This window comes from Allobosea sp. P4_E12, from assembly GCF_056401655.1.
Genome location: NZ_JBFUIY010000006.1, coordinates 111,267 through 167,447 on the forward strand (window position 1 = coordinate 111,267; position 56,181 = coordinate 167,447).

At 66.5% G+C, this 56,181-nt stretch carries 52 protein-coding genes and 1 pseudogene (2 of these 53 running past the window's edge); 15 read left to right on the plus strand and 38 right to left on the minus strand.

All coding sequences use genetic code 11. The features are described 5' to 3' along the window. Positions 1–487 carry the 3' portion of a heavy metal translocating P-type ATPase gene (locus tag AC1DW9_RS09450; protein ID WP_476775791.1) on the plus strand. The gene continues 1,529 nt to the left of window position 1, outside the view, so the window shows 487 of its 2,016 coding nt (coding positions 1,530–2,016); the start codon falls outside the window, past its left edge; it ends in the stop codon at positions 485–487. 41 nt (positions 488–528) lie between these two features. Here the strand turns inward: AC1DW9_RS09450 and AC1DW9_RS09455 are convergent, their stop codons facing one another. From AC1DW9_RS09455 to AC1DW9_RS09465, 3 genes are all read right to left on the minus strand, one after another. Beyond that, positions 529–1,224: a VIT1/CCC1 transporter family protein gene (locus AC1DW9_RS09455; protein ID WP_441504630.1), complete on the minus strand. Its 696-nt coding sequence runs from the start codon at positions 1,222–1,224 to the stop codon at positions 529–531. A 30-nt stretch (positions 1,225–1,254) separates the two neighbouring features. Further along, a complete protein-coding gene (locus AC1DW9_RS09460; protein WP_441504629.1) occupies positions 1,255–1,806 on the minus strand; it encodes a cytochrome b in 552 nt (183 codons plus the stop codon). A gap of 65 nt (positions 1,807–1,871) precedes the next feature. Then, positions 1,872–2,147 carry a PepSY domain-containing protein gene (locus tag AC1DW9_RS09465; protein ID WP_441504628.1) on the minus strand — a complete coding sequence of 92 codons (276 nt, stop codon included), beginning with the start codon at positions 2,145–2,147 and terminating at the stop codon, positions 1,872–1,874. A 148-nt stretch (positions 2,148–2,295) separates the two neighbouring features. On the opposite strand from AC1DW9_RS09465, the gene AC1DW9_RS09470 reads away from it, so the two are divergent. Together AC1DW9_RS09470 and AC1DW9_RS09475 are read left to right on the plus strand one after the other, a co-directional pair. Further along, positions 2,296–2,985 (plus strand): response regulator, encoded by a 690-nt coding sequence (locus AC1DW9_RS09470; protein ID WP_441504627.1) that lies wholly within the window; start codon positions 2,296–2,298, stop codon positions 2,983–2,985. Next, positions 2,982–4,340 (plus strand): sensor histidine kinase, encoded by a 1,359-nt coding sequence (locus AC1DW9_RS09475; RefSeq protein WP_476775792.1) that lies wholly within the window; start codon positions 2,982–2,984, stop codon positions 4,338–4,340. Before AC1DW9_RS09470 ends, AC1DW9_RS09475 begins: the two co-directional genes overlap by 4 nt. 127 nt (positions 4,341–4,467) lie before the next feature. Here the strand turns inward: AC1DW9_RS09475 and AC1DW9_RS09480 are convergent, their stop codons facing one another. Next, positions 4,468–5,007 carry a Crp/Fnr family transcriptional regulator gene (locus AC1DW9_RS09480; RefSeq protein WP_441504625.1) on the minus strand — a complete coding sequence of 180 codons (540 nt, stop codon included), beginning with the start codon at positions 5,005–5,007 and terminating at the stop codon, positions 4,468–4,470. A 62-nt stretch (positions 5,008–5,069) separates the two neighbouring features. Here AC1DW9_RS09480 and AC1DW9_RS09485 point away from each other — a divergent pair, with 62 nt between their 5' ends. Then, a complete protein-coding gene (locus tag AC1DW9_RS09485; protein ID WP_441504624.1) occupies positions 5,070–5,651 on the plus strand; it encodes a hypothetical protein in 582 nt (193 codons plus the stop codon). A gap of 294 nt (positions 5,652–5,945) precedes the next feature. Here AC1DW9_RS09485 and AC1DW9_RS09490 read toward each other — a convergent pair whose 3' ends face one another. Next, positions 5,946–6,071 carry a hypothetical protein gene (locus AC1DW9_RS09490; protein ID WP_441504623.1) on the minus strand — a complete coding sequence of 42 codons (126 nt, stop codon included), beginning with the start codon at positions 6,069–6,071 and terminating at the stop codon, positions 5,946–5,948. Between the two features lie 204 nt (positions 6,072–6,275). On the opposite strand from AC1DW9_RS09490, the gene AC1DW9_RS09495 reads away from it, so the two are divergent. Both AC1DW9_RS09495 and AC1DW9_RS09500 read left to right on the plus strand, forming a co-directional pair. Further along, entirely contained in the window at positions 6,276–6,650 is a 375-nt protein-coding gene (locus AC1DW9_RS09495) for a hypothetical protein (RefSeq protein ID WP_441504622.1), read from the plus strand. 323 nt (positions 6,651–6,973) lie between these two features. After that, positions 6,974–10,747 (plus strand): DUF2339 domain-containing protein, encoded by a 3,774-nt coding sequence (locus AC1DW9_RS09500; protein ID WP_476775793.1) that lies wholly within the window; start codon positions 6,974–6,976, stop codon positions 10,745–10,747. Between the two features lie 154 nt (positions 10,748–10,901). Here the strand turns inward: AC1DW9_RS09500 and AC1DW9_RS09505 are convergent, their stop codons facing one another. From AC1DW9_RS09505 to AC1DW9_RS09525, 5 genes are read right to left on the minus strand one after another with little or no spacing between them, the layout of a single operon-like run. Beyond that, complete coding sequence (locus AC1DW9_RS09505; RefSeq protein ID WP_476775794.1) at positions 10,902–11,819, minus strand: dihydrodipicolinate synthase family protein; 918 nt, start codon at positions 11,817–11,819, stop codon at positions 10,902–10,904. Positions 11,820–11,843: 24 nt separating this feature from the next. After that, on the minus strand, positions 11,844–12,746 hold the full coding sequence (locus AC1DW9_RS09510) for an ABC transporter permease (RefSeq protein ID WP_441488525.1): 903 nt from the start codon (positions 12,744–12,746) through the stop codon (positions 11,844–11,846). Then, positions 12,746–13,705, minus strand: a complete 960-nt coding sequence (locus AC1DW9_RS09515; RefSeq protein ID WP_476775795.1) for an ABC transporter permease — start codon at positions 13,703–13,705, stop codon at positions 12,746–12,748. Before AC1DW9_RS09515 ends, AC1DW9_RS09510 begins: the two co-directional genes overlap by 1 nt. A 55-nt stretch (positions 13,706–13,760) precedes the next feature. Further along, complete coding sequence (locus tag AC1DW9_RS09520) at positions 13,761–15,338, minus strand: ABC transporter substrate-binding protein (protein ID WP_476775796.1); 1,578 nt, start codon at positions 15,336–15,338, stop codon at positions 13,761–13,763. A gap of 12 nt (positions 15,339–15,350) precedes the next feature. After that, positions 15,351–16,061, minus strand: coding sequence for a FadR/GntR family transcriptional regulator (locus AC1DW9_RS09525; protein WP_476775797.1), 711 nt, complete (start codon positions 16,059–16,061; stop codon positions 15,351–15,353). Between the two features lie 127 nt (positions 16,062–16,188). Between AC1DW9_RS09525 and AC1DW9_RS09530 the strand changes: the two genes are divergently transcribed. After that, the gene (locus AC1DW9_RS09530) at positions 16,189–17,142 is read left to right on the plus strand and encodes a dihydrodipicolinate synthase family protein (RefSeq protein ID WP_476775798.1); all 954 of its coding nucleotides are present in this window, start codon (positions 16,189–16,191) and stop codon (positions 17,140–17,142) included. A gap of 41 nt (positions 17,143–17,183) precedes the next feature. Next, positions 17,184–18,407 carry a mandelate racemase/muconate lactonizing enzyme family protein gene (locus AC1DW9_RS09535; RefSeq protein ID WP_441504614.1) on the plus strand — a complete coding sequence of 408 codons (1,224 nt, stop codon included), beginning with the start codon at positions 17,184–17,186 and terminating at the stop codon, positions 18,405–18,407. A 115-nt stretch (positions 18,408–18,522) separates the two neighbouring features. Here AC1DW9_RS09535 and AC1DW9_RS09540 read toward each other — a convergent pair whose 3' ends face one another. The 6 genes from AC1DW9_RS09540 to AC1DW9_RS09565 all read right to left on the minus strand — a co-directional run bounded on the left by AC1DW9_RS09540 (position 18,523) and on the right by AC1DW9_RS09565 (position 23,312). Next, the gene (locus AC1DW9_RS09540) at positions 18,523–19,254 is read right to left on the minus strand and encodes an amino acid ABC transporter ATP-binding protein (RefSeq protein ID WP_476775799.1); all 732 of its coding nucleotides are present in this window, start codon (positions 19,252–19,254) and stop codon (positions 18,523–18,525) included. Then, entirely contained in the window at positions 19,235–19,888 is a 654-nt protein-coding gene (locus AC1DW9_RS09545) for an amino acid ABC transporter permease (protein ID WP_476775800.1), read from the minus strand. The genes AC1DW9_RS09540 and AC1DW9_RS09545 overlap by 20 nt, the downstream gene beginning before the upstream one ends. Next, positions 19,888–20,583 carry an amino acid ABC transporter permease gene (locus tag AC1DW9_RS09550; RefSeq protein WP_113516339.1) on the minus strand — a complete coding sequence of 232 codons (696 nt, stop codon included), beginning with the start codon at positions 20,581–20,583 and terminating at the stop codon, positions 19,888–19,890. The genes AC1DW9_RS09545 and AC1DW9_RS09550 overlap by 1 nt, the downstream gene beginning before the upstream one ends. A 69-nt stretch (positions 20,584–20,652) precedes the next feature. Then, positions 20,653–21,456 (minus strand): transporter substrate-binding domain-containing protein, encoded by an 804-nt coding sequence (locus AC1DW9_RS09555; RefSeq protein ID WP_441488517.1) that lies wholly within the window; start codon positions 21,454–21,456, stop codon positions 20,653–20,655. A gap of 84 nt (positions 21,457–21,540) precedes the next feature. Further along, positions 21,541–22,527, minus strand: coding sequence for a 2-hydroxyacid dehydrogenase (locus tag AC1DW9_RS09560; RefSeq protein WP_476775801.1), 987 nt, complete (start codon positions 22,525–22,527; stop codon positions 21,541–21,543). A gap of 23 nt (positions 22,528–22,550) precedes the next feature. Continuing rightward, on the minus strand, positions 22,551–23,312 hold the full coding sequence (locus AC1DW9_RS09565; RefSeq protein ID WP_476775802.1) for a GntR family transcriptional regulator: 762 nt from the start codon (positions 23,310–23,312) through the stop codon (positions 22,551–22,553). A gap of 205 nt (positions 23,313–23,517) precedes the next feature. On the opposite strand from AC1DW9_RS09565, the gene AC1DW9_RS09570 reads away from it, so the two are divergent. After that, entirely contained in the window at positions 23,518–24,717 is a 1,200-nt protein-coding gene (locus AC1DW9_RS09570) for a mandelate racemase/muconate lactonizing enzyme family protein (RefSeq protein WP_476775803.1), read from the plus strand. Between the two features lie 13 nt (positions 24,718–24,730). Further along, on the plus strand, positions 24,731–25,498 hold the full coding sequence (locus tag AC1DW9_RS09575) for an SDR family oxidoreductase (protein WP_476775804.1): 768 nt from the start codon (positions 24,731–24,733) through the stop codon (positions 25,496–25,498). 110 nt (positions 25,499–25,608) lie between these two features. Here AC1DW9_RS09575 and AC1DW9_RS09580 read toward each other — a convergent pair whose 3' ends face one another. The 9 genes from AC1DW9_RS09580 to pcaD form a co-directional block, all read right to left on the minus strand. After that, on the minus strand, positions 25,609–26,301 hold the full coding sequence (locus AC1DW9_RS09580; RefSeq protein ID WP_476775805.1) for a DUF3320 domain-containing protein: 693 nt from the start codon (positions 26,299–26,301) through the stop codon (positions 25,609–25,611). Between the two features lie 153 nt (positions 26,302–26,454). Continuing rightward, positions 26,455–31,656: a DUF4011 domain-containing protein gene (locus AC1DW9_RS09585; RefSeq protein WP_476855076.1), complete on the minus strand. Its 5,202-nt coding sequence runs from the start codon at positions 31,654–31,656 to the stop codon at positions 26,455–26,457. A 16-nt stretch (positions 31,657–31,672) separates the two neighbouring features. Then, entirely contained in the window at positions 31,673–32,617 is a 945-nt protein-coding gene (locus AC1DW9_RS09590; RefSeq protein ID WP_476775807.1) for a 3-oxoadipate:acetyl-CoA acetyltransferase, read from the minus strand. Positions 32,618–32,625: 8 nt separating this feature from the next. Next, on the minus strand, positions 32,626–33,429 hold the full coding sequence (gene benD, locus AC1DW9_RS09595) for a benzoate diol dehydrogenase BenD (protein ID WP_476775808.1): 804 nt from the start codon (positions 33,427–33,429) through the stop codon (positions 32,626–32,628). 120 nt (positions 33,430–33,549) lie between these two features. Then, positions 33,550–34,479 (minus strand): dioxygenase family protein, encoded by a 930-nt coding sequence (locus AC1DW9_RS09600; RefSeq protein ID WP_476775809.1) that lies wholly within the window; start codon positions 34,477–34,479, stop codon positions 33,550–33,552. Positions 34,480–34,535: 56 nt separating this feature from the next. Next, positions 34,536–34,826 carry a muconolactone Delta-isomerase gene (gene catC / locus AC1DW9_RS09605; RefSeq protein ID WP_043230486.1) on the minus strand — a complete coding sequence of 97 codons (291 nt, stop codon included), beginning with the start codon at positions 34,824–34,826 and terminating at the stop codon, positions 34,536–34,538. 5 nt (positions 34,827–34,831) lie between these two features. Further along, a complete protein-coding gene (locus AC1DW9_RS09610) occupies positions 34,832–36,004 on the minus strand; it encodes a muconate/chloromuconate family cycloisomerase (RefSeq protein ID WP_476775810.1) in 1,173 nt (390 codons plus the stop codon). Between the two features lie 238 nt (positions 36,005–36,242). Next, positions 36,243–37,613 carry an MFS transporter gene (locus AC1DW9_RS09615; protein WP_476775811.1) on the minus strand — a complete coding sequence of 457 codons (1,371 nt, stop codon included), beginning with the start codon at positions 37,611–37,613 and terminating at the stop codon, positions 36,243–36,245. Between the two features lie 9 nt (positions 37,614–37,622). Continuing rightward, positions 37,623–38,432: a 3-oxoadipate enol-lactonase gene (gene pcaD, locus AC1DW9_RS09620; protein ID WP_476775812.1), complete on the minus strand. Its 810-nt coding sequence runs from the start codon at positions 38,430–38,432 to the stop codon at positions 37,623–37,625. Positions 38,433–38,810: 378 nt separating this feature from the next. On the opposite strand from pcaD, the gene AC1DW9_RS09625 reads away from it, so the two are divergent. After that, the gene (locus tag AC1DW9_RS09625; protein ID WP_476775813.1) at positions 38,811–39,677 is read left to right on the plus strand and encodes a LysR family transcriptional regulator; all 867 of its coding nucleotides are present in this window, start codon (positions 38,811–38,813) and stop codon (positions 39,675–39,677) included. A gap of 61 nt (positions 39,678–39,738) precedes the next feature. Here AC1DW9_RS09625 and AC1DW9_RS09630 read toward each other — a convergent pair whose 3' ends face one another. From AC1DW9_RS09630 to AC1DW9_RS09645, 4 genes are all read right to left on the minus strand, one after another. Then, on the minus strand, positions 39,739–41,130 hold the full coding sequence (locus tag AC1DW9_RS09630) for an AtzE family amidohydrolase (protein ID WP_476775865.1): 1,392 nt from the start codon (positions 41,128–41,130) through the stop codon (positions 39,739–39,741). Between the two features lie 56 nt (positions 41,131–41,186). Then, a complete protein-coding gene (locus AC1DW9_RS09635) occupies positions 41,187–41,411 on the minus strand; it encodes a DUF4089 domain-containing protein (RefSeq protein ID WP_441504601.1) in 225 nt (74 codons plus the stop codon). After that, positions 41,408–43,009 (minus strand): regulator, encoded by a 1,602-nt coding sequence (locus AC1DW9_RS09640; RefSeq protein WP_476775814.1) that lies wholly within the window; start codon positions 43,007–43,009, stop codon positions 41,408–41,410. Before AC1DW9_RS09640 ends, AC1DW9_RS09635 begins: the two co-directional genes overlap by 4 nt. Before the next feature lie 130 nt (positions 43,010–43,139). Then, entirely contained in the window at positions 43,140–43,826 is a 687-nt protein-coding gene (locus AC1DW9_RS09645; RefSeq protein ID WP_476855077.1) for a cysteine hydrolase family protein, read from the minus strand. A 278-nt stretch (positions 43,827–44,104) separates the two neighbouring features. On the opposite strand from AC1DW9_RS09645, the gene atzF reads away from it, so the two are divergent. Continuing rightward, positions 44,105–45,895 (plus strand): allophanate hydrolase, encoded by a 1,791-nt coding sequence (gene atzF, locus AC1DW9_RS09650; RefSeq protein ID WP_476775815.1) that lies wholly within the window; start codon positions 44,105–44,107, stop codon positions 45,893–45,895. Here atzF and AC1DW9_RS09655 read toward each other — a convergent pair. From AC1DW9_RS09655 to AC1DW9_RS09695, 9 genes are all read right to left on the minus strand, one after another. Further along, entirely contained in the window at positions 45,877–46,560 is a 684-nt protein-coding gene (locus AC1DW9_RS09655; protein ID WP_441504597.1) for a GntR family transcriptional regulator, read from the minus strand. The two genes, atzF and AC1DW9_RS09655, sit on opposite strands and share 19 nt — an antisense overlap. Positions 46,561–46,656: 96 nt before the next feature. Beyond that, positions 46,657–47,037, minus strand: coding sequence for an oxalurate catabolism protein HpxZ (gene hpxZ, locus AC1DW9_RS09660; protein WP_441504596.1), 381 nt, complete (start codon positions 47,035–47,037; stop codon positions 46,657–46,659). A 63-nt stretch (positions 47,038–47,100) separates the two neighbouring features. Continuing rightward, positions 47,101–48,834, minus strand: a complete 1,734-nt coding sequence (locus tag AC1DW9_RS09665) for a dipeptide ABC transporter ATP-binding protein (RefSeq protein WP_476775816.1) — start codon at positions 48,832–48,834, stop codon at positions 47,101–47,103. Between the two features lie 2 nt (positions 48,835–48,836). Continuing rightward, entirely contained in the window at positions 48,837–49,736 is a 900-nt protein-coding gene (locus AC1DW9_RS09670) for an ABC transporter permease (RefSeq protein WP_476775866.1), read from the minus strand. Between the two features lie 14 nt (positions 49,737–49,750). Next, positions 49,751–50,764, minus strand: coding sequence for an ABC transporter permease (locus AC1DW9_RS09675; RefSeq protein WP_441504594.1), 1,014 nt, complete (start codon positions 50,762–50,764; stop codon positions 49,751–49,753). Positions 50,765–50,840: 76 nt separating this feature from the next. Then, on the minus strand, positions 50,841–52,430 hold the full coding sequence (locus AC1DW9_RS09680; RefSeq protein ID WP_476775817.1) for an ABC transporter substrate-binding protein: 1,590 nt from the start codon (positions 52,428–52,430) through the stop codon (positions 50,841–50,843). Between the two features lie 300 nt (positions 52,431–52,730). After that, entirely contained in the window at positions 52,731–53,435 is a 705-nt protein-coding gene (locus AC1DW9_RS09685) for a hypothetical protein (RefSeq protein WP_441504592.1), read from the minus strand. 253 nt (positions 53,436–53,688) lie between these two features. Further along, positions 53,689–54,198: a cupin domain-containing protein gene (locus tag AC1DW9_RS09690; protein WP_476775818.1), complete on the minus strand. Its 510-nt coding sequence runs from the start codon at positions 54,196–54,198 to the stop codon at positions 53,689–53,691. A gap of 160 nt (positions 54,199–54,358) precedes the next feature. Then, a complete protein-coding gene (locus AC1DW9_RS09695; RefSeq protein WP_476775819.1) occupies positions 54,359–54,670 on the minus strand; it encodes a hypothetical protein in 312 nt (103 codons plus the stop codon). A 373-nt stretch (positions 54,671–55,043) separates the two neighbouring features. On the opposite strand from AC1DW9_RS09695, the gene AC1DW9_RS09700 reads away from it, so the two are divergent. From AC1DW9_RS09700 to AC1DW9_RS09710, 3 genes and pseudogenes are all read left to right on the plus strand, one after another. Then, complete coding sequence (locus AC1DW9_RS09700; protein ID WP_441488503.1) at positions 55,044–55,532, plus strand: MgtC/SapB family protein; 489 nt, start codon at positions 55,044–55,046, stop codon at positions 55,530–55,532. Positions 55,533–55,621: 89 nt separating this feature from the next. Next, a pseudogene (locus AC1DW9_RS09705) lies at positions 55,622–55,795 on the plus strand (helix-turn-helix domain-containing protein); the annotation flags it as partial. Positions 55,796–56,029: 234 nt separating this feature from the next. Beyond that, positions 56,030–56,181: the beginning of a LacI family DNA-binding transcriptional regulator gene (locus AC1DW9_RS09710; protein WP_476775820.1), read on the plus strand. The gene runs 919 nt beyond the window's last position; only the first 152 of its 1,071 coding nucleotides appear in the window; the start codon lies at positions 56,030–56,032; its stop codon lies off the right edge, out of view.

Here is a 56,181-nt window from a genome sequence, read left to right on the forward strand (position 1 = left end):
CAATGCCAGGGTTGCCGACAGCGTCGGGGCCAGTCTGGGCATCGACACGGTCGAGGCCGGCATGCTGCCCGAGCAGAAGCTGGAGCGCGTGCGGACCCTGGTCGCCTCCGGTGCCAAGGTCGCCATGCTGGGCGATGGCATCAATGACGCGCCGGCGCTGACGGCTGCAAGCGTCGGCATCGCGATGGGGTCCGGGACCGACGTCGCCAAGGAGAGCGCGGATATCGTGCTGCTGGCCAACGACCTGGAGCGTCTGGTCGAGACGGTTCGCATCGCCCAGCGCACGCGCGGCGTCATCTGGCAGAACTTTTCAGGCACAATCGCGGTGGATGCCCTGGGCATCGCCATGGCGGCCTTCGGCTTCCTGAATCCGTTGCTGGCCGCGTTCATCCACGTCTCGTCCGAGCTGATCTTCATCTCGAACTCCGCGCGGCTGCTGCCGGCCGGCGAAAAGCGGGTGACGGCAGCAGCCGGGAGAGAGTCTTAAGTACCGGACCGGCGCCAGCCGCGGATCCTTGGGGGAGGAACCTAGACCTGATGCCCGACGAGCGCGCCGATCGCCCAGGTCGCGGCCATCGCGATGGCGCCCCAGAACGTCACGCGCAGGGTCGGCTTGACGATGCCGGCTCCGCCGACGACGGCGCCGATCGAGCCAAGCAGGGCAAGGCAGACGAGCGAACCACCTGAGACCGCCCAGCCGATCGATCCCGCGGGCACGACGAGGGCGAGCAGCAAGGGGACGGCTGCGCCCGTTGCAAACGTGACGGCCGAAGTCAGCGCCGCCTGGACAGGCCGCGCGATCATGTGCCCGGCGAGACCAAGCTCGTCGCGTGAATGCGCTTCGAAGGCATCCCTGGCCGTCATCTGCTCCGCGACCTTGCGGGCGAGCGCCGGTTCGACGCCGCGCTCCACGTAGATCTGCGTTAGCTCGGCCAGTTCCGCCTCGGGCTGCTCGGCGAGTTCGCGCCGTTCACGCGCCATGTCCGCCTTCTCGGTGTCCGACTGGGAACTGACGGAAACATATTCGCCAGCCGCCATCGACATGGCGCCGGCGACGAGCCCGGCGACGCCCGCGACCAGCACCTCGTTGGCGCTCTTGGCCGCCGCCGCGACGCCCACGACGAGGCTTGCCGTCGAGATGATGCCGTCATTGGCACCGAGCACGGCGGCGCGAAGCCAGCCGATCCGCTCGACAAGATGATTTTCACGGTGGAGCGGATACATGGCGTCGGTCCTTGCGGTTGGCCGGGCCGCTCAGTCGAAGCGCGAACCGCGGGGCGTGACCAGGGGCAGCATACGCGAGAGCGTTGCATCCTTCAGGACGAGGTGATGGGCAATCGCTGCCAGCGCATGGACGCCAGCCAGCACCATGAAGAGATGGGCGGCCACGACATGCGCGTCCTTGAGAGTCTTTGCCAGAGCGGTGTCGAGCGCGACCGGCGATGGAATGGTGGCGAGCCAGAAGAAGTCGACGGGACGGCCCCTCATCCAGGCCGCGAAGAGCCCGATCAGGGGGATCGCCAGCATCGCCGCGTAAAGACCGAGATGTGCGATCTTCGCAGCCAGTTCCACCATCGGCGCGGCCGGCAGCGCCTCGGGTGCGGGCGTCATGCTGCGCCAGCCGATGCGCACCACCGTCAATGCGATCACGAGAAGACCAATCGACATATGGAGCGTGAGCAGCCACGGGCGGTCGCCCTTCGGGAATTCGTCGCGCACGAGCCCTATTCCGTAGGCCGCGACGACGGCGAGCGCGATGACCCAGTGAAGGCTGATGGTGAACCTGTCGTATCGGCGTGTCGGCATCGGGAAATCCTCATGGCAGGAGCTGAAACTGAGAGCAGGGGCTGGAGAGGGGGCCTGACGGCTGGTCAGTCGTCGTCGCCATCCCGCGTGACGCGTTCGAGCGTTTCAGGATCGAATTTCGCCTTGATGCGGCGGCCGGCTTCGTCGGCCGCGCGGACCTTGTAACAGCCGTGGTCGGTCTTGATCCGCATGGTGGTCCAGCCTTCGGCCCGGAGCTTTTCGACCAGTGCCTCGCGCGGCTTCCACTCCGTCATCGGAGCAAGGCAGCGTTGGCCGGCGTAAGCGGGAGCCGTCACCCCGAAGAGGAGGCCGAGTGCGGCGGCTGGCAGGGCGCGCTTCATGAAACCTGTCCTCCACGGGTTGGGCCGATGGCCCCTTCCATCACGCCAAGCTGACACCCACCTGAACGGCGGATGCGATTGCGTTCAGCCCGCTGTCAGGTTTGTGCCATAGACGGGCGAATGGTCCCCGGAGGCTGCGGAACCCGGCATGCGTGTGCTTCTCGTCGAGGACGATCCGATCCTGGGTCCAGCGGTGCGCGACCAGGTCGCAGCCGACGGACATGGCGTGGATTGGGCGAGCCGGATTGCGGATGCCACGGAGTTCATCCGGCTTGCGAGCTACGACCTGATCCTTCTCGACCTGATGCTGCCGGACGGGCGTGGGCTCGACCTGCTCCGCGCCAGACGGCAGGCCGGCGACGCGACCCCGGTGATCGTCCTGACCGCGCGCGACCAGGTCTCCGATCGGATCGCGGGGCTGAACGCCGGGGCGGACGATTATCTCGTCAAGCCGTTCGATCTGGCGGAGCTCTCCGCACGCCTTAGCGCCGTGGCGCGCCGCTATGGCGGCAATCCCAATCCCCTGCTGCGGATCGGAGATCTGACGCTCGATCTTGCGGCGCGCACCATCGCCAGGGATGGCCGCAGCATCGCCCTGACCGCGCGCGAATGGGCCCTGTTCGACGCCTTCCTCCAGCGCCCGGCCATGCTTTGCTCCAAGGCGCTGCTCGAAGAGCGGCTCTACGCCTTCGATTCCGAGGTCGAGAGCAACACGATCGAGGTCTATGTCGGGCGTCTGCGCAAGAAGCTCGGCGCCCATGTGATCGAGACCGTGCGTGGCATGGGCTATCGTCTCGGTGCGACAGCCGTCGCAGGATCGGGCAAGGCGAGGCCATGACGAGATTCGCGTTGCCGCCCAGGGGCAGCCTGCAACGCCGGCTCGCCTTGTCCCTGACCGGCGGCGTCATGGCGCTGTGGCTCCTGGCAACGCTGGGCGCCGGCTTGCTCCTGCGCCATGAGATCGACGAGGTCTTCGACAGTGCCTTGCAGGAGGTGGTCCAGCGCGTGCTGCCGCTCGCCTATACCGAGGTTCTCAACCGCGATGCGGATGCAGAGCCCGGGCCCCAGCAGATCGCATCGGTCGGCGCACATCGCGAATACATCACCTATGTCGTGCGCGATGCGGCCGGGCGGAGCCTGCTGCAGTCGCATGACGCAGACCCGGCGCAGTTTCCGCCGAACCCCGCGCATGGCTTCAGCGACGGACCGAGTTCGCGTCTCTACACGGAGGTCGCCGTCAGCGGCACACTTGTCGTCACCGCCGCCGAGCGACCGGGCCACCGCCAGAACGCGGTGCGCGACGCCATCAAGGTGCTGGCCTGGCCGCTGCTGCTGCTTCTGCCTCTCGGCATCGCCGGAACCTGGGCGCTGGTCGCCTTCTCCCTGCGGCCGGTCGTGGCCTTCAGGCGCGAGATCGAGGCGCGCGGCGATGGTCATCTGGCGCCGGTCGCGGTCGCGGCACTGCCCTCGGAGATCGCACCGGTGGCAGAGGCCGTGAATGCGCTGATGGCGCGGATGCGGCGGGCGCTGGATGCCGAGCGCAGCTTCACCGCCAACAGCGCCCATGAATTGCGCACGCCGGTCGCTGCCGCCCTCGCGCAGACCCAGCGCCTCAGGGCCGAGCTTCCGGAGGGGCCGGCCCGCGCCCGCACGAAGGAGATCGAGACGGCGCTGCAACGGCTGGCGCGCCTGTCCGAGAAGTTGCTCCAGCTCGCCAAGGCCGAGGGGGGCGGGTTGCTTTCGGAAGTGCCCCAGGACCTCGTGCCCGTGCTCGCTCTCGTTCTGCATGACCTTGAGGACCAGGGCAGGGTCGAGCTCTCGCTGCCGGCAGAGGAGCGGTTCGTCTCGACCCTCGACATCGACGCCTTTGCGATCCTCGCGCGCAACCTGATCGAGAATGCGCTGAAACATGGCTCCCCGACCCGGGTGGTGCGGGTGAGCTTGACGCAGGACGGGAGTTTCAGTGTGACCAGCGCCGGGCCGGTGCTGTCGCAGGAGGTCCTCGACGGCATGACGCACCGCTTCACGCGCGGCACGACGATGGCCGACGGTTCGGGGCTCGGCCTCTCGATCGTGCAGACGATCATGCGCGGTGTCGGCGGCGAGCTCGCCTTCTGCTCGCCCGCCCCGGGACAGGCGGATGGCCTCGAGGTCCAGGTGCAACTCCCCGGCCTGAAGCCGACAGCCGGCTGAGCGCCCTTCGGTCCCGTCGCCAGGACGCGGCCCGGGCGGTGCGGAGCGGCAACCCTCGGTTGCCCCTATCGACAGGCGTGAATGGGAGCCGTTTCCGGCGATCGGGGCCCTGGAGCTCCGCTGCCTGTCACCTTCGCGCAGCGCGCGCCCGCGCAATTTCCCGATACAGCGCCTCTGGCGACACCCCGATCTCGGTCGCGATATGGCGCCAACCTCCCTTGGCCGGCAGAGGGCCGTTCCAGGCGATCCATGCGTCGAGCCTGGCCTTGACCGTCTTCAGGGAGGCTATCTCGGCATGCAGTCGTGCCCGCTGCACTTCATGAGCGAGATGGCTGGCCCAGGTTTCGGCAAGCACCGGATCATGCGCCAGGGCCTGCTTCAGATCGCGCCGCGAGACCGCCTGCGTGACAGCCGCGGTCTCGGCGCGCCCGTCACAATGATATTGCTCGGAATAGAGCGAGGCTTCGGCCAGAATGGCCCCAGGCAGCGCTCGCTGAAGGATCAGCGCGGCCCCATCATCCTGGTGCCGGATGAGATGGAGGCAGCCGGAATGGACGACATGAACCAGCCGGACGGGGTCACCGCGATGGAAAACGGCGTCCCCCGCGCAAAATTCGCATGTCTGCGTGGAAAGCCCCTTCAGGAGCGCAATTGCTGGTTCGGGCATGATCGCTATCATGTTCAGCGTCTTGGCGGCATGGCAAGCGTATTCCACACAAGGAGACCAGCATGATCCGCTCCATTGCTTTCCTCGCCTGCCTGCTTCCCGCAGCCGTGCTGGCGCAAACGCATTCCGGCCATCACGGCGGCGGAGCAACCCCTGCTGCGAGCCAGCCGATGACGCAAGACTCCGGTGGGCCTGGCCTGCGTCCGACGCAACCGGGGCAGGGGGCGTTCGCCGCGATTCAGGAGATCGTCGAAATCCTGGAACAGGACCCCAGGACCGATTGGTCCAAGGTTGACATCGAAGCGCTGCGGCAGCACCTTGCCGACATGAGCGCCGTGACATTGTCGTCCGAGGTCAAGGCCGAGGCGGTCGAAGGGGGGAGGCGGTTTACCGTCACCGGAACTCCGCCCGTGCGAGATGCCGTGCGACGCATGGTGCTCGCGCACGCCGCCACGATGAATGACCGGGAGGGTTGGCGCTTCGAGGCGGCGCCTATCGAGAACGGGGCGACCATCACGGTGCGCGTTCCCGCCAAGGATGCAGCCAAGCTCAAGGGACTGGGTTTCCTGGGCGTCATGACGCGGGGCATGCATCATCAGGAACATCATCTCATGATCGCCAGGGGTGACCGCCCACACCAGTGAGCCGCAGCGATCCGGACCAGAAGCGGTACCGGCCTTGGGACGACGACGCAGGGCTTGTCTTGCGTGCGGTCGGGGGCCTGTCGGGCTGCATCGCCTGAATATGACTGGGCTGGTTCCAGCCGATACGCTGCCGAAGTAGTTTTGTCGCCGGGCTGAACGGCGCTGCCGCCTTCGGTGCCGGGCTGGCCCTGCTGCTTTGTGCAGGCGCAGCATGGGCGTTTCGGCCCTCGCGGGCGGCAGGCTGAGCCCAATGGCCGCCCGCCGCCGATCTCTCTGTAACGTCCTTGTTTCGGTCTAGCTCCAGAAGCCTTCCTGATAGGCGCGGGGCGAGAAATCCGTCTCGTCCTGCTGCTCCTCGTGGTCCTCTTGGGGCTCGCGTTCTGTCTCGACTGTGCAGTCGGAAACGTGCCTGTCCAGCATCGAATCTCTCCTTTCAGATTGTGAGGGAGGGTGCTTAGGCAGTCCCTATATGACCATTTATGCTGCATCGCACAAGACAAAGGCGGTGCGCCCCGCATGCGTCCAGCGCGGGAACAAATCAGTTACAACCGTGTTGCTATGATTCCCCCGCAATGCGGAGTTGTTGTGTTTTGCCGCGACGCGGCCTTGAAGATTGGATCCGAGATGAACCGAAAGACCTTCCTTGCGAGCGTGCTGGGTGCGATCGCGATCGCAGGTGCAGCCGTTGCCTCTCCCACGCCCGCCAGTGCCGAAGCTTTGCCCGCTGGCCTGGCCGCCGGCCTCGACCGGCAGCCGGCCGAATACAGCATGACCGCCGCCAAGGAGCGCCGGTTGATGATGATGCAGGAAGCCAATCGCCAGCAGCGCTATGGTCGCGGCGGATATGGCCCGCGCCCCGGCTACGGGCCGCGCCCTGGCTACGGCCCGCGGCCTGGCTATGGACCACGCCCTGGTTATGGCCCCGGCTATGGCCCGCGCCCCGGCTACGGCCCGCGCCCTGGTTATGGCCCCCGTCCCGGATATTACGAACGCTGGTGATCCAAAGCCTGTCCGGACACGCATGGCCCGGCCAGGCCTGATCATCCACCAGGGGGAATTTCCCTGTCTGCCTTGCCGATCGTGGCCCGCCGTTTCGAAGGGAATGGCGGGCCTTTCATGTCCGGGCCTTGGCTGCAGGGAGGGGGCGGGTTCGCTGCCAGCACCGTGGGATTCGTGATCGGCGTGGCACTCGGAATGCTGACATGGCGGTCGATCTGGAGGGCGAGCCTGGCCGGCTGGCAGGTTAACCGCCGAAGATTAGACAATTCCCGGCCCGGTGCCCTAAGTGTCGGGGGCGAACGACTTTAGGTTGAGGGCCTGCCTTGGAAGCTCTGGTGATTCTCGGCCTTGCCGTCATTGGCTTCCTCATCGCCATTCCCTGGGCCGCCTTCTCCTCCCTCTCGCGCGCCAATCGCGCGCTGGCCCTGGTCGCAAAGCAGCAGGAAGAGATCGACCAGCTCCGGCTTGCCCTCTCCACGCTCCGCGAAGCCCACGGCGAAACCGGTCAGGCGGAGGCCGAGGCAGAGGACGAGGCCGTCCCTGCGGAATGGCTGCATCGCGAGCTTGCCCCGGCAGAGGATCCAACCTTCACGGCCGAGGCCGTGCCGCCGACGCCACTGGAGACCGCGGCGGATCCCATGCTCGCCGCCCCGCAGCCTGCCGACGCATTCGCAGCCGACGCGCTGGCGCTGGAACAGGCCGCCGCGATGACGGAGCTGGCGCGGGACGCGGAGGCCGAGGCCCCGCCGTCGCTCGATGCCTTTGCAACGCCTGAACCTGTGCCATCCGCGCCCCGCCGCGATTTCGAGGAGGCCATCGGTTCGCGCTGGGCCGTCTGGGTCGGCGGCATTGCGCTCGCCTTCGGCGGGCTCTTCCTGGTCCGCTATTCCATCGAGGCCGGCGTCTTCGGCCCCGGCATGCGGCTGCTGATGGGCGCAGCCTTCTCCCTCATTGCAGCCGTGGCCAGCGAGTGTCTCAGGCGGAGCGATCGACTTGCCCATCTCGGCGAGAGGCCGGGCGCGCTCGGCCGGCTCGGCGGGGCCAATATCCCTGCGGTTCTCGCCGGCGTCAGCGTGCTCAGCGGCTTCGGCGTCGTCTACGCGGCCCATGCGATCCACGGCTTCATCGGGCCGGCCCTGGCTTTCACGCTGATGGGACTGATCGGGCTCGCGGCGCTCGCCGCGTCCTTGCTCCACGGCCCGGTACTCGGCCTGTTCGGCCTGGTCGGTTCCTACGCGACGCCGCTGCTGGTCGCGAGCAGCGCGCCGAACTTTCCGGCGCTATCCGTGTTCCTCGCCCTCGTCACGGCCGTCGCCTTTCTCATCCATGCGTGGCAGCCGAGCCGCGTGGTGACGCTTGGCGCCATCGCCGGCCATGGCATCTGGACAGCCCTGATCGGGCTGTCCGGGGAGAGCCCGACCTGGTCATCCCTCCTGCTCGTCGTCGGGGCTGTGCTGGCGCTCGTGCTTCTGAAGGAATGGCCGAAACTGAAGGGCGGCACAGCCAGAAGCGCCTGGCCGGTCGCCGGCTTCGACGGCATCGGCCTTGCCGCGATCGCCACGCCGCTGGTCCTGTCCGGGGTGCTGTGGACTGCCGATGGCGGGCCCGTCATGCTGCATCTCGCCATCCTGACGACCGTGCTGGTCGCCAGCATCTCAGCCGTCCGGTACGGCGATCTTGCCCCGCTGGCGCCGCTCGCCGCGGCCGCCGCTTCCGGCATGGTTCTGCTCTGGCCCAACGTGCAGGGCGCCTTCGGGCTCTCGCCGGACATCGTCCTCGACATCGTCAGGCTGAGCATCACCGGCAATGCCGGGCCGGGCATCCGGTGGACGGCGGCGCTACTCGCCCTGATCGTGGGCGGCTTGCCCTTTTACGCACTGCTCCTGCGCAAGGGCGCCGGCGCCGGCGGCTTCATCATCCGCGGCTGCCTCGGCTTCGCCTCCGCGCTCGGGCCGATCTGCCTGCTGCTGGCGACGGCGCTCCGGAGCAACGGTTTCGAGCGCTCGACGGGCTTTGCGGCGCTCTCGCTTCTGCTTGCTGCCGCCCTGTTCGCCGCCTCCGAATTGCTGCTGCCGGTCGAGCGGCGCAGCACGCGCTCCCGGACAAACCCGCTGGCATTGATCGGCTCGGCCGCCTATGCCGCCGGCGGCGCGATCGCACTTGGCCTCGCCGTCGCCTTTGCCCTGCGCGAGACCTGGCTCGTCGTCGGGCTTGCGGTCGCGGCGGCCGGCGTCGCGATCATCGCCAGCCTGCGGCCGATCCCGCTTCTGCGCAGCATGTCTGCCGCCCTGGCGACAGCGGCGCTCGCGCGCCTGGTCTGGCAGCCGATCGTCTCCGACATGGGCTCCTGGCCGCTCGTCAACTGGGTCATCCCGGCCTATGCCGGGCCGGCCCTGTGCTTTGCGATCGGCGCGCTGGCGCTGCGTGGCAAGCAGGACCGGCCGCGCAGCGTCTTTGAGGCCCTGGCGGCCTTCTTCGGCGCGGCCTTCATCCTGCTCGAGATCCGGCAGTTCTTTGCCGGCCCCGAGCTCGTCCCGGACATCAGGCTGATCGCCGGCCATTATTCCGGCCTGCCGCGAAACCGCCTGTTCGAGGAGGCTGTCGCCCATGTCGTGGCGCTCGGCCTGATCGGCACTGGACTGCAGGTCCTGGCGCGCCGCCTGGGCGGGCGCGTCTTGCGGCCGGCGGCCGATATCACGGCGGCCCTCCTGCTTCTGCTCAGCCTCGCTGGGCTCTGCGGCCTGCTCAATCCGCTCTTCGACGGCACGGCGGTGCTCGGGCCTCCGATCTTCAACCGGCTCCTTTTCTATGTCCTTGCCGGCGGCGCGCTCGGCCTGCTCGGCTTCCGGCTCGATCGCGGGCAGGCGCGCTCGCGCATCGGCGAATGCCTGACCGCCTGCGCAGCGGTGCTGGTCTCGCTTGGCGCCGTCCTGATCGTCCGGCAGGGTTTTGCCGGCCCGGAACTGGCGCCGCGCTCGGTCGAAACGGTCGGCTTCATCGAGGCAGTCATCGTGACGATCACGTTGCTCGCCCTCACTGCAGCCGCGCGCATCTGGCACGAGGCGGCGCAGAACCGCGTCACCCGTTGGGTCCTGCGCGTGCTCGCTTTCGCCGCCGTCGGCTGGGCTGCCCTGGCGCTCGGCATCGTCCGCAATCCGCTGTTCGACCAGAGCGGCGTCTCCGGCCCCATCATCTTCAACCGCATCCTCTGGGGCTATGGCGCGGTTGTGCTCGCCTTTGCCGGCGCAGCCTTCTGGTTGCGCGATGCGCGGCCCAGAATCAGCCGGGCCTTCGCGTGGACGGCATGGGCGGGCACGGCGCTCTGCGCCTTCCTGCTGCTGCGCCACGGCTTCCATGGTCCGCTGCTGGTCTCAGGCGAGCCGGTCACGCTGGCCGAGGCCGGCTGCTACGCCGCGATCGCTTTCATCATGGCCATTGCGGCGATGATCGCCGGCACGGTGACGATCCAGGGCCGCGCTGTCCCCTTGCGCCCGGAGAGCGCGGCGATCGCCTCCTGCGCCGTCTTCGCGGTTCTCTCGGGCGTCGTCGCCAATCCGCTGCTGAGCGAGGTTCCGTTGGCGGGCCTGTTCATCCTCGACAATGCCCTGGTCGGTTATCTCATGCCCGCGCTGCTTGCTTTCGCTGCGGCGCGCTGGACGCGCGAATTCGTTGCGGCGGCCCTGCCGCGACGGATCTTCGGCGGCACGGCGATCATCGGGGCGCTCGCCTATGTGCTGATCGAGGTGCGGCGCTGGTTCGTCGGCCCCGATCTCCTGGCCGACGGCATCGGTGCGACCGAACTCTACGCCTATTCGGCGGCGATCCTGCTCTATGGCGTCGCGCTGCTGGCGCTCGGCTTCCGCTTGCAATCGAAGGATCTGCGTCTGGCCTCGCTTGCGGTCGTCACCATCGCGATCTGCAAGGCCTTTCTGGTCGACATGTCCGGGCTGGAAGGCCTGTTGCGGGCGCTCTCCTTCATCGGCCTCGGCGCCAGCCTGGTCGGCATCGGGCTCGCCTATCAGCGCTTGCTGCAGCGGGAGAATGCGCAGCAGGGCGCGGCGATCCGGGAAAGCGGGGCCGCAACGGAAGGGGGCTAAAGCATCAGCCCCAAAAGTGGATTGCGCTTTTTCGGAAAAGCCGATGCAAACACAAAGGATCACATCATCGGATCGGATACGATTTCCTGTCCGATGATGTAACGCGGTTGCTGCCGCAGCCGCATTCCTGGGGAGAGCTGCGACCGTCCTCGGATCAGCCGAGAAGGCCGGTCTCGCTGAGGATGACCTTGATCGCCGCCGCTTCCTCGGCGTTGAGGGAGCGTTGCGGGCGGGCCATCGTGTTGGTGTCGATGATGCCGAGAAGCTGCATCGCCGTCTTGAACGCGCCGACGCCGGCCGAGCCGGCGCTGGTCCGGCCGAGCGAGATCCAGACCATCTCGAACAGGCGGCAGAGCCGTTCCTGCTCCTTGCGGGCCTCGTCCCATTGGCCTGCCTGAGTGAGCCGCCAGAGCTTGACGTAGCCTTTGGGGTCGACATTGGCGAGACCGGGGACCACGCCCTGGGCGCCCATCAGCGCGGCGTTGTCGACAACGATCTCGGAGCCCGTCATCGCGAAGAAATCCGGCATGTCGGCGAGATCCTGCCGGACGAAACGGAAATTGCCGTCATCGCCGCTGGAATCCTTCAGGCCGGCCACGGTGCCTTCGCGGGCGAGTGTGACGGTCGTCGCGCGCTCCAGCTTGATATGGACGCAGACGGGAATGTCGTAGGCGATCACCGGGCAGTCGACCGCCTCGCGCACATAGCGGAAATGGTCGATCGTCTCGGCCTGGTTGGTGCGGGTGTAGAAGGGGGCGGTCACGACCAGCGCATCGGCGCCGGCCGATTGAGCCGCCCTGGCGTGCTGGATGACGCGGTCGGTCGTCGGGTCGATCGCCCCGGCAAAGATCGGGACGCGGCCGTTATTGATCTTCACGGCATGCTCGATGATCCTGCGGCGCTCGTCATCGCCGTGGAAGACGACCTCGCTGGTCGATCCGAGCACGAAGAGCCCGTCGACGCCACCCTCGAGTAGATGCTCGATCACCCGGGTGAAGGAGGGGTAATCGACCCGGAAATCTCGCGTCAGCGGGGTGACGACCGGGGGAACCACACCGTGGAAACGTGCCATGGACCGAAACTTTCTCTGCGTTGATCAGGTGATGTCGGCGCGGGGATCGAAGGCGTCGCGAAGCCCGTCTCCGATGAAATTGATGGCGAGTACGGTGGCGACCAGCGCGGCGCCTGCCGGCATCCACTGCCAGGGGTGCAGTTCCAGCACGACGGTCGAGCGCGCGGCCCTCAGCATGTTGCCCCAGCTCGCTTCGGGCGGGACGATGCCCATGCCGAGAAAGGAGAGGCCGGCTTCGAGCAGGATCGCATTGGCGACCTGCACGGTGGCGTAGACCACGAGGATATCGAGCGAGTTCGGCAGGGCATGGCGCCAGAGCAGGTGCCCGAGACCGGCCCCGAAGCCGCGCGAGGCGACGACGAAATCGCGTTCGCGCAGCTCGAGCAGGCGCGCCCGCACCATGCGCGAGAGCACCGGCCAGGAGAGCAGGGAGATCACGAAGATCGTCGGCAGGATGCCCGTGCCGGTGATCGAGGCGAGCACCAGAAGCAGGATGACCGGCGGCAGAGTCATCGCGAGATCGACAAGGCGCATGATCACGCCGTCGAGGGCCCGCCCGCCGAACGCCGCAACCGCGCCGACGACGAAGCCGACGCAAAGCGAGATCGCGACCGAGACCGAGGCGATCAGCAGCGAGATCCGCCCACCCTGCAGCAGGCGGGCCAGCGTATCGCGGCCGACGCCGTCGGTGCCGAGCCAATGGGAAGCCGTCGGCCCGGAGTTCAGCGCCCGCAGATCGATGCTGTTGGGCGCATGGCGCCACCAGAGCGGGTAGGTCAGCACGGCGAGCAGGACGGGCGCCAGGATGAGCAGTCCCGCGATCGCCGCGCGATTGCGAAGAAAGCGCCCGAGCGCGCGCTGGAGCGGGCTCCGGCTGCTGCCTCGCAGAGGGACCGCGCTCGCGGCGATCGGCGCATCCGCGTTCATTATCTCACCTGGATGCGCGGATCGACCACCGCATAGGCAAGGTCGGTCAGAAGGTTGACCAGGATGACGCCGGCACCGATCAGCAGCGTCGCGCCCATGATCACGGGGTAGTCGCGGGTCTCGACGGCCTTGACCATCAGGAGCCCCATGCCCGGCCAGTCAAAAACGCTTTCGATGAAGATCGCGCCGCCGATGGCGATGCCGATGGTCGAGCCGATCAGGGTGATGACGGGCAGGATGGCGTTGCGCAGGGCATGCCGGACGATGACCGCAAATTCGCCGACGCCCTTGGCCCGCGCCGTACGCAGATAATCCTGGTTCAACACCTCGATCATCGAGGAGCGCATGTAGCGCATGAACAGCGCGGAATAGACGACCGCCAGCAGCGAGGCGGGCAGGATGAGATGGGCCAGGAGATCGGAGAGCGAGAAGGGGGCGCCCGGCGTCAGCATCCCGCCCGAGGGAGCCCAGGGCAGCACAACCGCGAAGACATAGAGGCCGAGCAGGGCGTTGAGGAAGGCCGGCGTCGAGATCGTGACGAAGGCGACCAGGCCGAGCCCGATATCGATGGCGGAGTTGCGCTTGACCGCCCCAATGACGCCGGCCGCGATGCCGAACACGATCGCCATGGCAAGCCCGGTCAGCATCAGCAGCAGGGTCGGCCCGGTGCGTTCGACCAGCAGCGGCAGCACGCGCACGCCGGCCCTGTCGATGGAGTAGCCGAGATCGCCGGCGAGCGCTGCGCCAAGCCAGGCGAGATATTGTACTGGCCAGGACCGGTCGAGGCCGAGCCGTTGGCGCAGCGCGTCCATCTCGGTCTGGCTTAGCGGCGCGAGCGGGTTCAGATAGGCGTCGACCGGGTCGCCGGGGGCCAGGCGCAGCAGCACGAAGACCAGGATGCTGAGCGCGATCAGCATCATCAGGCCGGCGGCGAGCCGTTTCAGATAGAAGCCAAGCATGGATCAGTCCGTCGTCGAAGGGACGAGGGAGGGCCTTTTCGGCCCTCCCGCCGGCTCAGGGCGCGATCGACCATTTCTCCGGCGTGGCCGCGAACGGCCCGCCGCCCGGCGCCGGCGTCCAGACGAAGTCCTTGAGCTTGACCGAGGCGACGCCATAGCGATTGGCGACCCACATCGTGCCCCAGGGCAGGGTCTTGTTCATGACGGCGCAGACGTCCTGGTATTTCGTCGTCGCCTTGGCCTGATCGGTCTCGGCGACGGCTGCGTTCAGCGCGCCATTGAGCTCGGGGATCTTGATCTGCAGGAAGTTCTGGCCGACGGGCGGGATCTGGCTCTCGTTCAGCCCGAGATTGAGCGTTCCGGGGTCGGGGCCGTTCTGCAGGCCGGCATAGACCAGCGGGAAATCGGCCGGGTTCGACGTCCGGGACATGGCGATGGCGTTATAGCCCGCGGGGTCCAGGGCGCGCGGCACGACATTTATGCCGACCTGGGCGAGCATGGACTGGACGGCGGCCATGACATTGGCGGTCAGCGGGTTGTTGTAATAGGTCAGCCAGGTGATCGGCTTCGTGCCGTTGATCTTGTCCCAGCCGGCTTCCTTGAGCAACTGCGTCGCCTTGGCCGGGTCGTAGGCATAGGCGTCGAGCCCCTTCGGGATCAGGCTGCCTTCGACATAGCCGCAATCGGCCTTCTTGGCGGCACCCTTGTAGAGGCTGTCGATGATCGCGTTGCGGTCGATCGCATGCATCACCGCCTGGCGGACGCGGATGTCGTTCCAGAGCGGCACCTGGTTGTTGAAGCCGATATAGTTGGCGACATAGGAGGCGCCTTCGATGACCGTGAAATCCTTGTTGCCCTTGAAGGTCGGGACGTCGTCGGACTCGATATAGGTGAACTGGATTTCGCCGGCCCGCAGCGCTGAGATCGCCGCGGCCGCATTGGCGAAGTAGCGGTTGATCAGCCGGTCGACCTTGGGCTTGCCGCCGCGATAGCTCTCATGGGCTGCCAGTTCGACGAAGCGGTCGGTCTCGTAGCGCACGAATTTGAACGGGCCGGTGCCGATCGGCTTCGTCGACCAGAGCACGTTCTTCGCCATGTCCTCCGGTGCGATCGCCGAAAGCGCATGCGCCGGCAGGATCATCATCTTGGTCAGGCTGACGATCAGCGCGTTGTCGGGCCTGGAGAGCCTGACGACGACCGTGCGCGGGTCCTTGACCTCAACGCTGTCGATGGCCGCCAGGCGCGCCGACAGCAGGCTCGCGGTCTTCGGGTTCTTGTTGAGCGCGATGGTGAACTTGACGTCGTCGGCGGTGAAGGCCTGGCCGTCATGCCAGGTCTCCTGCGCCAGCTTGAACGTGTAGCTCAGCTTGTCGTCGCTGATCTCCCAGCTCGTCGCCAGGGCCGGCACGAGCTTGGTCAGGCCGGCATCATAGGTCACCAGCGGCTCGAAATAGGTGCTCAGCCAGGTGTAGCCGGCCGGCGCCGTCATCGGGTTGAAATTGCCCTGCAGGCCACCGGGGCCGACATCGAAGCCGCCGGTGATCGTCTTCATCTGGGCGATGGCCGGCGTCATCATCGTGCCGGCCAGCAACGCGGCGCCGATCAGCGCCCTATGATACGTCCTCATGGTCATCGTAACCTCCCATCAGTTCGCCGCCTTGTTGGCTGCGATTATTTTTGAGATGCCGTGATAGTGGTGGTCGAGGCGCTCGCGCGCCGTCTCGGCGTCGCGTGTCGCGACGGCCTCGACGATCTCGTGGTGATCGCGCCAGGTTGCGACCGGATCGCGATTTTCGAGATTGATGAAATCCGAGGCCTTGACGAAGGCCTGCCAGAAGATGTCGAGCAGCTTCAGCAGAAGCTGGTTGTCCTGGCAGCGGAACAAGGTGCGGTGGAAGAGCCGGTCCTCCTCGAGGAAGCTCTCGCCGGCATCGACCCTGGCCTTCATCTTTGCTGTGAGGGCGCGCAGCTCGGCGATGTCGTCGGCGCCGATCACATGCACCGTCCTGCCGATCAGAGCGCCTTCCAGCGCGCGGCGAATGGTCAGGAGCTCCTCGAAATCATCGAGCCTGCCGCGCAGGCCGAAGGCGAGGTTGTCGAGCAGCGGAGCGAAGGAAAAGTCGCTGACGAAGATGCCGATGCCGCGCCTGGTCTCGACGATGCCGACCGATTCCAGCGCCTTGACCGCCTCGCGCACTGAGTTGCGGCTGACGCCGAGCTGCTGGGCGAGGTCGTTCTCCGGCGGAAGCTGGCTGCCCGGAGGCAGGCCGCTCTCGTCGATATAGGCCTTGACGCTTTCCAGCACGGAGACGTGCAGCGATTGCGGCTTCACCAGGGGTCTGATCGTCCGGGTCACGGTCTTCGACCTCATCCTGTGGCAGCGGCCGCGCCCGAGAGCGCCGGCGGCTTCCGCCCGATTGTTGAACGATATCTACTTGTAGGATATCCGTGAAGTCAACAAGTCGGCAGGAGGGGAAACGACGATGTCGGGAAAGCTCGACCGGGCGGGCAGGTGGGGCGCGCTGCGCGGCAATTGGGCAACCTTGCTGCTGCCGATCGAGTCGGATGGAGGGATCGATCTGTCGCGGCTCGCCGACGAGATCGACGTGCTGATCGCCGCCAGGGTCGACGGCATCTATTCGAATGGCACGGCCGGAGAGTGCCACAACCAGACCGAGGCCGAATTCGACGCGATCCAGCGCGTCCTGGCCGAGCGCTGCAGCCGCGCGAAAATGCCCTTCGTGATTGGCGCCTGCCAGCCTGATCCGAGCATCGCGCTTGACCGACTGAGCCGCGCCGTCGCGCATGCTCCGGACGGAATCCAGGTGATCCTGCCTGATTGGTGGCCGGTCAGCGATCCCGAGGCCGTGGACTTCCTGCAGATGGCCGCCGAGATGGCGGGAGACATCCCGCTCGTGCTCTACAACCCGCCGCACGCGAAGCGTGTCCTGTCGCCGGCCACGCTTGGGGCCGTGCTGAAGCAGGTGCCGCAGGTCGTCGGCATCAAGCTCGCCGATGGCGATGCGGACTGGTACGCCGAAGCGCAGGCGCATCTGGACGAATGGGCGCTTTACCTGCCCGGCCACCATCTTGCGACCGGTGTCGAGGCCGGGGTCGCAGCCGGCGCCTTCTCCAATGTCGCCTGCCTCAGCCCGCGCGGCGCGCAAGCCTGGACCGAGATGATGCTGAGCGATATCGGCGCCGCCCGCGAGATCGAGCAGCGCATCTGCGCTTTCATGGATGCGCATATTCTGCCGTTCCGGCGCGACCACGGCTATTCCAACGCCGCGCTCGACAAGCTGCTCGCCGCCATCGGCAACTGGGCGCCGGTCGGGCCGCGCCTGCGCCGGCCCTATCGCTGGATCGACGCGGCCGAGGCGGAGCGGCTGAGGCCGATCGCCCGGCGCATGCTGCCCGAGATCATGGACGCGCGCTGAACCTAACCATGCCCTGACCGGTAGCGAAGCGAGGGAGTGCCATGCCTAGGATTACCGGGGTTCGCTGCGTCCTGCTGAGTTCGCCCTATGCCGATGCCGATGAGCGCGAGATCAGGGCCTGTTTCCCGAACGGACCGAAGCGGACGATCGGCATGGTCGAGGTGACGCTGGACAATGGCGTGACTGGCCTCGGCGAAGGCTATATCGCCGTGTTCGCACCGCTGGTGTTCAAATCGATCGTAGATCTCTGCGCGCCGCTGATGCTGGGCAAGGATGGCTTCGACATTCCGCGCCGGGTCAGGGACCTGCGCTCGCTCTGCGATTACTGGTCGCTCCAGGGCGCGGCGCGCCATGTCATCAGCGCGTTCGAGAGCGCCTTGCAGGACGCCAGGGGCAAGAGCCTCGGTCTGCCCGTCCATGAACTGCTCGGCGGCGCCCAATGCGATGCCATCCCGATCTATGGCAGCGGCGGCTGCTGCGACGCGAGGCACCAGTTCATCCGCGAACTCGACTTGCTCGGCGCGAAGGGCATCGCGATCTACAAGATCCGCTCGCTCAAGGCCGACATCTGGCGGACCGTCTGGGTGCTGGAGGAAGCGGCCAGGCGCGGCATAAGGGTCGGCGTCGACATGTGCCAGAATCTGGCCGATCCGCCGCAGCCCGTCGACGATGTCGTCGCCTTCGTCGAGGCCGTGCATGGCAGGACGGCTGAGCGCATGCTCTTCCTCGAAGAGGCCGTCGGCCCCGACAGCCCCGAGGCCTTTCGCGAGCTGCGCCGGCGCATCGACGTTCCCGTCTGCGGCGGCGAGATCATCACGACGCCGAAGGAAATGATCGAGCGCATGCGTGCCGGCTCCTATGCCTTCGTCCAGCCCGACGCCTCGGTGATCGGCGGTATCAGCGCGGTGATGGAGATCTTTGCCGCGGCAGATGAACTCGCGACGGAGGTCGTCGTGCACGCCTGGGGCGGAGCGGCCGCGATCATGGCGAATTACCACGCCGCCTTTGCCGGTGGTGGCAAGCTGGTGGAATTCCCCATGCTCGATTTCCCGCTCGGCCGGGAGATGATCGGCGATCAGGGCCGGATCGAAAACGGTCGGCTCCTGCTCCCGACTGCGCCCGGCCTCGGCCTGACGCTGACGCCGGAGATGGAGGCGCGCTATCCTTTTGAGGCGAGCGCCGTCTATAGCTGCGTCCTGAAGGACTGGGGCCCGCCGCCGGACGAGGACTGGAAAGACTGTGGCGCGTCTGGTGGGTCCGCTTGATGGGAGGCGTCAGACCCTGCGGATATCCGCCGCAAGCAGAGCTTTTCCTCCGGCAGGGATCGTCCGGCCCTGGCCCCTTCCGCGAGAGATGGGGACGGGCGCTGGGACCGGCCGATCAATGCGCGCCTGCGCTGACGAAATTGCGCAGCTCCGGCGTCTGCGGGTTGGCGAAGAGCTCCCGTGACGGCCCGCTCTCCCAGATCTTGCCCTGATGCATGAAGATCGTCGTGCTGGCGACGTTGCGGGCGAAGTTCATCTCATGAGTGACGAGCAGCATGGTCATGCCGCCCTTGGCGAGCTTTTCCATCACCAGCAGCACCTCGCCGGTCAGTTCCGGATCGAGCGCGGATGTCACCTCGTCGAACAGCATCACCTTCGGCCGCATCGCGAGCGAACGGGCGATGGCGACCCGTTGCTGCTGCCCCCCGGAGAGATTGTCGGGATAGCTGTCGAATTTCTCGGACAGGCCGACCTGCGCCAGCACCTCGCGCGCCAGCGTCTCGGCCTGTGCCTGGGGCACGTTCTGCGTGATCCGCGGCGAGAGCATGATGTTCTGGGAGACGGTCAGGTGCGGGAACAGGTTGTAGCTCTGGAAGACGATGCCGACATCCTTGCGCAATTCGCGCAAGTGTTTCGGATCCTGGTCGACGACATGTCCGGCGACCTCGATGCGGCCGGACTGGATCGCCTCCAGCCCGTTGATGCAGCGCAGCAGCGTGCTCTTGCCCGAGCCGGAGCGGCCGATCAGGGCGACGACCTGCCCGGGTTCAACGGTGAGGGAGACGCCCTTGAGAACCTCGAGGTTGCCGAAGCGCTTGTGGACGTCGTCAATGAGGACGGCTGGCATTCATCACCTGTTCGAGATGGCGGCTGAGCCGGGACAAGGGGAAGCAGATCGCGAAATAGATCAGCGCGACCAGCGTGAAGATCTGGAAAGGCTGGAAGGTCGCGTTGTTGACGAGCTGGCCGGCACGCGAGAGTTCGACGAAGCCGACGACCGAGACGATCGAGGTGTTCTTCACGAGCTGGACGAGAAAGCCGACGGTGGGCGGAAGCGAGATGCGGATCGCCTGCGGCAGGATGATGTAGCGGTATTGCTGGCCGCGCGTCAGCGCGAGCGAGGCCGAGGCTTCCCATTGCTGGAAGGGGACGGACTGGATCGAGCCGCGCCAGATCTCGGCCAGATAGGCTGAGACATAGATCGAGAGCGAGGCGGACGCCGCGAGGAAGGGCGGCAGTTCCACGCCCATCGCCGAGAGCCCGTAATAGCTCATGAACAGAACCATCAACACCGGGATCGACTGGATGACCAGGATATAGCCGGCGGCGAAGCGGCGCAGCGCGGCGACCTGCGAGAGCCGCATGATCGCGAAGATGCCGCCGATCAGCCCGCCGAGGATGAAGGCGACGCTGGTCAGAACCAGCGTCCAGCCGGCAGCGCGCAGAATGAAAAGCGCTTCGGGGAGCCCGAATGTGGTCATCAGGCTGCCTCCGCCTTGACATCGACGCGGGCGAGCCCGGAGACCGGCGCGAAGAGCCGCTGGCCGAGCCAGAGCAGGAAGACCTTCAGGCTCAGCGCCAGGAGGAGGTAGATCACGGTGACGATGATATAGGTCTCGAAACTGCGGAAGGTCCGCTGCTCGATGATGGCCGCGGCGCCCGAGAGCTCCTGCACCGAGATGAAGGAGCAGATGCTCGATGCCAGCATCATCAGGACGAACTGGCTCGACAGCGCGGGCCAGACCCGGGCGAAGGCCGGTTGCAGCACGACATACTGGAAGACCTGGCGTTTGCTGAGCGCGAGCGACAGGCCGGCCTCGAGCTGCGATTTGTGAATGGAGTCGACGCCGGCGCGGATGATCTCCGTCGCATAGGCGGCAAGGTTGAGCGTCATGGCCAACAGGGCGGCCTGGGTGCCCGACATGCGGATGCCGACCAGCGGCAGGCCGAAGAAGATCATGAAGAGCTGCACCAGGAACGGCGTGTTGCGCATCAGCTCGACATAGCAATCGACGGCAATGCCGGCCCAGCGGCCCGCCAGCGTGCGCAGCGCGACAAGCAGCACCGCGAAAATCAGGCCCAGCACGATCGCGCTGGCAGACAGGCCGATCGTCAGCATGATCCCGTCAAGGATGATGTCGGTTTCGGCGAGGACGGATTCGAACTGGAGCGACATGATCCCTCGTCAGTCTGGCGCGAGGCCCCGCCGCGCAGGATCTGCGCAGCGGGGACGATGCGAAACGGATCAGAAGGTTGGCAGCGGCGGCAGCGGACCGCCGACCCACTTCTCGGAGATCGCGTTCAGTTCGCCGTTCTGCTTGATGTAGTAGATCATGTTGTTGAGCCACTGCTTCAGCTCATAGGCGTCCTTGCGAACGGTCATCGAGTTGGGCTGCATGCCGAAGACGAACTTGAGCTCGGTCTCGGTTTCGCCGCGCGCCTTGATCGCGGCGTTCGCCTGGGCGTCGGGGCCGGCGATGGCTTCGACCTGGCCGGAGAACAGTGCCTGCATCGTGGTGGCGTCATCCTCGAAGCGCAGGATCGTGAGGTTGAGCTCCTTCTCGCGATTGGTGAATTCCCGCTCGACGCTGGAGCCGCGGTTGACGCCGACCTTGCGGCCCTTGAGGTCGGCCCAATCCTTGATGGGCGTGCCCTTCTTGGCGTAGATGCCGGTCTGGAAGGCGCTGTAGGGGATGGTGAACATCACCGCCTTGGCGCGTTCCGGTGTCGGCGCCAGCGTCGCGACGAGGAAGTCGACCTTGCCGGCCTCGAGGGCAGGAATGCGGGCCGGCGGCGTCAGCTGGACGATCTCGACGGGCAGGCCAAGATACTTGCCGATCAGGGCGGTGACGTCGGCATCATAGCCGATCGCATTGCCTTGCGAGTCGACGGAGCCATAGGGCGGCGCGCCGATCAGCACGCCGACGCGGACCTTGCCGCGCTTGACGATTTCCGTGACCGACTGGGCCGAGGCATGATCGGCCGCGAGCGCGCCGGCGCCCAGCGCGAACAGCATCCCGATCATTCTGAGATTCTTGAACAGGCTCATGGTGCGTTTCCTTGTTGCGATCTGCTTCATTGGCGACCGGCTTCGTGGCGTCCGGTTCGTTGAGAGGAGAGCAGGCGTGGTCGTTCAGGCAGTCTGGCGCGCCTCCCGTACGAGATTGACGAGGGGTTCCCCGGCGAAGCTGCGCTTGATGTTGTCGGCGATGGTCTGCTGGCGGCGCCGGATCGTCCCGCTCGTCCAACCCGACATATGCGGGGTCATCACGATGTTCGGCAGCTCGTGAAAAGGCAGCTCGGAGGGCAGCGGATTGGCGGAGGCCGGGCCCGGGTAGCGATACCACGTGTCGATCACCGCCCCGCCGATGCGCTTGCCCTTCAGGGCCTCGAACAGCGCCGTCTCGTCGATCGTCGGGCCGCGCCCGACATTGAAGATCAGCGCGTCGCGGCGCATCGCCGCGAAGGCTGCGGCGCCGACGAGGCCATTCGTTTCCGGCGTCAGCGGCACGGAGACTACGATGGCGTCAGCCGAGCCCCAGAATTCCTCCAGCCGATCGAGCGTGAAGGCGCGGTCGACGAGATCGGAGACCGGCACAGCGCTGCGATTGGCGACATGGACCTTCATCTCGAAGGCCTTGGCGCGCCGCGCGATCGCCTTGCCGATATGGCCGAAGCCGAGCAGGCCGATGGTCTTGCCGGCGATCTCGCCATGGACGCGCGCAGATGAGCCGGCCCAATAAGCCCAGTCGCCGCGGCGCAGCTTCGCGTCGGCATCCGCCAGGGGGATATGCCGGGCCAGCAGCGCGCTCATGACATATTCCGCTATCGCCTGTTCATGGCCGAAGCAGTTGCAGACATTGGCCACAGGCGGAAGCAAAGCAAGGTCGACCGCGTCATAGCCGGCACCTGGCACATGGAAGAGCTTGAGCCCGGACGGGACCGGCAGGCTGGCGTCGAACTTCACGCCGATGATGACATCCGCCTGCGCATAGGCCTGCTGGTCGGCGCCGACGCCAAGCCCGTCCGGCAGAATGCGAATTTCGGCCCCGGGGCCGACGAGTTCGGCAAAGCCGGAGCTGAAGGAGGCGGCGTTCTCGCCATGGAAGATGATGCGCATGGGGTCCACTGGCCTGTTGCGTTTCAGGCGCCGAGCAGGGGCTCGACGCTGCAATCGAGTAAAGAAGGGTCGATGCGGGCCTCCATCTCGTCGAACATGCTGTCGACGAATTCGATCAGCGCGTCGGAGGCCGCGACTGCGCGTTCGGCATGGCGGGTCGCGATCGCGTTCAGCACGGCGAGATGGTGGTCGATCGTGCCGTCGAGCGTGGTCTTCTCGGCCATGTAGCTGTGGTAGATGAAGCCGATGCGCCGGAAGATGGTGTGCAGCGGGCGCAGCGTGTGTTCGAGAAACGGCTCGCCCGCGGCGGCCAGCACCATCTGCTCGATCCTGCGATCGAGCGAATTGAACTCGGCAAGCGTCAGCCCGTCGCGCTTCTCGCGCAGCAGGCGTTCCATGTGCAGCATCTGGTTGCGATGCGAGGGGCCGGCGCGTTCTGCCGCGAGGCGGATGACGAAGCGCTCGATGTCGCGGCGCAGATGCAGCAGCACGCGTTCCCGGGCGAGGTCGATCGGCGCGATTTGCAGGCCATGACGCGGGCGGATGATGATCAGCGTGTCGGCGGCGAGACGGTTGACGGCATGATGCACCGGGGTGCGGCCGAAGCCGGTCAGGTCCTGCAGGTCCTGCATGGCGAGAAAACGGCCGGGCGCGAGCTCGCATTTGACGAGCAGTTCCTCGATCCGGTGATAGGCGAGTTCGAAGAGATTGATGCGATTGCGCCGTGGCGGCACGCTCGTCTCACCCTCTGCGACCAGCCGCGGGCGGCTTGGGCGCTTGGCCATGTCCCGTCTCCTCAGTCGTGGAACTCGTTGAACGGATCCATCTTGGTGTCGACCATAAACATGTTGTGATATTTTACAAGCACTCCTATGGTCGCCTCGTTTCGAGGGGGCGAGGCTGTCATCGGGCTCGCCTGTTTCGCACTCAACCAAGGCGTTCCCCGGCAAGAAACCCGGTGAAGAACGCCAGCCGCCAGGGAGGCAGGCCGTGAAGATCACCGCCATCGAGACGTTGCGGACCGAAGAATTCGCCAATGTCCTGTGGGTTCGCGTGCATACCGATGCGGGCATCATCGGTCTCGGCGAGACCTTCTATGGGGCAGGGGCGGTCGAGGCGCATCTGCACGACACGCTCGCCATGCGGCTGCTCGGAAAGAACCCGCTGCATATCGAGGCATTGCACAGGGAGATGACGAACCTGCCGATGGCGCAGGCCTCGACCGGCGTCGAGTCGCGTGCGACCTCGGCGGTCGATATCGCCTTGTGGGATGTCTTCGGAAAGGTTTGCGGCCAGCCGGTGCACCAGATGCTCGGCGGCCTCTGCCGTGACAAGCAGCGCATCTACAATACCTGTGCGGGGTACAAATATGTCCGCTCGCAGAACATCAAGCCGGTCTCGACCTGGAATCTGGGGGATGCATCAGGTCCCTATGAGGACCTCGACGGCTTCATGAACCGTGCCGATGCCGTCGCCGAGAGCCTGCTCGAAAGCGGCATCACGGCCATGAAGATCTGGCCCTTCGACCCGGCCGCGATCGAAAATCAGGGGCTTTTCATCAGCCCCGACCAGATGCGGAAGGCGATCGAGCCGTTCGAGAAGATCCGCAAGGCGGTAGGCGACAAGATCGAGATCATGGTCGAGTTCCATTCGCTCTGGAATCTGCCGACCGCGATCAAGATCGCCCGTGCGCTCGAACCCTACAGCCCGACCTGGTACGAGGATCCGATCCGGATGAACTCGCCACAGGCGCTGGCCGAATTCGCCCGTTCGACCACGGTTTCGGTCTGCGCCAGCGAGACGCTGGGCTCGCGTTTCCCCTATAAGGACATGCTCGACCACGACGCCATGCACATTGTCATGGCCGACCTGTGCTGGACCGGGGGGCTGACCGAAGGGCGCAAGATCGCCGCCATGGCGGAGACCTATCACCGCCCCTTCGCCCCGCATGACTGCATCGGCCCGGTCGGCTTCATCGCCGCGATCCATGCCTCCTTCAGCCAGCCCAACACGCTGATCCAGGAATCGGTGCGGGCCTTCTACACCGGCTGGTACAAGGAACTCGTCGACACCATGCCGGTGATCAAGGACGGTTATGTCCTGCCGATGGAAGGGCCGGGGCTCGGCGTCGAACTCCTGCCCGCCGTCTTCGAACGCTCGGACCTCACCGTTCGTCGTTCCAGCCTGTAAGGACGGTGCACCCATGACCAACCCTCTCTTCGACCTCACCGGCAAGACGGCGCTCGTCACCGGCTCTTCGCGCGGGTTGGGCCGGGCCATGGCTGAAGGACTGGCCGTCGCAGGCGCCCGCATCCTGATCAACGGCACCGACCCCGAGCGCGTCGCACAGGCCGTCGCAGAATTCCAGGCGGCGGGCTACCAGGTGGACGCGGCGCCATTCGACGTGACCAATGAGCCTGAGATCCTGCGGACCTTCGAGGGCTTCGATGCCGCAGGTATTGCGGTCGATATCCTCGTCAACAATGCCGGCATCCAGTTCCGCAAGCCGATGGTCGAGCTCGCCACGGCGGACTGGCAGCGCGTCATCGACACCAACCTGACCTCGGCCTTCATGATCGGGCGCGAGGCGGCCAAGCGCATGATCGCGCGCGGCCATGGCAAGGTCGTCAATATCGGATCGCTGACGAGCGAACTCGCCCGCGCGACGGTCGCGCCCTATACGGTTGCCAAGGGCGGCATCAAGATGCTGACGCGGGCCATGGCGGCGGAATGGGCCGAGCATGGCATCCAGGCCAATGCGATCGGCCCGGGCTACATGATCACCGACATGAACCAGGCCCTGATCGAGAACCCGAGCTTCGACGCCTGGGTCAAGGGCCGCACGCCGGCCAGGCGCTGGGGCAGGCCGGAGGAGCTTGTCGGGGCCGCCGTGTTTCTGGCCTCATCGGCATCGGACTACGTCAACGGCCAGATCATCTATGTCGATGGCGGGATGTCATCGGTTCTGTGATGGACCCTAGGCGTTTGTCGCCGACAAGCGATGGCCGTCGGCGGGATGGTTTGCTGGGCTGCGGCAGCCCCGAACTTCACGAGAGGGTGCCCGAGAGAAACGAGACGCGTCTATCGGGCATTCGCTTCGGTTGGCGCAAGCTGGGCGGAAGCATGCTGGAAGGCCTCGTCCAGTCGCGCTCGCGACGTCGCCGCCAGCCGCTCGACGCCCAACAGGCGCGCCAACGCCAGCGCGGGGTCGTTTTCTTCCAAAAGGGCAGGCTCGGTGACGATAATACTGGCAAGTTCAGCCAGGGGAATATCCGCGATGCTCCGCCGCGCTTCGACGTCCACCGGCGTGCGATAAGGATGGATCGGCGCGATCGTGCCCGGTTTCCATAGAAATTCGCCACTGGATTCCCTCGTGCGCTCAAGATCGCGCAAGTGCAGTTGGATGCGCTCCCGGATCTTGCTGCCAGTCCTGAGCCAGCCATGAGCGCGAGCGATGCGCTGCGCCAACACTTCCTCGCGCAGCGGCGCTTCAGCTTCCATCACAGCATCCACCATGCTGCGGAGAGTGGTGCGGTAGCCGAACTCGTGAAACAGATCCGGTTCGGCTCGGAAACGCGAAAGGTCCGTCAGGCGATAGCGCGGCCCGTTCTCTTGCTGCGGTGCGCCGAGCGCCGCGCGACTCACGCCCAGTCCGACGGGTTGAGGCGGTGTCACCGCCATGATGTCGGTTGCATGTTTCGCGGCAGAAATTGGGGCAGCCTGAGCCATTGGCGACGTCGCTTCTTCTTCGAATGCTTCGCTAGATTCGATCATTTCGGTTGCCGATTGAGTAGAATCAACCTCTTCGCCAAGATCCCAATGAACGGTCTGAGCTTGTGTTTGATCGGCTTCCTTCGCGCGGCCCTCCGCTAGCAGCGCGGCTAAAGCCTCGTGAAGCCTTGTGATGGCTCCTCCTGCATCAAACCATCAGTCTGTCGACCAGACGCGGATAATGCTCCAACCGAGCCCGCGAAGAACCTGTTCCCGCACCTTGTCCCGATCGCGAGCCGTCGCCGAACTGTGATAGGTTGCGCCGTCGCATTCGACGCCCGCGAGAAAGGCGCCCGCGCGGTCTGGATGCTTCACGCCAATGTCTATCCGAAATCCCGAGATGCCGACCTGTGGCACCACCTGCCAGCCGAGGCGGGTAAGCTCCGCTGCGACTGCTTCCTCGAAAGGAGACTCCAGCGCACCGACCGATCCTTCGTCCTGGGCCGGTAGTGCGATCGCGCCGCGCTCAGCGAAGTCGAGGAACGTCTTGAGATGCTGGACGCCGATCGCCTTAGTGCGGCCAGTGTCGACATCGTCGGCGCAGAAGCCGGAGAACACGACGAGCTCCTGTCGTGCTCGCGTCACTGCCACGTTGAGGCGCCGTTCGCCGCCGTCCCGATTGAGCGCTCCGAAATCCATCGTTCGCTTGCCGGCTGCGTCCTTCGCGAAAGTGATCGAGAACAGGATCACGTCGCGCTCGTCTCCCTGCACGTTCTCAAGATTCTTGACGATTGTCGGCTCGATACGGTCCTCGGCGAAGAACCATTCGAGCGCCGGCTCTTGGCGCCGAGCCTCGTCGAGTAGGTCCTGGATCAGCGCCTGCTGTTGCGCATTGAAGGTAATGATGCCGATCGTCGGCCGGCTTGATTCCGGCAACTTCAACCAGCCCTTCATGCGGTTGATCGCGACATCGGTCAGCGAGCGGGCTTCGGTGCGATTCGTTCGGCTCTTGCCGCGGTCGTAGACACCGTCGACACGCACTAGCCTGACGGCTCGGTCCTCGACCTCCGGCGCTGGGAAGGTAATCAGACGGTTCTGGTAGTAGTGAGCGTTGGAGAACGCGATCAGAGACTCATTCCGGCTGCGATAATGCCAGCGGAGGTCGCGGACAGGGATGCCGGCTGCCTTGGCCTCGTCGAGGATGCTTTCTAGGTCCCGTTCATGCTCGGCGACCTCCTCATCGTCTTCATTGCGACCGAAGAAGTTGGTAGGTGGAAGTTGGCGGGGATCGCCGACGATGATCGTCTGCTGTGCCCGTGCGATAGCTCCGACGGCGTCCCAGGTGGTGATCTGCGAGGCTTCATCGAAGATCACCACATCGAACAAAGCTTGGTTCGGTGGGAAATACTGCGCGATCGATAGCGGCGACATCAACATGCAAGGCGCAAGCTTGGCGAAGCTACCTGGCATCGCACCGATCATCTCCCGGATCGAACGGCTCGGTCGCTGCAGCTCCATCTGATGGCGCAGCAGACCGAGCTCCGAGTTGCGCGGAACGGTTTGGACCGGCGGCAAACCGTGAGAAAGAGCGCCGACGACGCGCGCAGTTGCCTTGGCGCGGACGAGATCGTCGATCTCACGGAACTCTTCTACCGCGTGCTCATGTTGGAATCGGCGGAAGTCGCGCAGCGTCGCATCCGCATCAAGCGCTTGCGGCAACCACCAGCGTGCGTAGGCTAGATCGAAGGCAGCCCGCGTTTCCTGAGGCCCGAGCGAACCGCTCTCCAGATCAGCGATCAGCGGACCGAGCCCCTTACTCTCACCCTGAGTCCTGACGCGGCACCAGCTTGTCCAGTCGCGCAGCAATTGGCGGGCGCTTGTGAGTTCATCCGTGATCGCGGCGAGATCGGACAACGACGTCTCGCTGGCCGATCGCGATGGGTCTGTGCCGGCGGTAGCAACGAACTCCGCCTTGGTGGCTGAAAAGCTGGCGAAGACGTCGCGATAGGCGGCCGCAGCTGACCGAAGTGGCTCAGAGTCCGCGCCTGGGACGAGCAGTGGTGCGACTGCTCGGACGATGAAATGGAAATCGTCGGCGGCGCGCCCAAGTCTCAGAAGGCTATCGCGGAGCTTCGTCGCGACGGCCAGATGGCGATCGATCGCCGTCAGGTCGCTGTCAAGGCCGGAGAAGGCTACTGGCTTCCCGGCAAGACCGTTGGTCTCGACGGCCGAGCGGATCGCCTGCAACCGGCGCAGGATGGGCAGGTCCTTGTCCGGGTCCGGCTGACCGGTTGCGGCGTAGCCTTGCAGAAGCTTCTTCACCCGCCGGCGTCCTAGCCAACTGCGCGGCCAAATGGCGGCGCCGGCTTCGCGCCAGTCGCGCTCCAGATCATCGACTGGAACCCGAACGACCGAGTCGCCCGCGAAGGTTGCCGAAAGTTCGGCTTCCGTCGCCCGGTAGGAGGTGATCGAGCCTTCGAGTTCGGTGAGCGCTTGCCTCAGGCGTGCAAAGTCAGGATCGAACGTGATCCGCTGGTCGCTGCCGGCGCTCTCGCACAATGTGGAGGCCAGAAGCGATAGCCTTTCAAGCTCCGCCGCCGAGGTATCGCTGCGTGCTGGCAGTCCGAGGCGTGGCAGAAAGGCTGTGAGCGCTGCTCTGAGTTCGGTTACCTTTCCTGCAAGATTGCGCCCAGATGCCAAAAGGCGCTCCTGCCAAGCCGAGGACCATTCAGCAGCATCGACGCAGGCGAGGACCGGCGCGCGCTCAACGGCCGCGAACACACGGCCGAGCTCTTCGGCAAGATCGCCGAGCGAGCGACGCGCCTCGTCGTTGTGGATCTCGCGATGCGACCATGACAGCTCGGGAGCATGGCGATCGCGACCGCGCAGCGCGACGCCGAGTGCGGCATAGGCGGTTAGCCCGTTGGCATGGCGTTGGTGGAGCGCCTCGACATAGGCGTTCAGGACGTCCCGCTTCACTTTCAGCCGATTGTTGACAGTCACCCACTCGGAGGACGAGGCGGCACGACCCTTCTCCCAAGAGGTGCGCAACTGGGCAAGGAACGATTTGCGGTCAGCCTTGTTCGAATGCAGCTCCAGGCAATGGTCGCCAAGTCCGTGCGCCTTCAAGCGACGATGCACGACGTTCAGCGCAGCAGTCTTCTCTGCGACGAAGAGAACCGTCTTTCCGTTCGCCAGGCAGTTCGCGATCATGTTGGCGATCGTCTGGCTCTTTCCGGTACCGGGTGGCCCGATAATGACGAAGTCGCGTCCCTCGGCGGCAGCCATGCTCGCTGCGATCTGTGAGGAGTCGGCCGGCAGCACTGAGACGATGTCGGCGGGCGCGTAGCGCCGGTCGAGCTCGCGTTCGTCGACAAAACCTTCTCCGGATACAACAAAGGCCTGCTCGGGCGTATCGATCAGGTGCCTGACGACCCGGTTCTGCCTCAGCGCTTCGGTCCGTTCGACGAGATCCTTCCACATCAAGTATTTCGCGAAGGAGAAAGTCGATAGCGCCGCATCGTCGATCACTTCCATGCCGGGCACGTCGCGCACGGCTTGGCGCATCGCAGCGAGCAGACGGGGCACGTCAATTCCGTTCTCGTCCTGCGGCAACTCGCCGGCGAATTGCGGCAATGAGAGATCGAACTCGCGTTCCAGGAACTGCAGCAGTGTCGCGTTGAAGCGGGGCTCATCCTCGTGAAAGCGCAGCGTGAATTGCGAACTCGCGCTCCGCCGTTCGAGCTTCACCGGCAGCAGCAGAAGCGGTGCTCGGTAATTGCGCTCATCGCTGGCCTTGCGCTTCCAGCGTAGGAATCCAACCGCGAGGAAAAGCGTATTCGCGCCACCTTCAGCAAAGTCGTTGCGTACCTGACGATGGAGTTCGATCAGCCGCGCGTCGAGGCCCTTTGCGTCGAGCGGCGACGCCAGTTCCCCACGCGCGAGCGCATCGGCCGCAAAGCTGCGATGCAAATCCTGGCCGCGCACTTCTCGATAGAGGGTCTCATCGCGCTGGCCGAGTGGATTATGCTCCGGCAGCGAGATCAGCCGCATCGCCGCACCGTCAGAAAGTCTATCCTCGAGATAGGCGATGTCGGTACACAGGAACGGGATCGTCTTCTTGGAATCGGGAAAGTTTAGTAGCCGATTGCGCAGTGTCAGATCGAGCAGCTTCTTCTGCCAGCGGTCGATACGCCCGGCGGCAGTGGTCGGCTTGAGTTCGACGATCTCCGCCGGAAGCTCGGACATAGCCGGATCGATCATGATTGGCAGATCGATTTCGCCATCCTCTGCATCCGCGACGGCCAGCGCGGGAGCATGTGAAGCGAGAGGCGTGATGCCGCCGCTGCGTGACCTGTGCAGGTCGATCGCGGCCTCGAAGCCTGAGGTCTGCGTTTCGTCGAGGCGTGGCTCGATAAGCCGGCGAGCGTGGTCCAGAGTCGCGACGGGTCGATGGGTGACCCCGCTTGTTTCAAAGACGACAAGCTCTCGGGCCGCGATTGCCTTGCGGACTTCCGTCAGGTCGCTCCCTACGGCGTTCGGAAAGGTGCGTTTCGTTAGCCAGACGCCGACTGCGGCGTGATCCTTGAAGAGCATCACCGCTGAGTTCAGCCCGCAACCTTCGAGCGCGGCGGCGAATAGCAGGGAGCTGTCAAGGCAGGTCGCGAGCTTATCTCGGGCAATCGCAGAGGGGCGCCGAACCTTTTGACCGCGTTGTTCGAAACTAGCTGGGGGCTCGGCGTAATGCAGCCTCAACCCGGCAATTGCAGAATAAACAGCCGCCGTCAGCAACAGACTGCGGCTAGGATCGCCCGACTGGTAGCCGTCAAGCCCTGAAGGATAGCCGTGCGCCGCCAGAGACTGCGCCGCGGCGCGTAGGATTTTCGGGACTGCTGGGTCGTTGGGCAGGACAAATGCCGGCAGCAATTGCGCCATGTCATCGACGCCGCCCCATTCGTCGCGGGCCAGAAGCCGCACGGGGAAGCGGGTTTCAGCCAGGCACTCGTCCTTCGCGTACAGCCGGAAGGTGATTTCCCCGCGCTCGGCCTCGTCAAGCCCCGCAAGATAGCCTGCGTCGAGCTCAATCCGCCGGTCGCCTATCGCGATGCTATCGCCCGGTACAAGCCGATCGAGTGTCCAGATTTTCGGCCGAAGAAAACCGGGCGTAGCTATCATTGCCAGCCGGCACTGTTCGAAATACCGGCCGGTCGGATTTACAACGGTAAGCGATCGCAGGACCGGAATCGCATTCTGATAGGAAGCGTAGGTAAAGCTTCCGGCGACCCGTGCATCGATTTTGACAGATGGCGGCAGCTCACCGTCACACTCCGCAGGCTTCTCAGTTTCTTTACCCAGCATTTCCTCACCCCAGCAGGGTGAGGATAGAGCCTGAAATTGAAACGTGCCAAGCGCCGACATTAATTACATGGCATGATCAGCTTGCGTTGGCGGCGCCTCTGCCCTGAATTTTGGGCGGGCCACGCGATGAACGCCGGCTTGGCCCCGTCCATGGGGCCACCTTCGCGCCACCCGTGCCACCGTGTAAATCGGCAGCGAGGCCCAGCGCGGCGCGCGCCTCGGTTGGCGTTGCCGGTCGGCGGCCGTGGCGGCCGATCAGTTCGACTGCGAGGCTGACCAGCTCGCCATTGCCGCTCGCCAGCCGGTCCTTGCTGATGCGGATATTGTCCTCCAGCCCGGTGCGGACCGCGTCCGCGCCGCGGGCGAGCGCCCAGTCCATCACCCGCATCTGGTCGCGCCCGATGCCGGCGGCCGTCCAGGTCGCCCCCGGAATGACCCGCCTGGTCTCGGTGAGCAGGATGTCGAGCAGCACCTCGTCGGCGGGCATCGCATTCCGGACGCCCATCACGAACTGGATATGCGGGTGCGGTCCGATCAGCCCCTCGTCAATGAGGCGGCGCGCGGCATGGATATGCGAAAGGTCGAAGATCTCGATCTCCGGTGCGATCCGATGCTCCTGCATCCGCGCCGCGAGATCGTTCACCAGGCTCGTCGGGTTCTCGTAGACGATCGTCGGAAAATTCACCGAGCCGGTCGAAAGCGAGGCCATGTCCGGGCGATGCACGAGGCTCAGGCCTCGCGCCGCCGGGTCGCGCCCGCGGCCTCCGGTCGAGAACTGGACGATCATGCCCGGGCAGGCCCGGCGAATGCCGTCCTGCACCTCAGCGAAACGCTCCGGATCGGACGAAGGCGTCTCGTCGTCATGGCGGACATGGATATGGACGAGACTGGCGCCCGCCTCGAAGGCGGCGCGGGTCGAGGCGACCTGCTCGGCCGGCAGCACGGGCAGGTTCGGATTGTCCTTCTTGCGCGGCACGGAGCCGGTGATGGCGACCGCCACCACGACGGGACGAGTGGTCATGGCATCTGTCATCCCTGGTCTCCGCCGCCGGCCGGCAGCACGGTTCCGTTGATATAGGACGCATCGTCCGAGGCCAGGAACAGGATGGCGGCTGCGATCTCGCCGAGCTGTCCGTAGCGGCCGAGATGCGAGGCGCTGAGCGTCTGGTCGACGACCTGCTGCATCCACTGCTTGTCGGCCTCGGTCTGCACGTCGGTTCCCCGTGGAATCCGGCGGGGCGGCGCATCCACGCCACCCGACGCCACGGCGTTGACGCGGATATTCGTGCCCGCAAGCTCGAAGGCGAGCGAGGCGGTCAGCGCGTTCACGCCGCCCTTGGCCGCGGAATAGGGAATGCGGTTGATGCCCTTGGTCGCGATCGAGGAGACGTTGACGATCGCGCCGCGTCCCTGCTCCAGCATATAGGGCAGCACGGTGCGGCAGCCCCACAGCGTCGGAAACAGCGAACGGCTGATCTCCGCGGCGATCTGGCGTTCGTCGAATTCCTGGAAGGGCCGCATCCAGATCGCGCCGCCGACATTGGTCACCAGCACGTCGATGGCGCCAAAACTCTCCTGCGCGCGCGCCATCACCCGCTCATTCCCGGCGAAGGTCTCGAGATCCTCCTCCAGCGCGATGACGCGCCCTGGCCCGTAGGCCGAGGCGATCTCGTGGGCGACTTCCTGGACGATGGCCGAGCGGTCGACGATCGTCAGGTTTGCCCCTTCGGCGGCCGCATCCAGCGCCACCTGCTTGCCGACGCCCTGCGCCGCGCCGGTGACGACGAGGCTGCGGCCTTCGAACCGGCGGCCGCGCGTGGATGGCTGGGACATGGTCGATCTCCGGGAAAATGCCGCCGTGAAGGCGAAGGTCTGGACGGCCAGAAGCCGCTTCCGGTTGCGAGCCGCTTCCGGTCAGGCGGCCGGCGGGCGAAAACCCGCCGGGGGAGGGCCTCAGCCAGCGGTGACGTGGGCGCGGCTGACCTGCGTCTGTGGCACGCCTTCGCGCTCCTTGGTCAGCACGATGTCGAAGGTCGTGCGGGCGAACGGGCGGTTCAGCCCGGCATTGCGGATCGCGTCTGCATCGGTGACGCGGTCCAGCGTGACGACGAGCTCGTCGCGGGTGCCGAAGGCGAAGTCCGTGTACAGGTATTTGTCGCCGGTGAAGTTGAACTGCGTCGTCAGCTGGCGGTGGCCCGGCGCCGAAATGAAGTAATGGACATGGGCCGGGCGCTCGGCATGCCGGCCGAGCGCGGTCATCAATTGGCGCGTCGCGCTTTCCGGCGGGCAACCATAGCCGTTCGGCACGATCGTGCGGGCGCGATAGCGGCCCTGTTCATCCGTCTCGATGCGACGGCGCAGGTTGTAGGGCGCCTGTTCGCCATCGATGAAGGAGTATCCTCCCTTCGAATTGGCGTGCCAGAGGTCGACGATCGCGCCGGCAATCGGCTTGCCGTCCTCGTCCGTGACCTGGCCTTCGATGATGAAGATCTCGCCGGGATCGGTGCCGTCATCCATGCGGGCCTCGCCCTTGGAGAGCGGCGCGCCGGGCACATAGAGCGGCCCTTCGATGGTGCGCATCGTGCCGCCCTTGAGACCGGCAAGCCGTTCGGCCTCGTCGAGCCGCAGGTCGAGGAAATGCTCGAGCACGATGCCGGGGACGAGCAGGCCGAGCTCGTCATTCTTCGCGGCCCTGCCGATGAAGGCGACCGCTGCCCAGAATTCGTCCATCGAGACGTCGCACTCGTCGATCACCTGCATGATCCGGTAGAGCAGCTGGGCCGTGACGGCCTTGGTGCGCGGGTCGCCCTTGTCATTGTCCATCCCGGCCGCGCGGGCGGCGAGATCCTTCTTGTCCTCGTCGGAGATCAGGTTGATGGGCATGGCGGTTCCTCGTGTTCTGGTGATTGGCGGCCATTTCAGGCTGCAGCCGTTGTTTGTCAGCGGTCGTCGTCATGCACGGACGACGGGTGGCGGCAGAGTGCCGTGACCTTCACGTCCATGTAGGGGAAGAGGGGCAGCTCCGAGAGAATGTCGTGCAGCGCCTGCGGGCTCTCGACATCGAAGATGCTGGTGTTGGCATAGCGCCCGGCATGACGCCAGAGATGCCGCCAGAGCCCGGCCCGCTGCAGCTCCTGCGCACGCTTGCGCTCGCTCGCCTTCAGCGCGGTCGCCGTCTCGACCGGCAGGTCGGGCGGGATACGGACATCCATTTCAACCTGGAACAGCATGATTTTTAGAACCCCGTCTTGGCGCGTGGCAGCACATGGACCGAGCGCTCGGTGCGGTCGCGCCGGAAGCGGCTCAGTTGAGCTTCGGACAGCGTCACGCCGAGTCCCGGCGCCGTCGGCACGGTGAGGCCGAAATCGGCATAGTCGAGCGGCGTCTCAAGGATCTCCTCGGTCAGCAGCAGCGGGCCGAACAGCTCCGTACCCCATTCCAGCTTGCCGATGGTCGAGAAGAGATGGGCCGAGGCCGCAGTGCCGATGCCGCCTTCCAGCATCGTGCCGCCATAGAGTCCGATGCCGGCGGCTTCCGCGATCGCGGCCACCTTGGCCGCGGCGAAGAGCCCGCCGGATTGTTCGATCTTCAGCGCGAACACGTCGGCGGCGGCGAGGGCAGCGATGGCGAAGGCGGTTTCCGGGCCGTTCAGCGCCTCGTCCGCCATGATCGCGACCGGCGTCTCGCGGGCCAGCCGGGCGAGCGCGCCGAGATTGCGGAAGGCGACGGGTTGTTCGATGAGCTCGACACCGGCGGCGGCGAGCGCCGGCAGCATCGCCGACGCGGTGGCTTCCGACCAGGCCTGGTTGATGTCGACGCGCACCGAGGCGCGGTCACCGAGCGCGCGCTTGATCGCAGCGACATGGGCGACATTGGCGCCGGGATCGCCCTTGCCGATCTTGAGCTTGAAGATGTTGTGGCGGCGGCGCGCCAGCATCTCCTCGGCTTCCGCGATGTCGCGGCCGGTGTCGCCGCTGGCCAGCGTCCAGGCCACGGGCAGCCGGTCATGCTGGCGCCCGCCGAGCAATTCGGAGATCGGCAGGCCGACACGCTGGCCGAGCGCATCGAGCAGGGCCGTCTCGACGGCGCATTTGGCGAAATGATTGCCCTGGACCGACAGGGCGATGGTCGCCATCGTCCGGGCGATGCGGCCTGGATCGCTGGCGAGCAGGATCGGCGCGAGATAGGTATCGATCGCGAGCTTCATGCCTTCCGGGCTCTCGGGACCATAGGCCAGGCCGCCGATCGTGGTGCCTTCGCCGATCCCGACCAGGCCGTCCGACAGATGCAGCCGAACGATCATCAATGTCTGTCGATGCATCGTCGTCATCGCCAGCTGGTGCGGACGGATGGTCGGCAGATCGACCAGAATCGTCTCGACCTGTTGAATCCGCGGACCTTCAGACACGTTTCGCTCCCATATTCATTGGAGCAAAGGCTAGGACGCGCCATTCCCGGGGAACAGGATCGATTGGGTGTATTTTGATACCCGAAGGGTATGGAGCCCCGCGAGGGCGTGATCAGCTGGGCGGCCCCGCCTGCGCCTCGCATCAGGCACAAAAAAGAGGGACGCGACCGGCCTTTCGGCGGTCGCGTCCCTGGTTGTTCTCTCGGCTTCGCCTATGCCTGATGCAGCCGCATGAGGCTCACCGGGTCGCCGGAGCGGCGGAGGCGGGCGCGGGCGAGGCGAGGGCGGCGCCGGCCGCGGGCCGAACCGTCAGCGTCGCCAGCGCCGCGATCACCAGCGGAATGGCAAGCGTCATGAAGTAGCCGGACGGACCCACGCCGGTCAGCAATGTGCCGCCGATCGCGGAGCCGATGATCGCTCCCGAGCGACCGACGCCGATGCCCCAGCCCGTGGCCGTTGCGCGCAGCTGCGTCGGGTAGGTGTTCGAGATCAGGTAGTTCAGCACGAGCTGCTGGCCGCCGATGCCGAAGCCGGCAAGGGCGATGAGGGAGAAGACCAGCGGCCAGCGGTCGCCCGCGAAGCCCAGCCCGAGCGCAACCGCGATCCCGACGGCGAACATGCCGATCAGGAGCTTCCGCGGGTCGACCTTCGGCAGGAAGGACGAAAGCGGCAGGGCCATGATGATGAAGGCGCCGTTGACGACGACGGTGCCATAGGCGGCCTGGGCCTTTTCCAGGCCGAGCGTTGTGAGCGCGGTCGGCAGCCAGAGCAGCAGCAGGAACCAGGCGATCCAGTTGAACAGGTAGATGGCGGAGATCGCGATGGTGACGCTGCGATAGCCCGGCTCGAACAGGCCGGCGATGGAGCCGCCATGCACGACCTTGCCGGCGCTGACGAGGCGGACCTGGTCGGGGATCGGCTGGCCGGTCATCTGCCGGAGCAGGCGGCGGGCCTCGTCCTGCCTGTCATTCTGCTTGCGCGAGACGAGATAGGCGGGCGATTCCGGCAGGAGGAAATAGGTGATGACCATCAGTCCGAGCGGCAGGATGCCGCCGACCAGGAAGATCCCGCGCCAGCCCAGGATCGGCAGCCAGCTCGCCGCGATCAGGCCGCCGAGCATGGCGCCGGCCGGCAGGCCGAGCAGCACCCCGGTGATCATCGTGCCGCGCCGGGAAGCGGGGCTGTATTCACCCGCCAGCGCCAGGAGCGAGGGCGTGGCCCCGCCCATGCCGAGGCCGATCAGGAAGCGCAGTACGATGATCTGCGTCGGCGATGTCGCGTAGGCGCCCATCAGGGAGAACACCCCGAATAGGAAGATGGCGATCAGGATCGCCTTGCGCCGGCCATAGCGGTCCCCGAAGCTGCCGAGGCCGATCGCACCCAGCGTCATGCCGATCGTGCTGGCGGTGATGACCCAGGTCAGGTCGGCGGCCTTCATGCCGAAATCCTGCGCGATCGCGGGTCCGATGAAGGCGATCGACTGGGTGTCGAAGCCGTCGAGCAGGGCGATGACGAAGCAGAGTGCGACCACGGCCCATCTGCGGCCCGTCATCGAACCTGCATCGATGATGTCCTTGATGTCTTGTGTGCCGGCGGGTGGACTGGACATGGGCGTTCCTCAGATCTGTGTTTTTTGTGGGTATGAACGGGAAAGATCGCGCCGTAGCTCGGCAGCGACGCGCTCGGCCTGCTCGATGGCGAGCAGATGGGCTGCGGGCGAGAGCACGACGAGGCGTGAGCCGGCGATGCCCGTGTGCAGGGCTTCAGCCATCGCGAGCGGCGTCGCGGGATCCTCGCGGCCGGCGATCACGGTCGTGGGAGCAATCACCCGGTGCAGCAGCGGGCGCAGATCCATCCGGCCGATCGCCTCGCAGCAGGCGGCGTAGCCGTCCCGGTCGATGGCGGCGAATTCGCCAGCCACCGCGTCCGTGGCGCTGCGATGGGCGTCGCGGAAGCCCGGCGTGAACCAGCGCTCCATCGTGGCCGCGAGGATCGCCTGCGTGCCGTCGCGCCGCACCAGCCCGGCACGCTCCTCCCAGGCCTCGCGCGTCGGCATATAGGCCGTCGTCGCCATCAGGGTCAGGCCGGCCAGACGCGCCGGGTGCCGCGCGGCAAAGGCCTGGCCGATCATCCCGCCAAGCGAGAGGCCGGCGACATGGGCGCGCGTCAGGTCGAGATGATCGAGCAGGGCGGCGAGATCATCGGCAAGATCGGCGATCTCGAAGGGCGAGGGGCCGTGGTTCGAGCCGCCATGGCCGCGCGTGTCGTAACGCACGCAGCGATATTCGGCCGAGAGCTCGCTGGCGATGGCGTCCCACATCCGATGCGTGGTGCCGAGCGAATTCGAGAAGACCAGGGCCGGCGCGGAGCCCGGCCCGGTGACCGTGTAGAACAGGCGCAGGCCCGGTCCGGTTTCGAGATAGGGCATGATCAGGCTCGCCGGCTTCGGCCGCGGCGCCCCGACAGGGCAGCCGGCGCGCGTTTCGCAAGCCGCGCTGGCGCGGGCCGCAACGGTTCGGTCTCAGACATGGCTCTCCGGCGGCTCTGACGGCCAGCTCAGGTTCGCGGCGGAGTGTTCCTCCTGCGCGAACGCTTCTTCCCTGCTTGTCAGGCTAGGCAGGCATGGTGTCGCTGGACAGGATCGTTTTGGTGTAAATTAATACCCCTACGGTATGGAAGCCCGCTTCCCTGCCGATGCGGCGGGGAAGCCGGGCAGTCGCCCGCGAGCATGTGACAACCGCCGCGATGGCGGTCTCCGGGATGCAGCCGCCCTGCATCGATCGGAGAGCGGGAGGAGCAGGCAGCGATGGATCTGCGTCATCTGCGCTATTTCACGACCGTCGCCGCCGAAGGTTCGTTCAGCCGCGCCGCCGAGAAGCTCCATATCGCCCAGCCGCCGCTGAGCCGGCAGATTCAGCAGCTGGAGGAGGAGCTTGGCGTGCGCCTGCTCGATCGTGGCCGGCCAATCACGATGACCGAGGCCGGGCGCTATCTCTTCGAGCAGGGGCAACAGGTGCTGCAGCGCGTCGAGGAGATGAGCGCCATGACGACGCGCATCGGCAAGCGTCTCGTGCTGCAGTTCAATGTCGGCTTCGTCGCCTCGACGCTCTACGACACGCTGCCGCAATTGATCCGCGATTTTCGCATCCTGGTGCCGGATGTCGAGGTCCAGCTCCTCGAGATGACGACGCTGGAGCAGATCTCCGCCTTGAAGGACGGTCGCATCGATGTCGGCTTCGGACGCCTGCGCTTCGATGACGACATGCTGGTGCGCAAGGTGCTGCGCGAGGAAGGATTATGCGTGGCGGTCGGCGGCACCCATGCGCTGCTGGCAAGCGGCAGGAAGCCGAAGTTGGCCGATCTCGAGGCGGAACCGCTGATCCTGTATCCGAAGGCGCCCCGGCCGAGCTATGCTGATCAGGTCCTGTCCTTCTATCGCGAGGCCGGGGTCAGGCCGCGCATCGGCATGGAGGTCCGGGACGTGCAGACTGCGCTCGGGCTGGTCGCCTCGGGCGTCGGGATTTGCGTCGTTCCGGCCTCGGTCCGGCGCTTCGGCCGCGACGATGTCCAGTTCCTCGATCTCGACGAGCGATTCACCAGCCCAATCATCGTCAGCTATCGCCGAAACGACACCTCGCTCCTGCTGCAGCAGATCATCGGACTGGCGGGCTGAGGGAGCGCGACAGGCGCATCCGCCCGGCATCCTGCCCCCTGAGGGGCGGGCGTTCCTGGCTTCACAGGGGTTGAGCCTCCGAGACAGCTTCCAATCCTCGTGCTTCAGGGCGCCATGCGTCATCCAGCCGTGCCGGCCTGGCGGTCGCGACGCCTGCCTGCGCCACGGCATGGGCTGCGCGCAGGCAAAGATCCTCGCGCCAGGGCGGGGCGATCAACTGCACGCCGATCGGCAGGCCGGCCCCGAAGACCGGCACGGCTGCGACCGGCAGGCCGATGCAGGAGATCGGTTGGGTGAACAGGCCGAGATTGGGCCGCAGCGCGACCGTCTCGCCCCGCAGCACCATGGTCTTGCTGCCGATTTCCGGTGCGACGCAGGGCGTGGCCGGTGCGATGATCAGGTCGACCGTTTGAAACAGCTGCATCATCTCGTCATGGAACCAGCGCCGTGCCCGCTGCGCCTGGAGATACCAGGCCGTCGGCTGCAGCGCGCCGGCGAGGAAGCGGTCGCGGGTCTCCGGGTCGAAATCATCGGCACGCTGCTGCAGCCGCGTGAGATGGAAGGCCGAACTTTCGCCATTGGTGATCAGGAAGGCGGCCGCCCGGGCGATGCCCGCTCCGGCGATATCGAGCGCCCGCGTCGCACCCAGCGCCTGCGCGACGGCTGCGACGGCAGCCTCCGCTTCGGGCATCCCATCGGTCGAGAAATAGCCGCCGGCGACCGCGATACGCAGGCCGTCGACGCCCTGCTTCAGCGTCGGCAGGGTCGCCTCGGCCGCCTGTCGCGCACAGGCCGGATCTCCCGCATCATGGCCCAGCATCAGGTCATAGGCCATCGCGAGGTCGGTCACGTCCCGGGCGAAGGGGCCGAGATGGTCGAGCGAGTCGCAGAACGGAAAGCTGCGCGTGCGCGGCAGCCGGCCATAGGTCGGCTTGAGCCCGAAGACGCCGCAAAGCGAACTCGGCACGCGGATCGACCCGTTCGTGTCGGAGCCGAGCGAGATCGGGGCGAGCCCCGCGGCCGTCGCGGCGCCTGATCCGGAGGATGAACCTCCGGCCATGCGGCTGAGGTCATGCGGATTGCGGCAGGGGCCGTCATGCGCGTTCTCGCCGGTGAAGTCATAGGCGTATTCGCCCATGTTCAGGCCGCCGAGCAGCACGGCGCCGGCTTCCGTCAGGCGCTCGATCAGCACGGCATCGCGCGAGGCGGGCGGGCGCTCGCGGTTGATCTTCGAGCCGGCCCGTGTCGGCAGGCCGGCAATGTCGAACAGGTTCTTGGCGGCGAAGGGCACGCCGGCGAGGGGGCCGAGGGGCGCGCCGGCTGCGTGGCTGGCATCGGTCGCGCGTGCCTGCGCCAAGGCCCTCCCGGCGGTGACGTCGGTGAAGGCATTGATCGCCGGGTTCAGGCGTTCGATCCGCTGGAGGAAGCCGGTGATGACCGCTTCCGCGGTCATCACGCCCTCCCTGATATCGGCCGCGATACGGTGGGCCGGTGCGAAGGCATCGAAGCTCACGCGGGCTCTCCGTCATGCGGGCGCCCGGCGCGGAACACGCCGGCCGGCTCGAAGCTGGCCTCGTCGACGGGCGCGGCGAAGACGATCTCGGACATGGCCTTCGCCACTGCCAGGAATTGCAGGACGACCGGGCGCTGCTCCTCGCTGATCGCCAGGCCGAGCGCGGGCGCCATCGCATCGCAATGGCGCGCCGCATCGAAGACGGGTTTCGGTTCGCTCATTCCGCCGGCTCCAGCTTGCCGCGGGGCTCGGTGGTCATCGTCTTCGCCGCGGTCACGACGGAGAGCGAGCGCGCGCAGAGGAAGAGGAAGCCCGCGACGATCGCATAGGCGAGGCTGATCGAGGGTGTGACGCCGAACCCCTTGCCGATGCCGATCGCCTCGCCATGCATCAGGCCGAAATAGGTCAGGACGGCGCCCGCGGCCGCAAAGCCTGCGGCGTGGAGGAACTGCTTCTCGATGACGAAGACGGCGATGGCGCCGAGCACCAGCCCGGACAGGATCGCGCCACCGCCCATCAGTTCGAGCCCGTGATAGAGCACGCCCATATTGGCCATCTTGTCGATGCCGACAGCGGCCGCATTGGTCCCCGCCGCGCCGAGCGCCCCGTCGATCAGCACCTTGGCCCAGGCCGCGAGATGCGGCGTCAGCGCCAGGATGATGGCAGGCGCATGGCTTGCCGGCGTGGTCTGGAAGGCCTGCGCGCCGATCAGCATGCCGATATAGAGCAGGATCGGCGAGATCGCGACGAGCGGGATCAGCGCCAGCAGCAGGGCGATAACGCCGAACCAGCACAGCACGATCACGATCAGCCCGGTCGCGGCGGAATAGCCGATGCGCCCGCCCATCGCCTTCCAGCCGGGGTGGCCGATATAGACGGCGTTGATGAAGGGGTTGCCCATCAGGCAGCCGATCAGGCTGACGACGCCGTCGGCGGTCAGTACCCGCGTCGTCGGGTAATGGTCACCGGCCGCTTCCGCGCTCTCGACATTGTCCATGGCCTCGACGAGATCATAGATGCCGAAGGGGATCGCCGTGACGAGGATGATGCCGAGATAGGAGAAGCCGGAGAAGACATGGTCGACTGCCGGCAGCGGCAGCGAGAAACCGAAGGTCGAGAAGGCGGCGCCCAGCTTGGCGAGGCTCAGGCCCCCGACATCGAGCCCGAGCAGCGCCGACCCCCAGGCGATGACCATGCCGAAGGCGATGGCGACCAGCCCCGCCGGGATGCTGCGGGGATAGCGCACGCCGCCGAACCAGCTGACCAGGATGATCGCAAGGCAGGTGAGACCGATCGCCGGTGTCAGGAAAATCTCGAGTGCCGGGCGCATCGAAATGAAGGCGATCGAGACGCCGGCCAGCGTGCCGAGCAGCGCCGCGCGCGGCGTGACCTTGCGGATATAGGGCGCGATGAAGCCGCCGGCCATCAGGATGAAGCTCTGGAAGAACACCCAGACGAGCCCGGCCTCCCAGCCCTTGATGGGATCGCCGGTCATGCTCGCGATCGGCAGCATGATCACGAAGGTGACGACGAACATATGCGGCACGCTGATGCCCGAGGGCAGGGCGCAGACATCGTCGCGGCCGGTTTCCCTGGCGAGCCGGTAGGCGAGCCAGGCGTAATAACCGGTCGAGAGCAGCATCATCAGACCAAGCGCGGGCAGGATGCGGCCGAAGACGATCTCAGCAGGCATCTTCAGCACGAATTGCAGAAGCCCGGTCAGCACCAGCAGATTGACCAGGATATTGGTGCCGAAACCGAACAGGGCGTTCCAGTCGCCCGGCGTCCACAATTGTGGCCTGCTTGTCGCGCTCGTCATGGTCTTCACCTCCGCGCTTGGATCACGCTGCGTTTGGAAGAAATCGTCAAAACGCGGAAAACGTGAACAAATATAATAGTTTAGGGCATTCTTAACGCGAAAAACCGTTGCCGCTTTTCCGCAGCTTGCTCTAGGCAGCCCGGTCCTTGGCTGCGAGGGCGGCCAGCACCGCATCCGTGGACGAGACCCAGCCGAAAATGCCGCCCTGGGCTGCGATCATCGCCAGGCCCACTCTGTGGAATTCCGGAAAGTACGAGGCGCAGGCGTCGCCGAGGACGAGACAGCGATAGCCCCGGTCATTCGCCTCGCGCACGGTGGTGTGGACGCAGACCTCGGTCGTCACGCCACTGACGAGCAGCGTCTCGATGCCGCGATTGCGCAGCATCAGGTCGAGATCGGTCTGGTAGAAGGCGCCCTTGCCGGGCTTGTCGATCACCGGTTCGCCGGGCAGCGGCGCCAGCGCCGGCACGATGTCATGGCCGGCCTCGCCGCGGACGAGGATACGCCCCATCGGCCCCGCCGCGCCGATGCGTGTGGCCGGATCGCCGCGCAGCACCTTGGCCGGCGGCGCGTCCGAGAGATCGGGCCGGTGGCCCTCGCGCGTGTGGATTACCAGCATGCCGGCGGCGCGGGCTCCTGCGAGCATGGCCTTGCRGGGCAGGAGCGCCGCGCCGAGCAGGGCGACATCATTGCCGAGCGCGGCGCCAAAGCCGCCCGGCTCCAGGAAATCCCGCTGCATGTCGATGATCACGAGCGCGGTTCGCGCGAAATCGACGCTGATCGGGAAGGGCTGGGCTGCAATCTCGGACCGGCTCACGAAAGGCGCTCCCGTCGCTGGCGAACGGAACAAGCTTTGCAAGGGCTGTGCCTGAGCGCGGGTTGCGGCCCCGGAGTTGCGGGCGGTTCCAGCTAAGGATTTGAAATCGCTTGATCAATTTGAGCGTCAGAGGGGCGCGATCGGCGGATCGCACGGGTCCGGCTGCGCAGCGCGGCCGATGCAGGTGGCGGCATGCATAATCTTCGCATGCATCTCGCAAGCAATTGCTCATTTCATAGGCTGGAAAGAAGAGGGGCTATCTCGTGAGCACAATGACCATGCTTCTCGCTGATCATCTTGCCGGCCGGCGCACGATCCCGGAGACGATTGCGGCAGCCTATGCGCGCTATCGCGACCATGACGACGAAGCGATCTTCATCAGCCTGCGGCTCGAAACGGAAGCGCTGGCCGAGGCGGCGCGCCTGCAGGCCGAGGGCCCACGGGGTCGCAGGCTCTGGGGCGTGCCCATCGCGGTCAAGGACAATATCGATGTCGCCGGGCTCGCCACCAGCGCGGCATGTCCGGCTTTCTCCTATCTCCCCGTCGCGGATGCCGGCGTGGTTGCGCGGTTGCGGGAAGAGGGCGCGATCATCATCGGCAAGACCAATCTCGACCAGTTCGCCACCGGCCTGAACGGCACGCGTTCGCCCTATGGCGTGCCGCGCAACGCCTTGCGCCCCGATCTCGTGCCGGGAGGCTCGAGCTCCGGCTCCGCCTGCGCGGTTGCGGCCGGCATCGTTCCTGTCGCGCTCGGCACCGACACCGCGGGGTCGGGCCGGGTGCCCGCCGGCCTGCAGAACCTCGTCGGCCTCAAGCCGAGCCTCGGCCTGGTCTCGACGGCGGGCGTCGTTCCGGCCTGCCGCACGCTCGACTGCGTTTCGGTGTTCGCGCTGACCGTCGATGACGCATCGGCCGTCCTGGAGGTGATCGCCGGCCCCGATGCGACCGACCCGTTCTCCCGTTCCATACCGTTCGGGCGGCCGGGCGCACTGGCGCCGCATCCGCGGCTCGCCATCCCGCGCCCAGCCGATCTCGATTTCGACGGCGCTCCGGCGGCGGCGGCGAGCTTTGCCCTTGCGGTCGAACGGGCGCGAGCGCTGGGCGCGATCATCGTCCCCATCGACATGACGCCATTCTACGAGACCGCCCGGCTGCTCTATGACGGGCCCTGGGTGGCGGAGCGCTATCTCGCCATCCGCGACCTGCTGATGGCCGAACCCGAGGCGATCCTGCCGGTGATCCGGCAGGTCATCACGGGGCGGCCGCTGCCGGATGCGGCCGAGGCCTTCGCGGCGCAATACCGGCTGGCCGGGCTTGCTCTCTGCGCCCGGGCCGCTCTGAAGGGCATCGATGCCATGATGGTGCCGACCGTGCCGCGGCCGGTCACGCTGGCCGAGATGGCGACAGACCCGATCGGCCGGAATTCGCTGCTCGGCCGCTACACCAATTTCGTCAACCTGCTCGATATGTGCGCGCTCGCCGTGCCGGTGAGCCTGATGGAGGACGGCACCGCAGCCGGCGTCACCTTGATCGCGCCGTCCGGCCAGGATGCGTCGCTGGCCAGCCTCGGGCGGGCCTTCCATCAGGCGTCGGGACTGACGCTGGGCGCGACCGTCCTGCCGCTGCCGCCGGCGAACGAGCCGGCCACTGCCGCGCCTGGCACGCTTGAGATCGCCGTTGTCGGCGCGCATCTCTCGGGCATGCCCCTGAACGGAGAATTGACCGCGCTCGGCGCGATCTTCCAGCGCGCGACGAGTACAAGCGCCGAATACCGCCTCTTTGCCCTGCCGGGCGGACCGCCGGCGCGGCCGGGCCTGATCCGGGTCGGGCAAGGGGGAACTCCGATCGCGCTCGAGGTCTGGGCGCTGCCTCCCGAAGGCTTTGGCCGTTTCGTTGCCGGCATTCCTTCGCCGCTCGGCATCGGCACGCTGGCGCTGGCCGACGGCACGCGGGTCAAGGGCTTTCTCTGCGAGCAGATCGCGACCGAGGCGGCGCGCGACGTCAGCGAGTTCGGGGGCTGGCGGGCCTATGTCGCAGCGCAGGGCGCGCGTCAGGGCGCGCCCGCATAGCTCCTGAACGCATCGCGCACGATGCCGATATGGGCGCGCATCGCCTCGCTCGCGCCGGGCTGGTCGCCGCGCAGGATCGCCTGGACGATCAGGTCGTGCTCGCGATAGGAGCCGCCGAGCCGCCCGGTCGCCCGGAACTGCGCCCTGCGGAACGGCGCGACCCGGGCGCGCGTCATCAGCGTCAGCTCCGCCAGATAGCCATTATGCGATCCGGCATAGATCGCGGCGTGAAAGGCCTCGTTGGTCTCGTGATAGCGCGCGGGATCGCCCTCATGCACCAGCGCGCGCAGGGCCTGGTGCAGCCCTTCGAGCCCGCGCCGTTCGGGCACGGTCATGTTGCGGGCGGCGAGCCCGGCGCAGAGCGCCTCCAGCTCGGCCATGGCTTCGAACATGTCGTCGAGCTGCCGCGGGGTCGGCAAGGCGACAACCGCCCCGCGGTGCGGCCGGACGCTGACGAGGCCCGAGGCGGACAATTGGCGGATCGCCTCGCGCACGGGTGTCCGCGAGACGCCGAACCGCGCCGCCAGATCCTGCTCGTCGAGCGGCGTCCCCGGTTCGAGCGCACCGGAGACGATCTCGTCGGCGATCTGAAGGCGCAGCGCCTCCGTGCGCGTCGGCGCCGGGGCTGCGGGCTTGGCTCTGACGGGGAGGGCGCGGGGCGGCATGGCATCAGCACCGGAGAACGGGCAGGGGCGCAGGCGCCTGCATGACAGGCATCGACGCGACGGTCATGGCCAAGGTCATGGCCCGACGCGAAAGACTCATTCCGCGATGACGCTGACATGGGCGGCGACGACCCGCCAGCCTTCGGGAAACTTGACCCAGGTCTGGCTTTGCCGGCCGACCTTGCCCTGCATGCTGGCGCGGCGGAACATCGTGTTGGCGGTCGCCATCGCATCGCCATAGCTGGTGATGACGGTGCGTTCGAGCGCGCGCTCGATTCCGACGGGCGAGCGCGCCGAGCGGAACGCGGCGATCTGATGATGGCCGTAGAGGTTCTCGGCCACGCCATAGCGCAGCGTCAGCGGGCTGTCCCTGAACAGCGCGTCCAGCGTGGCCACGTCGTTGCTCGTCAGCGCCTTTTCATAGGTCGCGAAGGCGGCCTCGACTTCGGCAAGCACGGCAGGGTCGTTGATCTTCATGAAAGGCGTCTCCAAAGGCCATGGCCGGTTTCGGCGCTGCATGCGCAACGGCATCTTGCACCGTCACATCGGCGGATGCGGAATCGCGGTCAGCAGCTCTCTGGTGTACTCGGCTCTCGGGTTGCCCAGAACCTCTTCTGCGGTACCTTCCTCGACGATCGCGCCGCTGCGCATCACGATCACCCGGTCGCAGAGCAGCCGCACCACATTCAGGTCGTGCGAGACGAAGAGATAGCTCATGCCGAGCCGCCCCTTCAACTCCTCCAGCAGGTTCAGGACGACCGCCTGGACGGAAACGTCGAGCGCCGCTGTCGGCTCGTCCAGGATGACGAGGTCGGGGTCGAGCGCGATCGCGCGGGCGATGCCGACGCGCGCCTTCTGCCCGCCCGAGAGCTGATGCGGGAACCGGTCGATCAGCTCGGCCGGCAGGCCGACAAGCCGCGCCAGGTCCTCGCAGCGCGCCCGCAGCGCATCGCGGCCGCGGATCGCGCCCATCCGCATGATCGGGTCGGCAATCGCCCGCTCGGCAGTGAAGCGCGGGTTGAGGCTGTCGGTCGGGTCCTGGAACACCATCTGGATGCGCCGGCGCTGGGGCGAGGCCGCAAACTGCCGGGCGGGGATCGCGCCGATATCGCTGCCGTCAAAGACGATCCTGCCGCCACTCGGGTCGATCAGCCGCGTGATCATCATCGAGGTCGTCGACTTGCCGCAGCCGGATTCGCCGACGAGCCCGAGCGTCTCGCCGCGCGCAATTGAGAAGCTGATACCGTCGACGGCGCGGAAGCCGGGCTTCCCAGGCTCCGCCTTGCCCATCAGCCTGGCGAGGAACGCCCCCGTAGCCGGGCGCGGATACTCCTTCACCAGCGCCTCGACGCTGAGCAGCGGCCCAGGGGCCGCTTCGCCTCGCGCCGCGCCAGAAGAGGTGGGGACAGGCGAGGGGGCGGGCGCTGTCTTGGGCACCGGCTCCGCCTTCGGCGGTTCGGTCAGCAGATCGGCGAGCGACATGCCGATGCGCGGCGTCGCCTGCATCAGCCGGCGGGTATAGGGGTGCTGCGGATTGCGGAAGATCTCACTGGCCGCGGCCGTCTCGACGACGCGGCCCTTCTCCATGACCACGACCTTGTCGCAATAGGCGGCAGCCAGCCCGAGATCATGGGTGATCAGGATCGTCGACATGCCGCGCTCGCGGGTGAGCTCGACGATGAGATCCATCACCGCCTTCTGCGTGGTGACGTCGAGCCCCGTGGTCGGCTCGTCGGCGATCAGCAGCTGCGGCTGGCAGGTGATGGCGAGCGCGATCACCACGCGCTGGCACATGCCGCCCGAAAGCTCGAACGGGTAGGCATCGTAGCGCTCTTCGGGCCTTGCGATCCTGACGCGCGTCAAGGCCTCGATCGCCTTCGCCCTGGCGGTCGCGCGCGTCGCCTGGACATGTTGCAGCAGCACGTCCTCGATCTGCCGTCCGACCTTGCGGATCGGGTTGAGCGCGGCGCGCGGGTTCTGGAAGACCATCGAGATCTCGCGCCCGCGCAGGTCGCGCATCTGCGCCTCGTCGGCGGCGACGAGATCGACGCCTGAGAACGAGATCGAACCCTCTGCGACCCGGCCGGCCCGGTCGAGAATGCGCACCACGGCATAGGAGGTCACCGATTTGCCCGAGCCGGACTCGCCGACGATCGCGACCGTCTCGCCCTTGGCGACGTTGATATCGATCGATTTCACCGCCTGCACCGCCCCACGGCGCGTGGCGAATTCGACGGTGAGGTTCCGGATCTCGAGCAGCGGGATCGTGGCCAAGGTCAATTCCTCCGCTGGGGATCGACGAGATCGCGCACGCCGTCGCCGAGCAGGTTGAAGCAGAACACCGCGATCATCAGCGCCAGGCCGGGGAAGAAGGCGATCCACCATTCGCCGGAGACGATGAAGCTCGCACCCTCGGCCACCATGATCCCCCATTCCGGCGTCGGCGGGCGTACGCCAAGGCCGATGAAGGAGAGGCCGGCCGCGTTCAGGATCGCGTAGCCCATGGTCAGCGACATCTGCACAGCCATGATCGGCATGATGTTGGGCACGATCTGGGTGAGGAGCAGCCGCCAGTCGGAATTGCCCGAGAGCCGCGCCGCCTGCACGAAACCCGCCTCGCGCCGCACATTCGCCTCGGCCCGCGCCACCCGCGCATAGAGCGGGAAATTGATGATGGCGGTCGCAATCACGATATTGGTGACGCTGTTGCCGAGCGCCGCGACGATGCCCATCGCCAGCACGAAGAGCGGGAAGGCCATGATCGTGTCGGCGATGCGACCGACCAGCTTGTCGACCCAGCCGCCGAAGAAGCCGGCGCTGACGCCGGCGAGCCCGCCGAGCAGGAAAACGAGCGCGACCGAGGCGACCGCAATGGTGAAATCGAGCCGCGTCGCGGAGATGACCCGGCTGAAGATGTCCCGCCCGAGCTGGTCGGTGCCGAACCAATGCGCCGCGCTCGGGGCCTGGAGTGCCGCATTGGTGTTGCTCGCCAGCGGGTCGTAGGGCACGAGCGAGGGACCGAAGATCGCCGCGAGCACGATCAGCCCGAACAGCAGGAAGGCGAAGCCGGTGATCGGGTTTTCCGAGACGACATGGCGCGCATGGGCCCACAGGCTCGTCGCGGGCGGCGCCTCGAAGCGCAGGGCGGGCGTGGCGGCGGGGTCGAGCTTGCTCATGTCGTTCACGGGCCTCACCCTTCCAGCCTGACGCGGGGATCGATGACGCCGTAGAGCAGGTCGATCAGCAGGTTCAGCACGACGTAGAGGATCGCCATGGTCAGCACGAAGCCCTGGATCGGCGCGTAATCCGAGGCGATCAGCGCCTCGACCGCATAGGAGCCGACGCCCGGCCAGGCGAAGACCTTCTCGACCAGGACATTGGCGCCGAGCAGGAAGGAGAACACCATGCCGAGCGTGGTCACGACGGGCAGCATGGCGTTGCGAAAGGCATAGGTGCCGATGACCTTGGCATTGGTCAGCCCGCTGGCGCGCGCGGTGCGGACGAAATCGGCGCCGAGCACAGCCAGCATCGAGGCGCGGGTCATCCGCGTGATCGGCGCCAGCGAGAAGATGCCGAGCGTGACCGCCGGCAGGATCAGTTGCGCCAGCGCGGCACGAAAGGTTTCGACATGCCCGGCAAGCAGGCTGTCGATCAAGAACAGCCCGGTGATGCGCGGCGGTTCCGAGGCGAAGACATCGAGCCGCCCGAGAGGCGCCGGCGACCAGCCGAGCAGGAAATAGAAGGCATAGACCAGCAGGAGCCCGGTGAAGAACACCGGCAGCGAGACGCCGGCCGTCGCCACCACGCGGCAGAGATGGTCGATCCAGGAGCCCTGCTTCACCGCGGCCAGTACGCCGAGCGGCAGGGCGACCGACATGGCCAGCAGCAGACCCGCAAGCGTCAGCTCGGCGGAGGCGGGCAGCCGCGCCGCCAGGTCGGCCGTCACCGGCTGGCCGGTGGTCAGGGACTGGCCGAGATCGCCCTTGGCCAGCGCCGTGACATAGGAGACGAACTGCACCGGCAAGGGCTGGTCGAGCCCCAGCTTGCTGCGGATTTCGGCAATGGCCTGCGGCGTCGCTGCGGGCCCGGCGAAATAGGCTGCCGTGTCCCCCGGCAACACCCGCGTCAGCAGGAAGGTGACGATGATCACGCCGATGACCGACGGGATCGTCGTCATCAGCCGCCCGCCGATCATGCGAAGCATTGTGCAGCCTCCTTGCCGAAATCCGGCGAAGTCGCCGCCGCCGCCGTTGCGTGCGGGGCGGCGGTGCGCTGGGCGCTCAGCCCTTGGTCAGGTAGCGGAAATCGGGCTCGCGGCAGGGCTGGAACTGATAGCCGCCGATCGCCTTCTGGAGCGCCACGTCATGGGTCGGCTGCGCGATCGGCACCATCGGCACCTCGCGGTTCACCAGCTTGATGAAGTCGACGACATTAGCGTCATAGGCTGCCTTGTCGGGCGCGAAGCGCGCGGCGTCGATCAGCTTGTCGAGTTCCGGGTTCTGATAGGCGGCGATGTTGAAGATCGAATTATTGCCGTGCATCGTCCAGAACAGGTAGTAATCGGGATAGTCGAGCCAGCCGGCGAAGCGGTTCAGCACCATCGGATTGGTCTTCTTGGCGATCTCGGTACGGAAATTCGCGCCCGGCACCTTGTTGATCTCGACGGTGATTCCGATCGCGCCGAGCGCCTCCTTGATCAGCACCGCCATCGGTTCGGCGACCGTCGCATTGCCGGCGTCGAAATACAGCGTGGTCGAGAAGCCGCCGCCGGCTGCATCGACCAGCGCCTTGGCCTTGGCGACGTTGGATGTGTAGGGAAAGGGCTGCGGCCAGGTGACCTTGGGCGTCTCGGGCCCGCCCGACATGTCGACGCCGCGGCCGAACAGCGAGGCCTGCAGCAGCTTCTCATAGGGCATCACCCAGGCCACGGCCTGGCGCAGGCGCACATCCTTGAACGGCCCGACCTGCGTGTTGAGGTAGCAGCCCCAGACACCGTTGGGGATCGGCACGCCGACGACATTGACCTTGCCGGCATCGAGCAGGTCCTTGAAGTCCTTCGGTGGCAGCCCGTAGGAGACATCGGCATCGCCGCGCTCCATCAGGGCCCGGCGGGTCGAAGGCGAGGCGATGTCGCGCGCAATGATGCGGCGAAGCTGCGGCAGCTTGCCGGAGGTCCAGGCATCGTTCCGGACATAGATCGTCTCGACGCCGGGTTTCCAGCTCTCGACCTTGTAGGCGCCGGAGCCGGCGACGTTGTTCTTCAGCCACTCCTTCGCATGGGGATCGCCGCCGCCATTCTTGATCGCGAGCTCGGAGTCGAACACGAAGGGGATGGTGACCGCGAGGTTCGGCAGCGTCATCTTGTCCTTGCGGACGAAGTCGACTCGGAAGGTCTTGTCGTCGACGACGACGAACTGCTCTGGCTTCTCGAGCGAGCCGGCATTCATCTGCGTGGTGGCGAACCCCCCGATCGTGCAGGCGCGGTCGAGCGACCATTTCACATCGGCCGCCGTGACCTTGCGGCCGGAATGGAAGGTGGCGTCGCGCAGCTTGAAGGTGCAGCTCATGCCGTCCGAGGCGACCTGCCAGCTCTCGGCCAGTTCGCCCTCGAGCTCGCCCATCGCGATCGTGTTGCCGCCGCCGCCCGGGATCGGCACCGGCTTGAAGCGCAGCAGCCGGTCATAGCAGTTCAGCGCGACGCCATTGACCGGCTGCGACGAGCCGATGCCCTGCATGTCCAGGCTGTTGGGCCCATATTCCTGCACCAGCAGCAATGTCTCGGCCCGGCTGGGTGTCTGTGCCCCGAGTTTGCCCTGCGCGACGAAGGGGGCAGCAAGGCCGGCTGCGATGGCGGTGCGGCGAGTGATCATCGGCGAGAGATCCTTGTTTTGCCAGTCGGGATGTCGCGGCGCGCCGGCCCGCCGGGAACAGGCCGGCGGGCGGGGCAGAGCGCCCTGCGGCCGGCCGCGAGGGCAATCCGTTCCGCGCCTGTCGCGGCTCGGATGGTGCTCTGTCCTGGATGCGGGGCAGCAAAGGCGCACATGGGCGCCAGTCAAGCACGTAGCGTGCCAAGACTTAGGCGATTGAAATCTCTTGTAAAATGCCGGCGTGGGCAGCCGCCCTCGTCATGTTGCATGCAATGACTGGTATTCAGGCTATTTAGTGGGCAATTATCTCTGCTGCCGCGCACTTGTGCTTATCAGCGCAGCGTTGATGCCGATCTCGGCCGCGTCGAGGATGGCCGGATCCGATGCCGGATCGGCGGCCAGGCCTGCGGCGTAGCCGGATAGATTGGTGCTCCAGACCAGGATGGTGTCGAGGCGCGATCGCGCGGCCAGGGTCCTTGCCTCGGCGAGCAGCCTGTCGCCGGTAAGATGCGCGGCATCGAGATTATTGGTGATGCCGAGCCAGAGATGCTCGCGGATGTCGACATCCCCACGGCGAAACTGCCCGGCGACATGCAGCGATTCCGCTTCGTCGCCCTGCGTGATCAGGCCGACGCGCCGGCCCGGCTCTGCCCCGAGGAGCGCAAGGGTCGCGAGAGCGGTGGTGACCGCCGGGATGCCCGTCTTGTCCTCGATCCGCCGGCACAGGTCGCGATCGGCGGCAAAGCCCAGCGCCGCGCCCCGCGTCGCGTTCCAGCAGATCGTATCGACGCGGGCCTCTTCCAGCAGCATCGCAGCGGTGTCGAAGGGTTCGAGCCTGTAGCCGGCAGCCGGCGCGGCCGCGACGATGCCGTCATAGGGCACCCGGGCGATGCAGCAATCTATCTCCGGAGTTCCAGCCAGCAGACGGGCCGCCACGCGCTCGACGACCCGGTTGGAGGAGGGAACGATCAGGCCGATGGCGCGGCGCGCGGAAGCAGTCTCGGGCATGGCAGGCAGCGCGTTTCCGACGGGAGCGGGGGCAATCAGCGTCCGGGCTCATGGCCGGAAAGTAAAGCCTCGTTGCGCGCCTCGGCCATCAGTCACCGGTCCTGCTGACCACAAGAGGGATTGCCTCGATGCCCGTCGCGCCAGGGCTAGCAGGGCTTGCGTCAAGCGTTGCGCCCGGCGCGCGGGCGGGAGCCTGCGACAGGCAGGGCGAGCGGGCGATATTCGCAAATGGGCACGACAAACAACTCCGGTCTCAGATACTCTCGCTCCAGTGGTACGAAACCGGGCCATCATACCCGGCCACCGGATCGCTCGCCGGAAACGCCAGGCGGGCGATTGCCCGGCGGATCGGCGCTGTTGCTTCGGTCCGCACGATGTCCCCCGACTGCCCCGGGGGATAGGCGCCGATCACCAGTAAGTCCTGCGATGCCCGCAAGCATCGATGTCCCGTTCCCGCCGGCAGCAGGACGACATCTCCGGCGGCAACCTCGATCTCACGGCCTCTTTCTCCCCCTAGGAGCAGTGTCGCCTTGCCGGCGGCTATCCCGAGAGCCTCGTGGCCTTCGGTGTGATAGTGCTGGAAGTCATAGATGCCGCTGCGCCATTGCGGGGGCCAGCCATTCCCTTCGAAACGCTCTTCCATGAGGGTCGCCATATCCGCGGCTTCGGCGGGAAACGCAGCCACGTAGAACAGCACGGGCAGGCGCGGATTATTCGGCACGGTGCCGTGCTCCTCGAAATGAAACGCCGTGACGATCGCCATGTCGTGCCCCGCGGAACTCGGCGGCATAACGCTGGGAATGACCCATCGTTCCCGGTCCGGCGGTACGTCCCGGCGGCGCGCAGTCCGGGACGTACCGCGCATTGGTGCATTCGGTCCTCAGTGGGCGCTTTTTGCTCGGGATCGCTCGTGCGGAGCAGCCTTAGCCTCGTCGCTGCCAGCGTGCTCGCAGCCTCGCCCACAGGTTCATGGCAGCGTGGACAAAGCGCGCCATGGGTTTGCGCAAGGGCGCGATATCCGCTGCGATCAGCAGCAGGCCGAGCGGCAGCATCCAGAGCCCGAGCACGGGCAGTATCGAGAAGATGCCCCCGACCACGAGGATGAGGCCCGCGGGGAGGCGGGCCCAGCGCGAGGCGGGATGGCGCAGCCAGCGCAACAGGGAGGCGAAACCCTGCGGAACCTCCCGCTCGATGCGCTTGAAGGCCAATCGGAGCTCATGTTTTCCGTCGCTCATCATCTCTCCGGTCCAAAGTTGGTCGGATAACGCATGGCGGAGCAACGTGTTCGCCACGGGGCGGCGCATGGCCCTCGGCCGGGCATTCCTGGCGGATGGTGCCTCGCCGGTCTTCTTCACGCCTGCATCGGAACAGCCTGTCGGGGGCGGCGTTGGGGAAGGGGTGATAGCGAAGGAGACCCCATGAGAAACGGCCAGGAAGCTCAGATTGGGGCGCGCGATTCAGCGCAACGGGGCCCCGACGGCCCTTTCTCACCTTCGCCTGTGCCGCTCAAGGCGGCTGGGCCGGCAGGCCCTGATGCCGTCGAGGCGGCCGGCACGCGCGAGCGCGTACGGCGTAGCGACCTTGATACCCCCGGGCGGGAATAGCCCTATGGAGCTGTTTTCATGGGCTGAAGTCGACCTGATCTTCAGGTTGTTGGCGGGGACCGCCGCGGGCATAGCCGTCGGCTGGGAGCGCACGCTCAAGCAGAGCAGTGCGGGCATTCGCACATTCGGTCTGGTCGGACTTGGAACGGCAGCGGCAGCTGGGATCTTCGGCGAACCGGATCAGGCCGATGCGGCAAGCCGTGTCGTGCAGGGTGTTCTGACCGGCATCGGATTTCTGGGCGCCGGGGTGATCGTCCTTCGCGATCGGGAAATGACCCCGAGGGGGCTCACCACGGCTGCGGCCATCTGGGTGACGGCCGCTCTCGGCTGCGCTGCCGGCCTGGGCGACTGGAAGATCGTCGTGACCGCAACGGGCCTCGCATTGCTGCTGCTGGCGATCAATCACTCGATCGAGCGCTGGGCCGGGCGGCGGGCGGGGGGAGATGCGGCGAGAGCTGCTCAAGGGGAAGCACGGGCGCGCGACGAGGACTGAGAGGCACCCGATTGCGGCACATGCTTCCTGCGCTCATCCCGCGATTGCGGAAGGCGCGTCGGGAGCGGAAGTCATCGAATATCGGCTCCATGCCCGACAAGCCCGTCGGAGGGGGCAGAGGCGGGCGGGCTCGGCGCGCGCTTGGGCGCGCGACTTCGGTGATCAGCTACACGATCTCCAATCTGGTGGCTCAGCTGGGCTTCCCGCTGTTCGACCGGGATTCCACCCGGAAGCCGATGCTGAAGGAAGCGGGGCGGACCGTGGCGCGAGCCGGCTGCGCGCCAAGGCTCAGGGCCTGCCGTGCGCCCGGATGCACTGGCCAACCGGCGCGCGCAGGTTGAGGTTTTCTGCCAGCCGGGCGGCTGCCATGACCAGCTTGATCGACTGGTCCCGGCCTTAGGAATGCGCCGTCAGGTCGGCGCTGCGGCCTTCGTTGACAGGCATTCCATGAGCGGTTAGCTCTTAATCTAATACGTATTAGATTCCAGGAGAAGGCGTTGCCGCGCGAGCAGAAACCATCGAAGCGACCGGGAGCCGCGACCAGCACCGATGTCGCGAAGCGTGCGGGGGTTTCGCAGGCGACGGTTTCGCTGGTGCTCAATGGCGCAAGTGGGCGCGTCGGTCTCTCCGAGGCCACGCAGCAGCGTGT

Excerpts from the sequence above, each read along its gene's own strand:
- AC1DW9_RS09625 (WP_476775813.1), top strand. The coding sequence starts at position 38,811 with ATGGATCTGCGTCATCTGCGCTATTTCACGACCGTCGCCGCCGAAGGT.
- AC1DW9_RS09615 (WP_476775811.1), bottom strand. The coding sequence starts at position 37,613 with ATGTCCAGTCCACCCGCCGGCACACAAGACATCAAGGACATCATCGAT.
- AC1DW9_RS09575 (WP_476775804.1), top strand. The coding sequence starts at position 24,731 with ATGACCAACCCTCTCTTCGACCTCACCGGCAAGACGGCGCTCGTCACC.
- AC1DW9_RS09600 (WP_476775809.1), bottom strand. The coding sequence starts at position 34,479 with ATGCCCATCAACCTGATCTCCGACGAGGACAAGAAGGATCTCGCCGCC.
- AC1DW9_RS09475 (WP_476775792.1), top strand. The coding sequence starts at position 2,982 with ATGACGAGATTCGCGTTGCCGCCCAGGGGCAGCCTGCAACGCCGGCTC.
- AC1DW9_RS09565 (WP_476775802.1), bottom strand. The coding sequence starts at position 23,312 with ATGGCCAAGCGCCCAAGCCGCCCGCGGCTGGTCGCAGAGGGTGAGACG.
- AC1DW9_RS09685 (WP_441504592.1), bottom strand. The coding sequence starts at position 53,435 with ATGCCCGAGACTGCTTCCGCGCGCCGCGCCATCGGCCTGATCGTTCCC.
- AC1DW9_RS09630 (WP_476775865.1), bottom strand. The coding sequence starts at position 41,130 with ATGACCGCGGAAGCGGTCATCACCGGCTTCCTCCAGCGGATCGAACGC.
- AC1DW9_RS09555 (WP_441488517.1), bottom strand. The coding sequence starts at position 21,456 with ATGAGCCTGTTCAAGAATCTCAGAATGATCGGGATGCTGTTCGCGCTG.
- AC1DW9_RS09655 (WP_441504597.1), bottom strand. The coding sequence starts at position 46,560 with ATGCCGCCCCGCGCCCTCCCCGTCAGAGCCAAGCCCGCAGCCCCGGCG.
- AC1DW9_RS09485 (WP_441504624.1), top strand. The coding sequence starts at position 5,070 with ATGATCCGCTCCATTGCTTTCCTCGCCTGCCTGCTTCCCGCAGCCGTG.
- AC1DW9_RS09695 (WP_476775819.1), bottom strand. The coding sequence starts at position 54,670 with ATGAGCGACGGAAAACATGAGCTCCGATTGGCCTTCAAGCGCATCGAG.
- AC1DW9_RS09455 (WP_441504630.1), bottom strand. The coding sequence starts at position 1,224 with ATGTATCCGCTCCACCGTGAAAATCATCTTGTCGAGCGGATCGGCTGG.
- AC1DW9_RS09530 (WP_476775798.1), top strand. The coding sequence starts at position 16,189 with ATGTCGGGAAAGCTCGACCGGGCGGGCAGGTGGGGCGCGCTGCGCGGC.
- AC1DW9_RS09690 (WP_476775818.1), bottom strand. The coding sequence starts at position 54,198 with ATGGCGATCGTCACGGCGTTTCATTTCGAGGAGCACGGCACCGTGCCG.
- AC1DW9_RS09670 (WP_476775866.1), bottom strand. The coding sequence starts at position 49,736 with ATGAGCAAGCTCGACCCCGCCGCCACGCCCGCCCTGCGCTTCGAGGCG.
- benD (WP_476775808.1), bottom strand. The coding sequence starts at position 33,429 with ATGTCCCAGCCATCCACGCGCGGCCGCCGGTTCGAAGGCCGCAGCCTC.
- AC1DW9_RS09680 (WP_476775817.1), bottom strand. The coding sequence starts at position 52,430 with ATGATCACTCGCCGCACCGCCATCGCAGCCGGCCTTGCTGCCCCCTTC.
- AC1DW9_RS09585 (WP_476855076.1), bottom strand. The coding sequence starts at position 31,656 with ATGTCGGCGCTTGGCACGTTTCAATTTCAGGCTCTATCCTCACCCTGC.
- AC1DW9_RS09700 (WP_441488503.1), top strand. The coding sequence starts at position 55,044 with ATGGAGCTGTTTTCATGGGCTGAAGTCGACCTGATCTTCAGGTTGTTG.
- AC1DW9_RS09515 (WP_476775795.1), bottom strand. The coding sequence starts at position 13,705 with ATGCTTGGCTTCTATCTGAAACGGCTCGCCGCCGGCCTGATGATGCTG.
- AC1DW9_RS09460 (WP_441504629.1), bottom strand. The coding sequence starts at position 1,806 with ATGCCGACACGCCGATACGACAGGTTCACCATCAGCCTTCACTGGGTC.
- AC1DW9_RS09545 (WP_476775800.1), bottom strand. The coding sequence starts at position 19,888 with ATGACCACATTCGGGCTCCCCGAAGCGCTTTTCATTCTGCGCGCTGCC.
- AC1DW9_RS09580 (WP_476775805.1), bottom strand. The coding sequence starts at position 26,301 with ATGATCGAATCTAGCGAAGCATTCGAAGAAGAAGCGACGTCGCCAATG.
- AC1DW9_RS09635 (WP_441504601.1), bottom strand. The coding sequence starts at position 41,411 with ATGAGCGAACCGAAACCCGTCTTCGATGCGGCGCGCCATTGCGATGCG.
- AC1DW9_RS09540 (WP_476775799.1), bottom strand. The coding sequence starts at position 19,254 with ATGCCAGCCGTCCTCATTGACGACGTCCACAAGCGCTTCGGCAACCTC.
- AC1DW9_RS09465 (WP_441504628.1), bottom strand. The coding sequence starts at position 2,147 with ATGAAGCGCGCCCTGCCAGCCGCCGCACTCGGCCTCCTCTTCGGGGTG.
- AC1DW9_RS09490 (WP_441504623.1), bottom strand. The coding sequence starts at position 6,071 with ATGCTGGACAGGCACGTTTCCGACTGCACAGTCGAGACAGAACGCGAG.
- atzF (WP_476775815.1), top strand. The coding sequence starts at position 44,105 with ATGCTTCTCGCTGATCATCTTGCCGGCCGGCGCACGATCCCGGAGACG.
- hpxZ (WP_441504596.1), bottom strand. The coding sequence starts at position 47,037 with ATGAAGATCAACGACCCTGCCGTGCTTGCCGAAGTCGAGGCCGCCTTC.
- AC1DW9_RS09520 (WP_476775796.1), bottom strand. The coding sequence starts at position 15,338 with ATGACCATGAGGACGTATCATAGGGCGCTGATCGGCGCCGCGTTGCTG.
- AC1DW9_RS09470 (WP_441504627.1), top strand. The coding sequence starts at position 2,296 with ATGCGTGTGCTTCTCGTCGAGGACGATCCGATCCTGGGTCCAGCGGTG.
- AC1DW9_RS09590 (WP_476775807.1), bottom strand. The coding sequence starts at position 32,617 with ATGACCACTCGTCCCGTCGTGGTGGCGGTCGCCATCACCGGCTCCGTG.
- AC1DW9_RS09560 (WP_476775801.1), bottom strand. The coding sequence starts at position 22,527 with ATGCGCATCATCTTCCATGGCGAGAACGCCGCCTCCTTCAGCTCCGGC.
- AC1DW9_RS09535 (WP_441504614.1), top strand. The coding sequence starts at position 17,184 with ATGCCTAGGATTACCGGGGTTCGCTGCGTCCTGCTGAGTTCGCCCTAT.
- AC1DW9_RS09480 (WP_441504625.1), bottom strand. The coding sequence starts at position 5,007 with ATGCCCGAACCAGCAATTGCGCTCCTGAAGGGGCTTTCCACGCAGACA.
- AC1DW9_RS09510 (WP_441488525.1), bottom strand. The coding sequence starts at position 12,746 with ATGAACGCGGATGCGCCGATCGCCGCGAGCGCGGTCCCTCTGCGAGGC.
- AC1DW9_RS09495 (WP_441504622.1), top strand. The coding sequence starts at position 6,276 with ATGAACCGAAAGACCTTCCTTGCGAGCGTGCTGGGTGCGATCGCGATC.
- AC1DW9_RS09675 (WP_441504594.1), bottom strand. The coding sequence starts at position 50,764 with ATGCTTCGCATGATCGGCGGGCGGCTGATGACGACGATCCCGTCGGTC.
- pcaD (WP_476775812.1), bottom strand. The coding sequence starts at position 38,432 with ATGCCCTATCTCGAAACCGGACCGGGCCTGCGCCTGTTCTACACGGTC.
- AC1DW9_RS09550 (WP_113516339.1), bottom strand. The coding sequence starts at position 20,583 with ATGTCGCTCCAGTTCGAATCCGTCCTCGCCGAAACCGACATCATCCTT.
- AC1DW9_RS09505 (WP_476775794.1), bottom strand. The coding sequence starts at position 11,819 with ATGGCACGTTTCCACGGTGTGGTTCCCCCGGTCGTCACCCCGCTGACG.
- AC1DW9_RS09640 (WP_476775814.1), bottom strand. The coding sequence starts at position 43,009 with ATGACGAGCGCGACAAGCAGGCCACAATTGTGGACGCCGGGCGACTGG.
- catC (WP_043230486.1), bottom strand. The coding sequence starts at position 34,826 with ATGCTGTTCCAGGTTGAAATGGATGTCCGTATCCCGCCCGACCTGCCG.